The organism is Ramlibacter sp. GCM10027632 (genome assembly GCF_042675325.1).
In the GTDB taxonomy this organism is placed as follows: domain Bacteria; phylum Pseudomonadota; class Gammaproteobacteria; order Burkholderiales; family Burkholderiaceae_C; genus Ramlibacter.
The window spans coordinates 215979-270428 of record NZ_JBHTGW010000005.1 but is presented as its reverse complement, the minus strand read 5'-3'; the positions used below and the strand labels follow the sequence as shown (position 1 = coordinate 270428).

54 protein-coding genes (1 of these 54 cut by a window edge) are annotated in these 54450 nt (G+C 70.9%); 15 read left to right on the top strand and 39 right to left on the bottom strand.

The window, feature by feature from the left end:
• The 7 genes from ACFQZY_RS10260 to ACFQZY_RS10230 all read right to left on the bottom strand — a co-directional run.
• On the bottom strand, positions 1–526 hold the 5' portion of the coding sequence (locus tag ACFQZY_RS10260; protein WP_377415531.1) for an anthranilate synthase component II. The gene continues 44 nt to the left of window position 1, outside the view; only the first 526 of its 570 coding nucleotides appear in the window; its start codon is at positions 524–526; the stop codon falls past the left edge of the window.
• Positions 527–530: 4 nt separating this feature from the next.
• The gene (gene trpE / locus ACFQZY_RS10255) at positions 531–2051 is read right to left on the bottom strand and encodes an anthranilate synthase component I (RefSeq protein WP_377415530.1); all 1521 of its coding nucleotides are present in this window, start codon (positions 2049–2051) and stop codon (positions 531–533) included.
• A gap of 234 nt (positions 2052–2285) precedes the next feature.
• A complete protein-coding gene (gene gph / locus ACFQZY_RS10250) occupies positions 2286–2942 on the bottom strand; it encodes a phosphoglycolate phosphatase (RefSeq protein ID WP_377415529.1) in 657 nt (218 codons plus the stop codon).
• A 45-nt stretch (positions 2943–2987) separates the two neighbouring features.
• The gene (locus tag ACFQZY_RS10245) at positions 2988–3749 is read right to left on the bottom strand and encodes a molybdate ABC transporter substrate-binding protein (RefSeq protein ID WP_377415528.1); all 762 of its coding nucleotides are present in this window, start codon (positions 3747–3749) and stop codon (positions 2988–2990) included.
• 71 nt (positions 3750–3820) lie between these two features.
• Positions 3821–4198, bottom strand: coding sequence for a KGG domain-containing protein (locus ACFQZY_RS10240; protein WP_377415527.1), 378 nt, complete (start codon positions 4196–4198; stop codon positions 3821–3823).
• Positions 4199–4344: 146 nt separating this feature from the next.
• On the bottom strand, positions 4345–6498 hold the full coding sequence (locus ACFQZY_RS10235; protein WP_377415526.1) for a catalase: 2154 nt from the start codon (positions 6496–6498) through the stop codon (positions 4345–4347).
• Positions 6499–6506: 8 nt separating this feature from the next.
• Positions 6507–6638 carry a hypothetical protein gene (locus tag ACFQZY_RS10230; protein ID WP_377415525.1) on the bottom strand — a complete coding sequence of 44 codons (132 nt, stop codon included), beginning with the start codon at positions 6636–6638 and terminating at the stop codon, positions 6507–6509.
• Between the two features lie 190 nt (positions 6639–6828).
• On the opposite strand from ACFQZY_RS10230, the gene ACFQZY_RS10225 reads away from it, so the two are divergent.
• Complete coding sequence (locus ACFQZY_RS10225; protein WP_377415524.1) at positions 6829–7203, top strand: hypothetical protein; 375 nt, start codon at positions 6829–6831, stop codon at positions 7201–7203.
• Here the strand turns inward: ACFQZY_RS10225 and rpe are convergent.
• Positions 7169–7852 carry a ribulose-phosphate 3-epimerase gene (rpe, locus tag ACFQZY_RS10220; protein WP_377415523.1) on the bottom strand — a complete coding sequence of 228 codons (684 nt, stop codon included), beginning with the start codon at positions 7850–7852 and terminating at the stop codon, positions 7169–7171. The genes ACFQZY_RS10225 and rpe overlap by 35 nt on opposite strands.
• 41 nt (positions 7853–7893) lie before the next feature.
• Between rpe and apaG the strand changes: the two genes are divergently transcribed.
• From apaG to ACFQZY_RS10185, 7 genes are all read left to right on the top strand, one after another.
• Positions 7894–8274 (top strand): Co2+/Mg2+ efflux protein ApaG, encoded by a 381-nt coding sequence (gene apaG, locus ACFQZY_RS10215; protein ID WP_377415522.1) that lies wholly within the window; start codon positions 7894–7896, stop codon positions 8272–8274.
• An 82-nt stretch (positions 8275–8356) separates the two neighbouring features.
• A complete protein-coding gene (locus ACFQZY_RS10210) occupies positions 8357–9598 on the top strand; it encodes a cation:proton antiporter (RefSeq protein WP_377415521.1) in 1242 nt (413 codons plus the stop codon).
• Positions 9591–10724 carry a YbdK family carboxylate-amine ligase gene (locus ACFQZY_RS10205; RefSeq protein WP_377415520.1) on the top strand — a complete coding sequence of 378 codons (1134 nt, stop codon included), beginning with the start codon at positions 9591–9593 and terminating at the stop codon, positions 10722–10724. Before ACFQZY_RS10210 ends, ACFQZY_RS10205 begins: the two co-directional genes overlap by 8 nt.
• A 34-nt stretch (positions 10725–10758) precedes the next feature.
• On the top strand, positions 10759–11712 hold the full coding sequence (gene thiL, locus ACFQZY_RS10200; protein WP_377415519.1) for a thiamine-phosphate kinase: 954 nt from the start codon (positions 10759–10761) through the stop codon (positions 11710–11712).
• A gap of 7 nt (positions 11713–11719) precedes the next feature.
• Entirely contained in the window at positions 11720–12229 is a 510-nt protein-coding gene (locus tag ACFQZY_RS10195; RefSeq protein ID WP_377415518.1) for a phosphatidylglycerophosphatase A, read from the top strand.
• Positions 12226–12708, top strand: a complete 483-nt coding sequence (locus ACFQZY_RS10190) for a CinA family protein (protein ID WP_377415517.1) — start codon at positions 12226–12228, stop codon at positions 12706–12708. Before ACFQZY_RS10195 ends, ACFQZY_RS10190 begins: the two co-directional genes overlap by 4 nt.
• A gap of 20 nt (positions 12709–12728) precedes the next feature.
• On the top strand, positions 12729–13625 hold the full coding sequence (locus ACFQZY_RS10185; RefSeq protein WP_377415558.1) for an alpha/beta fold hydrolase: 897 nt from the start codon (positions 12729–12731) through the stop codon (positions 13623–13625).
• A gap of 12 nt (positions 13626–13637) precedes the next feature.
• On the opposite strand, the gene ACFQZY_RS10180 is transcribed toward ACFQZY_RS10185, so the two are convergent.
• The 10 genes from ACFQZY_RS10180 to ACFQZY_RS10135 all read right to left on the bottom strand — a co-directional run bounded on the left by ACFQZY_RS10180 (position 13638) and on the right by ACFQZY_RS10135 (position 23138).
• On the bottom strand, positions 13638–14399 hold the full coding sequence (locus ACFQZY_RS10180) for a UPF0149 family protein (protein ID WP_377415516.1): 762 nt from the start codon (positions 14397–14399) through the stop codon (positions 13638–13640).
• A gap of 4 nt (positions 14400–14403) precedes the next feature.
• Entirely contained in the window at positions 14404–14817 is a 414-nt protein-coding gene (locus ACFQZY_RS10175; protein ID WP_377415515.1) for a putative toxin-antitoxin system toxin component, PIN family, read from the bottom strand.
• Positions 14814–16052 (bottom strand): class I SAM-dependent RNA methyltransferase, encoded by a 1239-nt coding sequence (locus ACFQZY_RS10170; protein ID WP_377415514.1) that lies wholly within the window; start codon positions 16050–16052, stop codon positions 14814–14816. The genes ACFQZY_RS10175 and ACFQZY_RS10170 overlap by 4 nt, the downstream gene beginning before the upstream one ends.
• A gap of 13 nt (positions 16053–16065) precedes the next feature.
• A complete protein-coding gene (locus tag ACFQZY_RS10165) occupies positions 16066–17649 on the bottom strand; it encodes an RNA polymerase factor sigma-54 (RefSeq protein ID WP_377415513.1) in 1584 nt (527 codons plus the stop codon).
• Between the two features lie 10 nt (positions 17650–17659).
• The gene (gene lptB / locus ACFQZY_RS10160; protein WP_377415512.1) at positions 17660–18445 is read right to left on the bottom strand and encodes an LPS export ABC transporter ATP-binding protein; all 786 of its coding nucleotides are present in this window, start codon (positions 18443–18445) and stop codon (positions 17660–17662) included.
• An 8-nt stretch (positions 18446–18453) separates the two neighbouring features.
• On the bottom strand, positions 18454–19071 hold the full coding sequence (gene lptA, locus ACFQZY_RS10155) for a lipopolysaccharide transport periplasmic protein LptA (protein WP_377415511.1): 618 nt from the start codon (positions 19069–19071) through the stop codon (positions 18454–18456).
• A gap of 96 nt (positions 19072–19167) precedes the next feature.
• On the bottom strand, positions 19168–19797 hold the full coding sequence (locus tag ACFQZY_RS10150) for a thiol:disulfide interchange protein DsbA/DsbL (RefSeq protein WP_377415557.1): 630 nt from the start codon (positions 19795–19797) through the stop codon (positions 19168–19170).
• Between the two features lie 25 nt (positions 19798–19822).
• Positions 19823–20491, bottom strand: coding sequence for an SPOR domain-containing protein (locus ACFQZY_RS10145; RefSeq protein ID WP_377415510.1), 669 nt, complete (start codon positions 20489–20491; stop codon positions 19823–19825).
• Positions 20492–20510: 19 nt separating this feature from the next.
• Positions 20511–22184, bottom strand: coding sequence for an arginine--tRNA ligase (argS, locus tag ACFQZY_RS10140; RefSeq protein WP_377415509.1), 1674 nt, complete (start codon positions 22182–22184; stop codon positions 20511–20513).
• A gap of 36 nt (positions 22185–22220) precedes the next feature.
• Entirely contained in the window at positions 22221–23138 is a 918-nt protein-coding gene (locus tag ACFQZY_RS10135) for a LysR family transcriptional regulator (protein WP_377415508.1), read from the bottom strand.
• 83 nt (positions 23139–23221) lie between these two features.
• Between ACFQZY_RS10135 and ACFQZY_RS10130 the strand changes: the two genes are divergently transcribed.
• From ACFQZY_RS10130 to ACFQZY_RS10120, 3 genes are read left to right on the top strand one after another with little or no spacing between them, the layout of a single operon-like run.
• Positions 23222–23902 (top strand): haloacid dehalogenase type II, encoded by a 681-nt coding sequence (locus ACFQZY_RS10130; RefSeq protein WP_377415507.1) that lies wholly within the window; start codon positions 23222–23224, stop codon positions 23900–23902.
• A 22-nt stretch (positions 23903–23924) separates the two neighbouring features.
• A complete protein-coding gene (locus ACFQZY_RS10125; protein WP_377415506.1) occupies positions 23925–26126 on the top strand; it encodes a malate synthase G in 2202 nt (733 codons plus the stop codon).
• Positions 26127–26138: 12 nt separating this feature from the next.
• Positions 26139–26366: a cysteine-rich CWC family protein gene (locus tag ACFQZY_RS10120; RefSeq protein WP_377415505.1), complete on the top strand. Its 228-nt coding sequence runs from the start codon at positions 26139–26141 to the stop codon at positions 26364–26366.
• On the opposite strand, the gene ACFQZY_RS10115 is transcribed toward ACFQZY_RS10120, so the two are convergent.
• On the bottom strand, positions 26363–27307 hold the full coding sequence (locus ACFQZY_RS10115) for a hypothetical protein (protein ID WP_377415504.1): 945 nt from the start codon (positions 27305–27307) through the stop codon (positions 26363–26365). The two genes, ACFQZY_RS10120 and ACFQZY_RS10115, sit on opposite strands and share 4 nt — an antisense overlap.
• Positions 27308–27520: 213 nt before the next feature.
• The gene (locus ACFQZY_RS10110; protein ID WP_377415503.1) at positions 27521–28000 is read right to left on the bottom strand and encodes a BTAD domain-containing putative transcriptional regulator; all 480 of its coding nucleotides are present in this window, start codon (positions 27998–28000) and stop codon (positions 27521–27523) included.
• A gap of 83 nt (positions 28001–28083) precedes the next feature.
• On the opposite strand from ACFQZY_RS10110, the gene ACFQZY_RS10105 reads away from it, so the two are divergent.
• Positions 28084–28848, top strand: a complete 765-nt coding sequence (locus ACFQZY_RS10105; RefSeq protein ID WP_377415502.1) for a class II glutamine amidotransferase — start codon at positions 28084–28086, stop codon at positions 28846–28848.
• Positions 28849–28851: 3 nt separating this feature from the next.
• Here ACFQZY_RS10105 and gshB read toward each other — a convergent pair whose 3' ends face one another.
• The 12 genes from gshB to ACFQZY_RS10045 all read right to left on the bottom strand — a co-directional run bounded on the left by gshB (position 28852) and on the right by ACFQZY_RS10045 (position 42337).
• Positions 28852–29805, bottom strand: coding sequence for a glutathione synthase (gene gshB, locus ACFQZY_RS10100; protein WP_377415501.1), 954 nt, complete (start codon positions 29803–29805; stop codon positions 28852–28854).
• A 17-nt stretch (positions 29806–29822) separates the two neighbouring features.
• Positions 29823–31691, bottom strand: coding sequence for a potassium transporter Kup (locus tag ACFQZY_RS10095; protein ID WP_377415500.1), 1869 nt, complete (start codon positions 31689–31691; stop codon positions 29823–29825).
• 4 nt (positions 31692–31695) lie between these two features.
• Positions 31696–32991, bottom strand: coding sequence for a glutamate--cysteine ligase (gshA, locus tag ACFQZY_RS10090; RefSeq protein WP_377415499.1), 1296 nt, complete (start codon positions 32989–32991; stop codon positions 31696–31698).
• A gap of 70 nt (positions 32992–33061) precedes the next feature.
• Positions 33062–34075 (bottom strand): DUF6352 family protein, encoded by a 1014-nt coding sequence (locus ACFQZY_RS10085; RefSeq protein WP_377415498.1) that lies wholly within the window; start codon positions 34073–34075, stop codon positions 33062–33064.
• A 13-nt stretch (positions 34076–34088) separates the two neighbouring features.
• Positions 34089–35369 carry a glutamate-5-semialdehyde dehydrogenase gene (locus ACFQZY_RS10080; RefSeq protein ID WP_377415497.1) on the bottom strand — a complete coding sequence of 427 codons (1281 nt, stop codon included), beginning with the start codon at positions 35367–35369 and terminating at the stop codon, positions 34089–34091.
• Positions 35366–36454: a DNA polymerase III subunit delta gene (gene holA / locus ACFQZY_RS10075; protein ID WP_377415496.1), complete on the bottom strand. Its 1089-nt coding sequence runs from the start codon at positions 36452–36454 to the stop codon at positions 35366–35368. The genes ACFQZY_RS10080 and holA overlap by 4 nt, the downstream gene beginning before the upstream one ends.
• Before the next feature lie 4 nt (positions 36455–36458).
• On the bottom strand, positions 36459–36959 hold the full coding sequence (gene lptE, locus ACFQZY_RS10070; protein WP_377415495.1) for an LPS assembly lipoprotein LptE: 501 nt from the start codon (positions 36957–36959) through the stop codon (positions 36459–36461).
• Positions 36959–39598: a leucine--tRNA ligase gene (leuS, locus tag ACFQZY_RS10065; protein WP_377415494.1), complete on the bottom strand. Its 2640-nt coding sequence runs from the start codon at positions 39596–39598 to the stop codon at positions 36959–36961. The genes lptE and leuS overlap by 1 nt, the downstream gene beginning before the upstream one ends.
• A gap of 42 nt (positions 39599–39640) precedes the next feature.
• Complete coding sequence (locus ACFQZY_RS10060; RefSeq protein ID WP_377415493.1) at positions 39641–40060, bottom strand: ExbD/TolR family protein; 420 nt, start codon at positions 40058–40060, stop codon at positions 39641–39643.
• Complete coding sequence (locus ACFQZY_RS10055) at positions 40057–40701, bottom strand: MotA/TolQ/ExbB proton channel family protein (RefSeq protein WP_377415492.1); 645 nt, start codon at positions 40699–40701, stop codon at positions 40057–40059. The genes ACFQZY_RS10060 and ACFQZY_RS10055 overlap by 4 nt, the downstream gene beginning before the upstream one ends.
• Before the next feature lie 270 nt (positions 40702–40971).
• Entirely contained in the window at positions 40972–41790 is an 819-nt protein-coding gene (dapB, locus tag ACFQZY_RS10050; RefSeq protein WP_377415491.1) for a 4-hydroxy-tetrahydrodipicolinate reductase, read from the bottom strand.
• Positions 41791–41794: 4 nt separating this feature from the next.
• The gene (locus ACFQZY_RS10045; protein WP_377415490.1) at positions 41795–42337 is read right to left on the bottom strand and encodes an outer membrane protein assembly factor BamE; all 543 of its coding nucleotides are present in this window, start codon (positions 42335–42337) and stop codon (positions 41795–41797) included.
• A 75-nt stretch (positions 42338–42412) separates the two neighbouring features.
• Between ACFQZY_RS10045 and fur the strand changes: the two genes are divergently transcribed.
• Positions 42413–42853: a ferric iron uptake transcriptional regulator gene (fur, locus tag ACFQZY_RS10040; protein ID WP_377415489.1), complete on the top strand. Its 441-nt coding sequence runs from the start codon at positions 42413–42415 to the stop codon at positions 42851–42853.
• Positions 42854–42881: 28 nt separating this feature from the next.
• On the opposite strand, the gene hprK is transcribed toward fur, so the two are convergent.
• The 3 genes from hprK to hpf all read right to left on the bottom strand — a co-directional run bounded on the left by hprK (position 42882) and on the right by hpf (position 44817).
• Entirely contained in the window at positions 42882–43832 is a 951-nt protein-coding gene (gene hprK, locus ACFQZY_RS10035) for an HPr(Ser) kinase/phosphatase (RefSeq protein ID WP_377415488.1), read from the bottom strand.
• A gap of 10 nt (positions 43833–43842) precedes the next feature.
• Positions 43843–44310 (bottom strand): PTS sugar transporter subunit IIA, encoded by a 468-nt coding sequence (locus ACFQZY_RS10030; RefSeq protein ID WP_377415487.1) that lies wholly within the window; start codon positions 44308–44310, stop codon positions 43843–43845.
• Positions 44311–44439: 129 nt separating this feature from the next.
• Complete coding sequence (hpf, locus tag ACFQZY_RS10025; RefSeq protein ID WP_377415486.1) at positions 44440–44817, bottom strand: ribosome hibernation-promoting factor, HPF/YfiA family; 378 nt, start codon at positions 44815–44817, stop codon at positions 44440–44442.
• An 815-nt stretch (positions 44818–45632) separates the two neighbouring features.
• Between hpf and ACFQZY_RS10020 the strand changes: the two genes are divergently transcribed.
• Together ACFQZY_RS10020 and corA are read left to right on the top strand one after the other, a co-directional pair.
• Positions 45633–46844, top strand: coding sequence for a patatin-like phospholipase family protein (locus ACFQZY_RS10020; RefSeq protein WP_377415485.1), 1212 nt, complete (start codon positions 45633–45635; stop codon positions 46842–46844).
• A 163-nt stretch (positions 46845–47007) separates the two neighbouring features.
• Entirely contained in the window at positions 47008–47994 is a 987-nt protein-coding gene (gene corA / locus ACFQZY_RS10015) for a magnesium/cobalt transporter CorA (protein ID WP_377415484.1), read from the top strand.
• 56 nt (positions 47995–48050) lie between these two features.
• Here the strand turns inward: corA and ACFQZY_RS10010 are convergent, their stop codons facing one another.
• The 4 genes from ACFQZY_RS10010 to ACFQZY_RS09995 all read right to left on the bottom strand — a co-directional run bounded on the left by ACFQZY_RS10010 (position 48051) and on the right by ACFQZY_RS09995 (position 54443).
• Positions 48051–51143, bottom strand: a complete 3093-nt coding sequence (locus ACFQZY_RS10010; RefSeq protein WP_377415483.1) for an efflux RND transporter permease subunit — start codon at positions 51141–51143, stop codon at positions 48051–48053.
• Positions 51140–52372 carry an efflux RND transporter periplasmic adaptor subunit gene (locus ACFQZY_RS10005; RefSeq protein WP_377415482.1) on the bottom strand — a complete coding sequence of 411 codons (1233 nt, stop codon included), beginning with the start codon at positions 52370–52372 and terminating at the stop codon, positions 51140–51142. Before ACFQZY_RS10005 ends, ACFQZY_RS10010 begins: the two co-directional genes overlap by 4 nt.
• Positions 52373–52382: 10 nt before the next feature.
• Complete coding sequence (locus ACFQZY_RS10000) at positions 52383–53648, bottom strand: TolC family protein (protein WP_377415481.1); 1266 nt, start codon at positions 53646–53648, stop codon at positions 52383–52385.
• A gap of 96 nt (positions 53649–53744) precedes the next feature.
• Positions 53745–54443, bottom strand: coding sequence for a 5'-methylthioadenosine/adenosylhomocysteine nucleosidase (locus ACFQZY_RS09995; RefSeq protein ID WP_377415480.1), 699 nt, complete (start codon positions 54441–54443; stop codon positions 53745–53747).
• Positions 54444–54450 lie beyond the last annotated feature (7 nt).

Here is a 54450-nt window from a genome sequence, read left to right as displayed (position 1 = left end):
CGGTGAGGATGGACTCGGGATGGAACTGCACGCCCTGGATGGGGAGCTCGCGATGGCGCACGCCCATGATCTCGCCGTCTTCGGTCCAGGCGGTGGTCACCAGCTCCTTGGGGCAGGTGCTGCGCTCGATGGCCAGCGAGTGGTAGCGGTTCACGGTGAAGCGCGCCGGCAGGTCGGCGAAGACGCCTTCCTGCGTGGTCGTGATCTCGCTGGTCTTGCCGTGCATCAGCTGCTGCGCGCGAATGATGTTGCCGCCGAAGGCCGCGCCGATGCTCTGGTGGCCCAGGCACACGCCCAGGATCGGCAGCCTGCCGGCGAAGTGCCGGATCGCCTCGACCGAGATGCCGGCCTCGGCGGGCGAGCAGGGCCCGGGGGAGATCACGAGGCGGTCGGCGCCGCGCGCCGCGACGCCCTCGAGGGTGATCTCGTCGTTGCGGAACACCTCCACCTGCGCGCCGAGTTCGCCGAAGTACTGCACCAGGTTGTAGGTGAAGCTGTCGTAGTTGTCGATCATCACGAGCTTCATGGCGTCACTCCAGTCCTTCTTCCACCAGCTCCGAGGCGCGCAATAGCGCCCTCGCCTTGGCCTCGGTCTCCTTCCACTCCAGCTCGGGGACGGAGTCGGCGACGACGCCGGCGGCGGCCTGCACGTAGAGGGTCTGGTCCTTGACGATGCCGGTGCGGATCGCGATGGCCACGTCCATGTCGCCCGCGAAACTGAGGTAGCCGCAGGCGCCGCCATACAGGCCGCGCTTGCTCGGCTCGAGCTGGTCGATCAGCTCCATCGCGTGCACCTTGGGCGCGCCGGTGAGCGTGCCCGCGGGGAAGGTGGCGCGCAGCACGTCCATGTTGCTCATGCCGTCATTGAGCAGGCCCTCGACGTTGCTCACGATGTGCATCACGTGGCTGTACCGCTCGACGACGAAAGCCTCGGTGACCTTGACGCTGCCGGTCTTGGCGATGCGGCCGATGTCGTTGCGGGCCAGGTCGATCAGCATGACGTGCTCGGCACGCTCCTTGGGGTCGGCCAGCAGCTCGATCTCGGTGGCCTTGTCGGCCTCGGGCGTGGCGCCGCGCGGGCGGGTGCCGGCCAGCGGGCGGATGGTGACCTTCTGCCCCTCGGGCACCTGCTCCTGGCGCACCAGGATCTCGGGCGAGGCGCCGACCACGTGGAAGTCGCCGCCCTGGCCGTCGTAGCCCGTGAAGTTGTAGTAGTACATGTACGGGCTGGGATTGAGCGAGCGCAGCGCGCGGTACAGCGACAGCGGCGACTCGGTGTAGCGCTTCTTCAGGCGCTGGCCCACCTGCACCTGCATGAAGTCGCCGGCGGCGATCAGCTCCTTGGAGCGCTCCACGGCCGCCAGGTAGTCGGCCTTGGCGAACTCGCGCTCGACGGGGTAGGACTGGGTCTGCTTCACCGTGGGCGCGCTGACCGAGTACTTCAGCAGGTCCTTCAGCTCGCGCAGGCGCTTCTTGCCGTTGGCGTAGGCCTCGCCCTGCGACGGGTCGGCGTAGACGATCAGGTACAGCTTGCCCGAGAGGTTGTCGATGACCGCCAGTTCCTCGCACTGCAGCAGCAGGATGTCGGGGCAGTGCAGCGTGTCGGGCGGACAGGTGGCCGCGAGCTTCTTCTCGATGTGGCGCACCGTGTCGTAGCCGAAGTAGCCAGCCAGGCCGCCGCAGAAACGCGGCAGTCCGGGGCGCAGGGCCACCTTGAAGCGCTGCTGGTAGGCCTCGATGAAGTCCAGCGGGTTGCCGCGGTTCGTCTCGATGACGATGCCGTCGCGCACCACCTCGGTCTTCGCCTCGGCGCCGAAGCCGCTGGCGCGCAACAGGGTGCGCGCGGGCAGGCCGATGAAGCTGTAGCGGCCGAAGCGCTCGCCGCCGACGACGGACTCCAGCAGGAAGGACAGGCGCCCGTCGCCCTTGGCATGGGCCAGCTTCAGGTACAGGGACAGGGGGGTTTCCAGGTCCGCGAAGGCCTCGGCGATGAGGGGGATGCGGTTGAAGCCTTGCTGGGCCAGGCTTTTGAACTCGAGTTCAGTGATCATGGGTGAGCCTCCACAAGCTCGGCGGCACGGGGCCGCGGATTCGATCGGTGTGCCCCGCGCATGGCAACGACGCGGGGCGCGGGGGCACGGGTGGCCCCGTGCAATCAGGCGCGCACGTTCACTGGCTTACGCCAGGGCCAGGCTCCCCGGTCGGAGCAACCTGTGATCGTGGTGCGGTGGATGAACATGACGGGCCAGTGTAGCAAACGGCCGTGGCGCGCGGACCACGGCCAGTCAAAGCTGGTCGATCGCGTCGACCCAGGCGTCGGCATCGACCGCGGTCACCGGCTCGCCGTGGTTGTAGCCGTAGGTGACGAGGGCCACCGGGCATCCGGCGGCGCGCGCGGCCTGGGCATCGTTGCTCGAATCGCCCACCATCAGCGTGCGCGCCGGCTCGCTGCCCAGCGCGCGGCAGGCCATGAGCAATGGCAGCGGGTCGGGCTTCTTGCGCTCGAAAGCGTCGCCGCCGAAGACCTGCTCGAACGGCTCGAGCAGTCCCTTGGCCTCCAGCAGGTCACGGGCGAAGCGGCCCGGCTTGTTGGTGACGCAGGCCAGGCGCAGGCCGGCCTCGCGCAGGCGCCGCAGGCCCTCGGCGGCGCCGGGGTAGACCTCGGCATGGCGGCCGTTGGTGGCGTCGTAATGGCGCTGGTAGGCCTCCCAGGCGTCGCGGAAGCGGTCAGCGTGCGCACCGACGGCATGCAGGGCGCTGCGAATCAGGTGCTCGGAACCCTTGCCGACCATGCGCTCGATGGCGGCGCGCTCCAGCGTGGGCAGGGCGAGTTCGGCGAGGGTGCCGTTGAGGGCGACGGTGAAGTCGCCGAGGGTATCGACCAGGGTGCCGTCGAGGTCGACGATGGCAGCCTGGAAGGAGGACAGCGGGGGAAGGCTCATGCGCCGAGTGTGCCCGAGCCCGAGGGGGGACTCACCCCCGCGGCCTCAGGGCGCCACGGGCTCCATGCCCTTGGCCCGCACCGTCGCAGCCGCCTGCGGGGCGGCCAGTTCGGCCAGGAAGGCGCGGGCCGCCGCGGGCACCGCGGTGCGGGCGCTGACCGCGCCGGCGTAGGTGGTGTAGTTCTGGATCGCCTCGGGCAGCGTGCCGACCAGGCGGGCCTCGGGCACGGCCAGGATCTCGCTGACCTGGTGGATCGCCAGGTCGGCCTCGCCGGTGACCAGGCGCTGCGCCACCAGGCCGCCCGGCACCAGGACGGCCTTGGCCCGCACCGCCTCGGCCAGGCCCATGCGCTGGAACAGGCCGTCGAGGTAGATGCCGCTGGAGCCGCCGGCGGCCGGGTCGATGTAGGCGACGCGCCGCGCCGCCAGCACGGCCTGCCGGAACTCGTCGACCGTGCCGAGCGCGGGCGCAGGATCGCCGGCCTTGACCGCGACACCGATGGCCACGCGCGCCAGCGGCCGGATGCTGGCCGCCTCCACCCGGCCCTCGGCCCCCAGCGGCTGCAGGCCGGCGGGGGTGAGCACCAGCACGTCGAAACCCTCGCCCCCGGCGATGCGGCGGATGATGGCGCCCGCCGTGTCGTTCACGACCTCGACGCGGTGGCCGGTGCGGGCCTCGAAGGCCGGCACCAGCGCACTGACCACGGGCTTGAAGGCCCCGGTGGTCAGGACCTTGACCGTATCGGCATGGACGGCGGCGGACAGCGCGAGGAGCGCGGTCGCCAGGAGGCGGGCGGGCAGGGACATGGCGCGACTTCCGGGAAGTGGAAACCGCGCCATCTTAGGGGCCACGCGCGGCCCCTTGCCGGTGCCGGCCTTCAGCGGTTGCGGTCGCTGCCTCCCTGGCCGCCCTGGCTGCCGCCGCGGTTGCCGCCGCCGCTGGCCTCGCCGCCCTTGCGTCCGGCCTCGCGCGCCTCCTCGGAGGTGAACTCGTGGGCAGTACCCTTTTCATGGGCGGCCTTGCCGCCCTTGCTGCCGGCCTCGCGCGCCTCCTCCGGCGTGAATTCGTGGGCCGTGCCCTTCTCGTGGGCAGCCTTGCCGCCCTGGCTGGCGATCTCGCGCTGGCGGTCGGGATCCATGGAGGCAAAGCCGCGGTTGGAGCCGCCCTGCTCGTTCTGGCTGGCCTGTCCGCCTTGCTGGCCCTGCTTGCCTTGGTTGCCTTGGTTGCCTTGATTTCCCTGGTTGCTGGATGCCATGGTGATGCTCCTGTGGATGCAGGCGGCCGGCCCCATGCCGGCCCCATGGGCGCCATTGGGAGCCGCGGGCGCCGCAACGTGCGTCGGCACGACGGCGCAGCCCGCGTAGGAGGGGGCGGGCGCCGAGCCGGCGGCCGGCACCAGGCTCAGGCCGGTACGGCCTCGGCCCCGGGCCGTCCCCAGTGCCGGTGCCGGGCGATCGCCTGCATGAACTCCTGCGCCATCGGCAGCCGGGTGGCCGGGTCGTTGCGGCCGGTGACCACGCCGGGGGCGGAGGCGGCCTCCCCGCCCGGCGCCCGCAGCAGTTGGGCCCCCTCGCCGATCAGGCACAGGGCCTTGCCGTGGCGGAAGGCCTCGAGCACGAAATGCACCGCGTCGCCGCTGGCCGCGAGCGCCTGCGCGCTGGACGCGCCGGCGGGGACCATGACCGCGTCGAACAGCACCGAGGGCGCGGCGGCCAGGGCGTGGTCGACCGCCAGCTGCTGCCCCGAGGAGGTGGAGACGAAGCCCAGGTGCGCGGCGACCACCCGCGTGACCGCGCCGGCGTCGTGCAGGGCCTGCTGCAACACCCGCATGGCGCCGATCTCCACCCCGTGCGCGACGAGGATGGCGATGCGCCGGCTCGCGATGCCCGGGGCCGGCGCGTCCAGGCTCAGGGAGGGCGAGCGCTCCAGCGGCTCGCCGCGCGCGGGCGGCGCCTCGCGGAAGCCGGCGCGGCCTGCGGCGGCGCGCGGGTCGGGGGTGCCCAGCCCCAGGGGCTCGGCCACCTTGCGGGCCAGGCGGGCGTCGACATGGGCCAGGTTGTCGACCACGCGCTGGCGGATCGCCACCGCCTCCACCTGGGCCAGCTCCCACTGGAAGGCGGCGACGAGCTGCTCCCTCTCCATCGGGCTCAGGCTGTTCCAGAGCAGGGTGGCCTGGCTGAAATGGTCGTCGAAGCTGGCCGGGCGGCACCGCAGCTTGGCGGCGCCCGCGACGGCATCGGCGCCGCGGAACCCCTGCTGCCCGCCGTCGACCCGGAACTCGCCGCCCTGGGCCAGGGTGTTGGGCTCGTAGTGCGCCACGCCCTGCGCGATGGAGATCCGGCCGGCGCCATCGCGGTGCAGCGCATGGACCGGGCACACCGGCCGGTTGACCGGCAGCTCGCTGCCGTTGGGCCCGCCGAGGCGCGAGACCTGCGCGCCGGTGTAGGCCGCCAGCCGCCCCTGCAGCAGCGGGTCGTGGCTGAAGTCGATGCCGGGCACCAGGTGGCCGGGGTGGAAGGCCACCTGCTCGGCCTCGGCGAAGAAGTTGTCCGGGTTGCGATGCAGCACCAGCTTGCCCACGGCCTGCACAGGCAGCACCTCCTCGGGCACCAGCTTGGTGGGGTCGAGCAGGTCGATGCCCAGGCCGCCGGCGCGGTCCTCCTCGATCAGCTGCAGGCCCAGTTCCCACTCGGGCTGCGGGCCGCGCGCCACCGCCTCCCACAGGTCGCGGCGCAGGAAGTCGGGGTCGCGACCGGCGATGCGGCGCGCCTCGTCCGCACCGAGCGCGTGGCGGCCCAGGCGCGGGCGCCAGTGGAACTTGGCGAAGTGCGGGGTGCCATGCGCGTTCACCAGGCGGAAGGTGTGCACGCCGTAGCCGGCCATCATGCGCAGGCTGCGGGGCAGCGCGTGCCCCGACATCAGCCACATCAGCGCATGGGTGGTCTCCGGCATCAGCGAGCAGAAGTCCCAGAAGCCGTCATGCGCGCTGGACGCCTGCGGCATGCCGTGGTGAGGCGCGGGCTTGAGGGCGTGGGCGAAGTCGGGGAACTTCATGGCGTCCTGCACGAAGGCCACCGGGAAGCTGGCGCCCACCAGGTCGAAGTTGCCCTCACGCGTGTAGAACTTCACCGCGAAGCCGCGCAGGTCGCGGACGGTGTCGGCCGAGCCGCGCTCGCCGGTGAGGTTGGAGAAGCGCACGAACACCGGCGTTCGCCCTCCCGGCTCCTGCAGGAAGTCGGCGCGGGTGAAGGCCGAGAGGCTGCGGTAGGTCTCGAACCAGCCATGGGCGGCGCATCCCCGCGCGAACACCACCCGCTCGGGGATGCGCTCGTGCTCGAAGTGCGCGAGCTTCTCGCGCAGGATGAAGTCCTCGAGCAGGGTGGGGCCGCGCTCGCCGGCGCGAAGCGAGCCGTGGTTGTCGGGGATGACCACGCCCTGGTCGGTGGTGAGCGGCCCCTCGGGGGCGGCGCTGAAGGCGTCGAGCTGGCGCTGGCGCGCGGCGACCGCATCGGCCGGCCGGGCCTTGCGCGGGAGGTCGGGGCGGGCCTGCGGCATCCCGGGCCTCAGGCGCGGTCCAGGTCCAGCCTGGCCTCGACCAGGTAGACCACGACCGCCACGACGAGGATGCCGCCGGCGCTCGCGGCGCACCACACCAGCCACTCGGGCCAGCCAACGAGCTCGGCCAGCATGTGCATGTCGATGTCCCTCCCTGCCTTGGATCCGGTTGCAGCCGGCAAGGGTAGGAAAGCTCATGGGCGTGACCCGTCATCGCCCGGCGGGCCCGCGTGTGGGAGCAGACGGCCGGGCCGGGTAGGAGGGCACCGACGGCGGCCGCGGTGATGTCCGATGGCGGGCGCGGCACGCGGCGCGCACGCTGGCCGCATCATGCGCATCCGACGACGTGGACATGTCCCCGGGGTCTCCGGGCCCGCGGCGCCCGCGCAGGGCGAGACCTCGCCGGCGCAGGGAGAGACCCAGCAGCCGGTGCCTCGGCTGCCGCACGAGCGGGACGAATCAAGCGACGATCAGGCCCCCCGCAGCCCCTCGATGGAGCGGGTCGGGCGGCAGGCCCACGAGGACCTGGAACGGGGCGTCCCCGATACCTCGCGCAGCGTCGAGACCGACGCGACCTACCACCGGCTGCGCGAGCCGGCGCCGCCCGGCGAGGTGGAGCGCGAGGAGAAAGCCGGGGGAAGAACCGGGGAGGACGGCGAGGCGAAGCCGGTCAGCCCGCCAGCGCCGCCCGCATCGCGTCAATGACGCCGCGGTAGTCGGGCTTGCCGAAGATGGCGCTGCCAGCCACGAAGGTGTCGGCGCCGGCGGCGGCGACGCGGGCGATGTTGTCGGCCTTGATGCCGCCGTCCACCTCGAGGCGGATGTCACGGCCGCTGGCGTCGATGCGCTTGCGCGCCTGCTCGATCTTGCGCAGGGCCGAATCGATGAAGCCCTGGCCGCCGAAGCCGGGGTTGACGCTCATGATCAGGATCAGGTCGATCTCATCGATCATGTGATCCAGCACCTCGAGGGACGAGGCCGGGTTGAACACCAGGCCGGCCTTGCAGCCGCGCGCCTTGATCGCCTGCACGCTGCGGTGCACGTGGGTCGAGGCGTCGGGGTGGAAGCTGATGAAATCGGCGCCGGCGTCTGCGAAGAGCTGGGCCAGCGCGTCGACCGGCTGCACCATCAGGTGGACGTCGATGGGCACGGGCGTGCCGTCGGGCTTCTTCGCGTGCGGCTTGAGCGCCTGGCACACCATCGGGCCGAAGGTGAGGTTCGGCACGTAGTGGTTGTCCATCACGTCGAAGTGGATCCAGTCCGCGCCGGCGGTGATCACGTTGCGCACTTCCTCGCCCAGGCGGGCGAAGTCGGCCGACAGGATGGAGGGGGCGATGCGATGGGTTTGGGTCATCGCGCGATTCTCGCAAATCGCGCGGGCGCTACCATCGGCCCATGGCCAAGTACCAGTTCCAGGTGGAAGCGCAGCCCGAATACCTGCCCGACGAGTCCGACCCGTCGCATGGCGTCTACAGCTTCGCCTACACCATCACCCTCACCAACACCGGCGAGGTGCCGGCGCAGCTGATCTCGCGGCACTGGCACATCACCGATGCCACCGGCCAGGTCGAACAGGTCCGCGGGCTCGGCGTGGTGGGCCACCAGCCCCTGCTCAAGCCGGGCGAGTCGTTCCAGTACGCCAGCGGCTGCCGCCTGCGCACGCCCACCGGCACCATGCACGGCGCGTACTTCTTCGTGGCCGAGGACGGCGAGCGCTTCGAGTGCGAGATCCCGCTGTTCGTGCTCGACGACGGCTCGCGCCGCGTCCTGCACTGAGACGGCATCCGGGCGCGGCTCAGCCCCAGTCCTACAGACTCATCAGGAGGTCGTCGATAAAGTCCCGCAACGGGAACTCTGCATGATCGACGTCCTGTACGCCTTGCGCGACGCACTGCGCGACACCTTCGACCTCACCCTCCTCCAATGGCCGCTGCTGCTGGCGCTGGCGGCCGCCGCCGGCCACCTGGTGCAGCGGCGACTGGGCCTGCCCCAGGTGGTGGGCTACTCCGTGGTGGGCGCCGTCGCCGGCCTGGCGGGCTTTTCGGGGGCGGTCTGGCCGCTCGAGGGCACGGGCCTGCTGCTGCTGCAGCTGGGCGTGGCGATCGTGCTGTTCGAGGCCGGCGGGCGCATCGCGCTGCGCTGGTTCCGGCACAACCCGATGGTGCTGCTGCAAAGCCTGCTCGAGGCCACGCTCACCTTCGCCCTCGTCTACTTCACCATGCGCAAGCTGGGGATGGCCGCCACCGTCAGCGAGGCGCTGGCCGCGATCGCGGTGACGGGTTCGCCCGCACTCCTGAACCGGGTGGTGCGCGACACCCGCGCCACCGGCGCCGTGACCGAACGCGCCCTGGTGCTCACCACGCTGGGGGCGCTCTACGCGCTGGCGCTGGTCAGCGCGCGCACCCACGTGATCCACCGCCACCGCGAGACGCTGGGGGACACGCTGTGGCCGATCCTGCTCGTGCTGGGCCTGTCGGTGCTGGTGGGCCTGGGCCTGGCGCTGGCGCTGCGGGCGGCGCTGCGCGTGATGAGCCCGACCAGCGAGAACACCTCGATCGTCCTGATCTGCGGCATCGCCGCCAGCGCCGTGCTGGTCGACGACCTCGGCGGCTCGGCGCCGCTCGCTGCGCTGCTCGGGGGCATCTTCCTCAAGCAGATGCACCCGCGCCCCTGGTCCTGGCCGAACCAGCTGGGGACCGCGGCGTCGTTGCTGGTCATGTTGAATTTCGTCCTGGTGGCGGTGGTGGCGGCGCAGGCGCCCTGGAACCCCGCCGTCGCCGGCCTGGTGCTGGCGCTGCTCGCCGCGCGCATGGCCGGCAAGGTGCTGGGCGTGGGCCTGGCCAACGCGGGCAGCGGCCTGGGCTGGCGGCAGGCGCTGTGGACCGCCTGCGCCATGTCGCCGATGGCCTCGGTGGCGCTGCTGCTGGTGTCCGAGTTCGCGGCGGCCTCCCCCAGCCTCGGCCCCCCGGTGGCCAGCGTGGCCCTGCCCGCCATCCTGCTGATGGAGGTGGTGGGCGCCATCGTCGCCACCTTCGCGATCTACCGCGCCGGCGAGACCTCGCGCGAGGCGGCGACCGAGGCACGGGAGCGCCATGCCTGAAGCCCTCTCTCTGGAGCCTTTCAGCCGGTCCGACGCCCTGACGCTGGGCGTGGAGCTGGAGCTGCAGCTGGTCAACACCCACGATTACGACCTCGCGCCCTACGCCGAGGAGATGCTACGGCTGATGCAGCGCCACGCCATCCCGGGCAGCGCGGTGCCGGAGATCACCTCCAGCATGATCGAGGTCTCCACCGGCATCTGCCGCAGCGCGCGCGAGGTGGCCGCGCAGCTGCGCGTGACGCGCGACGCCCTGGTGCACTGCGCCGACCGCCTCAACATCGCGGTGGTGGGCGGCGGCACCCACCCGTTCCAGCGCTGGCACGAGCAGCGCATCTACGACAAGCCGCGCTTCCGGCAGCTCTCCGACCTGTACGGCTACCTGAGCAAGCAGTTCACCATCTTCGGCCAGCACGTGCATGTGGGCTGCCCGGACGCCGACGCGGCGCTGCTGATGCTGCATCGCATGTCGCGCTACATCCCGCACTTCATCGCGCTGTCGGCCTCCTCGCCCTTCGTGCAGGGACAGGACACGCAGTTCGACTCGGCGCGCCTGAACTCGGTGTTCGCCTTCCCGATGTCGGGGCGCGCGCCGTTCACGCTGTCGTGGACGGAGTTCGAGGCCTACTTCGCCAAGACCACCCGTACCGGGGTGATCCGCAGCATGAAGGACTTCTACTGGGACATCCGGCCCAAGCCGGAGTTCGGCACCATCGAGATCCGGGTGTTCGACACGCCGCTGTCGATCGAGCGCGCCGCGGCCCTGGCGGGGCTGGTGCAGTCGCTGGCCGCCTGGTTCCTGAAGGAGTCGCCGTTCATGCCCGCGGAGGACGACTACCTCGTCTACACCTACAACCGCTTCCAGGCCTGCCGCTTCGGCCTGGAAGCGGTGTACGTCGAGCCCACCACCGGCGAGCACCTGCCGCTGCGGGACCACATCGCGCTGACGCTGGAGCGCATCGCCGACCATGGCATGGACCTGGGGGCCGACGCCGGCCTCGCCCTGCTCGCCGACGAGGCCGCGCGCGGCCGCAACGACGCGCGCTGGCTGCGCGAGAGCCAGGCCCGCGAGCGGCTGCTGGCGGAGACCGTGCGCCAGGCCGCCGGCCGCCTGAGGGGATCGGCCTAGGGGCCCGGCGCGCGGGCGCTATGCTCGGCGCTCCATGGGTGAATTCGACCTGATCGACCGCTTCTTCAAGCGCCCCGCGCGCCGCAGCCCGCTGGGCGTGGGTGACGACTGCGCGCTGCTCGCGCCCGCTCCCGGCATGCAGCTGGCCGTTTCCAGCGACATGCTGGTCGAGGGCCGCCATTTCCTGTCCACCGTGGACGCGCGCCGCCTGGGCCACAAGTGCCTGGCCGTCAACCTCAGCGACCTGGCCGCGTGCGGCGCCCGCCCGCTGGCCTTCACCCTGGCGCTGTCGCTGCCGCAGGCCGACGCGCGCTGGCTCGAGCCGTTCTCGCAGGGCCTGCTGGCCCTGGCCGACGCGCACGACTGCGAGCTGGTGGGCGGCGACACCACGCGCGGCCCCCTGAACATCTGCATCACCGTCTTCGGCGAGGTGCCGGCGGGGCAGGCCCTGCTGCGGTCCGGCGCGCGCGCCGGCGACGAGCTCTGGGTCAGCGGCCACACCGGCGACGCGCGCCTCGCGCTGGAGGTGTTCCGCGGCCGCCTCTCGGTGCCGCAGGCCGCCTTCGACGCGGCGCGCGAGCGGATGGAGCTGCCGACGCCGCGGGTGGCGCTGGGCCAGGCCCTGCGCGGCATCGCCACGGCGGCCGTGGACATCAGCGACGGCCTGCTCGGCGACCTTGGCCACATCCTCAGGCAGTCCGGCCTGGGGGCGGTGATCGACACCGACGCCGCTGCCACCCTGCCGGCCACCGGCGCAGCGCTCACGCCGGCGCAGCGGCTGGAGCTGGCGCTGGCCGGCGGCGACGACTACGAGCTGGCCTTCACCGCGCCCGCCACGCGGCGCGAGGCGGTCCTGGCCGCGGCCCGCACCGCCGGTACGCGCGTGACCTGCATCGGCCACACCGAGGCCGCGGCGGGCCTGCGCCTGGTCGACGGCCAGGGCCGCGCCGTCGAGGGCCGCTTCGCCTCCTGGGACCATTTCGCCTGAACCCCGCATGACCCCACCTTTGCTGCGGCCCAGCGTCCGCTTCACGTTCTCGCACCCGGCGCATGCCATCGCGCTGGGCTTCGGCACCGGCCTGTCGCCGTTGGCCCCGGGCACTGCCGGCACGCTGTGGGCCTGGCTGGCCTGGCTGGTGCTGCAGCTGTGGCTGCCGGCCGACGCGCTGGGCTGGGTGATCGCCGCCGCCCTGGTGGTGGGCTGGTGGGCCTGCACCCGCACCGCCGACCACCTGGGCCAGCTCGATCCCGGCAACATCGTGTGGGACGAGGTGGTGGCCTTCTGGATCGTGCTGTGGCTGGTGATGCCGGCCGGCTTCTGGGCGCAGCTCGCGGCCTTCGGCCTGTTCCGCTTTTTCGACGCGGCCAAGCCCGGTCCGGTGGGCTGGGCCGACCGCCTGTTCAAGGGCTTCGGCTGGCGCGGCGGCCTGGGCATCCTGCTGGACGACCTGGTGGCCGCGTTCTGCACCCTGTTCGTGATCGCACTGTGGAGGTTCTTCGCATGACAGAGGACGTCACCCGCCTGTCCCGGCTGCTGCTCGATCGCGGCTGGATGCTGACCACCGCCGAGAGCTGCACCGGCGGCCTGGTCGCCGCGGCCTGCACCGAGATGGCCGGCTCGAGCGACTGGTTCGACCGCGGCTTCGTCACCTACTCCAACGAGGCCAAGGCCGACATGCTGGGCGTGGACCCGGCGCAGATCGAGGCCCATGGCGCCGTGAGCGAGATCGTGGCCCGGGCCATGGCCCACGGCGCGGCGCGGCGCTCGCGCGCCCGCGTCGCCGTGGCCGTGACCGGCATCGCCGGCCCCACCGGCGGCAGCGCCGCCAAGCCGGTGGGCACGGTGTGGTTCGGGTTCATGGTGGACGGGCGCCTGTCCAGCCAGATGCTGAAGTTCGACGGCGACCGCGCCGCGGTGCGCGCCGCCACCGTGCGCCACGCGCTGCAGCGGCTGGCGCAGCTGGTGGAAGCCACCGAGGAATGACACCCGTGAAGGAGGAATCCATGGGCTGGTTCGACGGATTCGAGCAGGGCCGCTTCCCGGTCGGCGGCGGCATCGAGATCTTTGCCCGCTTCGGCGGCGACCGCGGCAAGCCGCCGCTGTTGCTGCTGCACGGCTTCCCGCAGACACATGCGATGTGGCACCGCGTGGCGCGGCAGCTGGCCACGCACTACCGGCTGGTGATACCCGACCTGCGCGGGTACGGCGATTCGTCGAAGCCGCCCGGCCTGCCGGACCATGCGAACTACAGCAAGCGGGAGATGGCGCGCGACCTGGTGGCGCTGATGACGGCCCTGGGCCACCCGCAGTTCTTCGTGTGCGGCCACGACCGCGGCGGGCGCGTCGCGCACCGCCTCGCACTGGACCACCCGCAGCGGGTACAGCGCCTGTGCGTGGTCGACATCGCGCCGACGCTGGACATGTTCGCGGCCACCGACATGGCCTTCGCCCGCGGCTACTACCACTGGTTCCACCTGATCCAGCCCTCGCCGTTGCCCGAGACCATGATCGGCGGCGCGCCGCGGCCGTACCTGCATGCCAAGCTGGGCGGCTGGGGCGCGGGCGGCCTGGGCCACATCGAGCCGCAGGCCCTGGCCGAATACGAACGCTGCTTCATGCGCCCCGAGGCGATCCATGCCGCCTGCGAGGACTACCGCGCCGCCGCCTCGATCGACCTGGACCACGACCGCGAGAGCCGCTCGCGCGGCGAGCAGGTCGCCTGCGACCTGCTGGTGCTGTGGGGCGAGCGCGGGCTGGTGCACCGGATGTTCAAGCCGCTGGACCTGTGGCAGGCCCAGTGCGCCGGCCATGTGAGCGGGCAGGCGATGCCCGCCGGCCACTTCATCCCGGAGGAGCTGCCGCAGGAGACGGCGGACGCCCTCTGGTCGTTCTTCCGCTGAGGGGCAGGGGCGTCAGGCCCCGTGGCACTTCTTGTATTTCTTGCCGCTGCCGCAGGGGCAGGGATCGTTGCGCCCGGGTTCCGGCGCCTTGCGCACGGCCTCCACGCGCGGGCCCAGGCTGCGCCAGATCTGGCGGATGTCGTAGACCGACCAGATCGCCTCACCGAAGTCGTTCAGGCGCGCGTCGCTCACGCTGGGCGGGCCGTCCTCGGTGTGCATGTTGATCTCGGGCTTGCCGGTGTCGGGCGAGGCGAGCTGCTCGATCGACTCGATAGCATCGGCCAGCATCTCGGCCACCTCCTTGTCGCGCGGGGGCGCCCAGTCCTCCTCCCAGGCCTGCATCGCATAGAGGAAGCCGTGGGCCCAGGTCTCGGCGAAGGACGGCAGGTCCTCGAGGTCGCCGTCGCCGCGCTCGCCCTCGGGCAGGGCCAGCACCGCGCCGCGCACGTCCAGCACCTCGGGCTGGTAGGCGCGCTCGTCCTCGAGCGTGTCGACCTCGGCGTCGAGGCCGTCGGCGATCTCCTGCCAGCGGCGCTTCCAGCGCCAGACGAACTCCATGTGCTCCATGGGGTTGAACTTCTCCCCCAGGAGCACAGGCCAGTATTCCTGCGGCGGGATCTCGCGGCGGCAGCACACCAGCGCGGCGAGGAAGCCCTCGCAGAACTCCCAGTCGGGCGTGTCCTCGTCCTGCTCGCGCAGCTGGTCGAGGACGGCGTCGAGCGCGTCGAAATCGTCGGAACCCAGGGGGGCGTCGGTCTTGAGGGGGTCGGTCATGGCATCAGGCGTTTTCAAGGGCGGGCTGGGCGCGCACGGACCAGGCGGCCAGGCGCTTCTTCATGGAGAGCACCGCGCGGTCCTTGCTCAGAAGCAGGGCCTGGCGGGCGACGGCGAGGTCGATGAACTTCTGGTCGTCGGGGTCGCTGCAGGTGACGGGGGCCTTGGCGGGCGCCTCGACCAGCGCGGCGTGGCGGTCGAAGCGGGCCAGCACGTCGGCCGGCTGCAGGCCGTAGTGCGCCAGGCGCGGCACGATCTGCGGATAGGCCAGCACGCGCTCGAGCTCCTCGCGCATGGCGGCGGTGGCCAGCCACTGCAGGCGGCCGGCCTCCAGCGCGGGCAGCAGCGGGCGGGCGGCCTCGTCGGCGAAGACGAAGGCGTCCAGCACGATGTTGGTGTCGAGGACGACGGCGGTCATGCGGCGGGCGGAGTCGGAGCCGGGGACGCGGGCGCGCGCTCGCGCGCCGAGCCGGCCACCATGTCGAAACGGAACAGGCGGCACTCGATCGGGCCGTTCCACATCGGGATGCGACGCGACTCCTTCAGGCGCATGCGCGAGGGCAGCTTGAGGTCGGGCGTGAGCACCCAGGCGGTCCAGCCGGGGTAGTGCTTCTTCCAGTGCGCCGAGAGCTGGGCGAAGAAGTCGCCCGCCTCCTCGACCTGGGCGCGCTCGCGGCCGCCCTGGTGGCGGCCGGCCACGCCCGCGGTCTCGATGCGCTCGCCATAGGGCGGGTTCACCAGCAGGATGCCGGGCTGCTCGCTGGGCGGCATGCGTTGCAGCGCGTCGCCGCCGCGGAACTGCACGACGCCGGCCACGCCCGCGCGCTGCGCGTTGCGGTTGGCGAAGTCGACCATCCGGAAGGCCACGTCGGAGCCGTACACCGTGACCTGCGCGGGCTTGCGCAGCGCCTCGGCCTCGGCCTTGACCTGCGACCACACATGCGCCTGGTACGGCAGCAGCTTCTCGAAGCCGAAGCGCCGCAGCAGCCCGGGCGCGATGCCGCAGGCCACCTGCGCCGCCTCGATGGCGATGGTGCCGCTGCCGCAGCACGGGTCGTACAGCGGCACGCTGCCGTCCCAGCCGCTGGCGGCGATCATGGCCGCGGCCAGGGTCTCCTTGAGCGGCGCGTCGCCCTTGTCCTCGCGCCAGCCGCGCTTGAACAGCGGCTCGCCCGAGGTGTCGATGTACAGCGTGCAGTGGCTGGCGGTGAGGTGCACGTAGACGCGCACGTCGGGCCACTGCGTCTCGACGCTGGGGCGCACGCCGGCCTTGTGGCGGAAGCGGTCGGCGATGGCGTCCTTCACCTTGAGCGCGGCGAAGTTCAGGCTCTTGAGCGGGCTGTGCTGCGCGGTGATCTCGATCTTGAAGGTCTGGCGCGGGGTGAACCAGATCTCCCAGGCCACGGCGGCGGCGGCCTCGTAGATGTCGGCCTCGTTGCGATAGGGCGTGTGCGACAGCTGCACCAGCACGCGCTGCGCGAGGCGGCTGTGGAGGTTCAGGCGCAGGGCCTCGCGCCAGGAGGCGGTGGCGACCACGCCGCCGCGGCCCACCATCAGGTCGTGGCCGGCCAGGCCGGTGAGGCGGTGCACCTCGTCGGCCAGCAGGTCTTCGACGCCCGCGGCGCAAGGCAGGAACAGCTGCAGCGAATTCATGGAAAGAGGAAGGTCAGAGCGCCTTGCGCAGGTTCGCCGGCGCGATGCGCAGGGCCTCGCGGTACTTGGCGACGGTGCGGCGGGCGCATTCGATGCCCTGCTCCTTGAGCAGGTCGGAAATCTGGCTGTCGGACAGCGGCTTCTTGGGGCTCTCGGCCGACACCAGCTGTCGAATGAGTGCGCGCACCGCGGTGCTCGAGGCGTTGCCGCCGGTCTCGGTGCCCAGCGCCGAGCCGAAGAAGTACTTCAGCTCGAAGGTGCCGAAGGGCGTGGACATGTACTTGGCCGTGGTCACGCGCGAGATGGTGGACTCGTGCAGGCCGAGCTCGTCGGCGATCTCGCGCAGCACCAGCGGGCGCATGGCCAGCTCGCCGTGGATGAAGAAGTTCTTCTGGCGCTCGACGATGGCGTTGGACACGCGCAGGATGGTGTCGAAGCGCTGCTGGATGTTCTTGATGAACCAGCGCGCCTCCTGCAGCCGCTGCTGCAGCGCCTGGTGGCCCTCGCCCTTGTGCGCCTTGAGGGCGCCGGCGTAGATGTCGTGCACGCGCAGGCGCGGCATGACATCGGGATTGAGCTGCACGCGGAAACGCGGCTGGCCGGCGCGCACGACGCGGGTGACGATCACGTCGGGCACGACGATGTTGCGCTCCACGTCGACGAAGCGGCGGCCCGGCTTGGGCTCGAGCCGCGCGATCAGGCCGATGGCCGCCTTGATGGCGGCTTCGCCCTCGCCCGTGAGCTGCACCAGGCGCTTGACGTCGCGCTTGGCGAGCAGCTCCATCGGGTGGCGCAGGATGGCCAGGGCGGCCGAGACCGGCGAATCGCGCTCGCCACCACGGGCCTCGGCCATCGCCTGCAGCTGCAGGGTGAGGCATTCGGCCAGGCTGCGCGCGCCGACGCCGGCGGGCTCCAGGTGGTGCAGCAGGCGCAGGGCCACGGTGAAGTGGTGGACCAGGTCCTCCTGCTGCTCGAAGTCGCCGGGCGCGAGGGACTCGGCCAGGGATTCCAGCGAGTCCTCGAGGTAGCCGTCGTCGTTGAGGTTCTCGATCAGGAAGCGCAGCGCCGCCGCGTCCTCGTCGCACAGGCGCAGCGCCAGGGCCTGGCGGTGCAGGTGCATCTGCAGCGACTCGGTGCCGCGGGCCAGCTCGGTGGCGTCGGCCTCGTCGCCGTCGCCGGCGTTGCTGCTGGTGTGGTTGCGGGCGGGAGCGTCGCCGCCCCATTCGCCGTCGTCGGGCACGACCTCGGTGGTGCCGTCGCCCTCCCAGTCGGAGGGGCCGGCCTCGGCGGGCGGGCCGTCGCCGGCGTCGCTGCCCTCGGAGGAGGCGCGCACGTCGGAGACGCCGCCGAAGTCACCGCTGAAGCCGTCGCCGGCCTCGGCGGCATCCGCCGCCACCGGCGCGTCGGATTGCGCCAGGCCGAACTCCTCGCGCGCGGCGCTGTCGTCGGTGACCTCGAGGAACGGGTTGTCGCCCAGCATCTGCTCGACTTCCTGCGACAGCTCGAGCGTCGACAGCTGCAGCAGGCGGATCGACTGCTGCAGCTGCGGCGTGAGCGCCAGGTGCTGCGAGACGCGGAGCGAGAGGCCTTGTTTCACCGGGCCCGCCTTACATGCGGAAATGCTCGCCGAGGTAGACGCGGCGCACGTCGGCGTTGTTCACGATCTCGTGCGGCGTGCCCTGCGCCAGCACATGGCCGTCGCTGATGATGTACGCGTGGTCGCAGATGCCCAGGGTCTCGCGCACGTTGTGGTCCGTGATCAGGACCCCGATGCCGCGGGACTTGAGGAAGCTGATGATGCGCTGGATCTCGATGACCGCGATCGGGTCGATGCCGGCGAAGGGCTCGTCCAGCAGGATGAAGCGCGGTTGCGTAGCCAGTGCGCGGGCGATCTCCACCCGCCGGCGCTCGCCACCGGACAGGGCGATGGAGGGCGAGTCGCGCAGGTGGTCGACCCGCAGGTCCTGCAGCAGCTCGGTCAGGCGCTCCTCGACGGCGCGGCGGCCCAGGGGCCTGCCGTGTTCGTCGAGCTGCAGCTCCAGCACCGCGCGCACGTTGTCCGCCACATTCAGCTTGCGGAAGATCGAGGCCTCCTGCGGCAGGTAGGACAGGCCCAGCCGCGAGCGGCGGTGGATCGGCATGTGCTCGACGGACTGGCCGTCGATGGTGATGGTGCCGCCGTCGGCGCGCACCAGGCCCACGATCATGTAGAAGGAGGTGGTCTTGCCCGCGCCGTTGGGGCCCAGCAGGCCGACGACCTCGCCCTTGGACACGCCCAGGGAGACGTCCTTGACGACCTTGCGGCTGCCGTAGCTCTTTTGCAGGTGCAGCGCTTCGAGCCGGCTCGGCTTCGCGCCGGCCACGGGAGCCTCCACCCGGTCCGCGGCTTCCATCACCGCCGTCACTTGCGCTCCCCGCCCAGCGTGGTGGAGGGACGCAGCGGCGCTGCCGGCGCGGCGGGCGCCGAGGCCGCGCCGCGCGGCGCCAGCACCGCCCGCACGCGGCCGCCGGGGTTGCCGGCCTGGGCCTGGCGGTTGCCGAGGGGCGCGCCGTCCACGGTGAAGACGTCGGTGGTGTTCTCGTAGGTGATCACGCTGCCCTGGGTCTCGTCGGCCAGGACGGCACCGCGGTAGCGGCGCAGCTCCGCCCGGCCGTTGAAGCGCACGCGGTCGGCCTTGCCGTCGTATTCGATGGTGTCGCCCTCGCCTTCGACGTATTCGTCCACGCCCTCGCGCTTCTGGCGCCAGAACGCGCGCTTGCCGGGCTCGGCGGTGACCACGCCGTACTGGTAGCCCTCGGCGTCCTGGCGAACCTCCATGCGGGCGCCGCGAATGACGATGGTGCCCTTGGTGGCGACCACCTGGCCGGTGAACACGCTGACCTGCTTGAGGTCGTCATGGCGCAGGGTGTCGGCCTCGATGTTCATCGGCTTGCTGCGGTCGGCCCGCTCGGCCGAGGCGCTCCCCGCCACGAGCAGGGCCACGAGGGTCAGCGAGAGGGACAGGATGGGGCGCTTCATAGAGGCATGAATCTTGCGAGCATTGTACGCCCCGGATCCGGGTCAACCCGGCGGTGGGGGCGGGAACATCGGGCCGGCCCCGCACCCCGAGCGGGGTCAGCGCCCCTGGCGGACCTGGGCGACCAGGGCGTCGACGATCTGCAGGGCGCGGCCCATGTTGCCGGCGCTCTCGCCGTCCACATAGAAGCGGCCGGCCACGCCCAGGGCGGGCACGCCCTCGACGCGGTAGGCATCCTGCAGCTGCGAGGCGCGGCGGGCCTTGGTCTGCACCGAGAACGACGCGTACAGCTCCTGGAACTTCGCGCGGTCCAGGCCGGACTTCTGCGCCCAGGCCAGGATGGTGTCGTCGCGGTTCAGGGGCTGGCGCTCCTTGTGGATCGCGTCGAAGACCTTGCCGTGCAGGTCCAGGCGGTTCATCGCCTCCAGCGTGTAGAACAGGCGCTGCTGCGGCACGAAGTCGTCGCGGAAGGCCACCGGCACGCGGCGCAGGACCACGTCGGCGGGCAGCTTCTTCGACCAGGCCTCGAGCTGCGGCTCGAAGGCGTTGCAGTGCGGGCAGCTGTACCAGAAGAACTCCACCACCTCGATCTTGCCGGCAGGCGCCTCCACGGGCGCGGACTGCGACAGCACGCGGTAGTCGGTGCCAGCCTTCTGGGCGAAGGCGGCGGGAGCCAGGGACAGGGCGCCGGCGGCCAGCAGGCCGGCGGAGAAATCGCGTCGTTGGATCATGGGGTGGTGAGAGGTTGGGGATTCAGCGCTGCACGCGCACCAGGGCCGCCTCGAAGCCGCCGGACTCCAGCCGCGCCTTGCTGCGGTCGGCATCATCCTTCTTGTCGAAAGGCCCCACGCGCACGCGGAACACCTGGCGGCCGGACTGGTCACGCTCGCTCACGCGGGCCTCCAGGCCCATCAGCGAGAGCTTGGCGCGCTGGGCCTCGGCATCCTCCGGGGTGCGGAAGGCGCCGGCCTGCACGTAGTAGATGAAGGGGTCGGCGCCCGCCGCGGCCGGGGCGTTGGCGCGGGCCGCCGCGAGGTCGCCCAGCGGGTCGGCCGACTTGCCGGCGGGCTTGCTGGCCGCAGCGGCCGGCGCAGGCACCGGGGCGACCGAGCCGCCCAGCGAGGGCAAGGCCGGTGGCGCCGGGGTCGCGGCGGGGGCGGGCGCGCCGGCGGGAGCCGGCGCCGAGGCCGCGCCTTCCGCCGGCGGCTTCACCGGGTTCTTGCCGTACAGGGGGGCGTTGGGATCCCAGTTCTGGTTCTTCTTCGTCTCGGCGGCGTCCTGCTCGGGCGTGCGGGTCTGGGTCTTGTTGACGAATGGGATCGGCACCTTGGTGACGTAGACCGCCACCGCCAGGGCCGCACCCAGGCCCAGCACCAGGCCGATGACGATGCCCACGAGGGTGTTGCCGCGCTGTTGATTCATCTCTGGGATTCCCTGGCTGTCACATCTTCTGCGGGGCACCGACGCCCAGCATGGCCAGGCCATTGTGCAGCACCTGCGCACACGCAGCCACCAGGGCCAGGCGGGCCTTCTTCACGCCCTCGTCGTCGACCAGGATGCGCTCGGCGTCGTAGTACGAGTGGTAGGCCGCGGCCAGCTCGCGCAGGTAGAAGGTGACGTCGTGCGGCGCGAAGTCCTTGGCGGCGGCGGTGAGCATCTCGGGGTACTTGGCCAGCACCAGCATCAGCGCCTGGGCCGCGGGCGAGTCCAGCGGCGACAGGTCGGCGTCCTTCAGGCTGGCGGAGTCGCCGCCCCAGGCCGCCAGCACCGAGCAGATGCGGGCATGGGCGTACTGCACGTAGTAGACCGGGTTGTCGTTGTTCTGGGCGATCGCCAGGTCGACGTCGAAGGTGTACTCGGTGTCGGGCTTGCGAGAGAGCAGGAAGAAGCGGACCGCGTCCTTGCTGGTCCACTCGATCAGGTCACGCAGGGTGACGTAGCTGCCGGCGCGCTTGGAGATCTTCACCTCCTCGCCGCCTCGCACCACGCGCACCATGGTGTGCAGCACGTAGTCGGGGAAGCCCTGCGGGATGCCCAGGCCCACCGCCTGCAGGCCGGCGCGAACGCGGGCGATGGTGCCGTGGTGGTCCGTGCCCTGGATGTTGATGGCCTTGGTGAAGCCGCGCTCGAACTTGGTGATGTGGTAGGCCACGTCCGGCACGAAGTAGGTGTAGGAGCCATCGCCCTTGCGCATGACGCGGTCCTTGTCGTCGCCGTACTCGGTGGACTTGAGCCACAGCGCGCCGTCGTGCTCGTAGGTCTTGCCGGCGTCGCGCAGGCGCTGCACCGCGGCGTCGACCTTGCCGCTGGTGTAGAGGCTGGACTCGAGGTAGTAGTGGTCGAAGCGCACGTCGAAGGCGCGCAGGTCCAGGTCCTGCTCGTGGCGCAGGTAGGCCACGGCGAACAGGCGGATGCCGTCGAGGTCGTCGGGGTCGCCGGAGGCGGTGAACTCGCGGTCGTCGGACTTGACGGTCTTCTTCGCGAGGAAGTCGTTGGCGATGTCCTGGATGTAGTCGCCGTTGTAGGCGGCCTCGGGCCACTCGGCGTCGCCGGGCTTGAAGCCCTTGATCCGGAGCTGGGTCGAGGTGGCCAGGGTGCCGATCTGCACGCCGGCGTCGTTGTAGTAGAACTCGCGGTGCACGCTCCAGCCCTGGCTGGCGTAGAGGTTGCAGATCGCGTCGCCCAGGGCGGCCTGGCGGCCGTGGCCCACGTGCAGCGGGCCGGTGGGGTTGGCGGAGACGAACTCCACCATCATGCGCTGGCCGTTGGCAGGCTGCTGGCCGAAGGCCGCGCCGGCGGCGAGCACCTCGCGCACCACCTGCTGCTTGGCGGCGGGCTTGAGGCGGATGTTGATGAAGCCGGGGCCGGCGATCTCGATCGCGTCGACCCAGCGCTGGAAGGCCTCGCTCGCCAGCAGGGCGGCCTTCAGGGCCTCGGCCACCTGGCGGGGGTTCTGCTTGAGGGGCTTGGCCAGTTGCATGGCCGCGGTGCAGGCGAGGTCGCCGTGGGCGGCGGCCTTGGGGGATTCGAACGCCGCCTTCGCGCCCGCGCCGGGCTGCAGCTGTTCGAGCCCGGACGCGAGCGCGCCGAGCAGGTCTTGGGTGACTTGGAGCATCGGCGGATTTTACGGGCCGCCCCTCGAGCTTTCGCGCTACAAGGCCGCGATGGGCCGGCCCAGCCCCGACAGGCTGAACTGGTGGCGCAGGTAGTCGATCCACAGGCGCACCCGCAGCGCCAGGTGCTTGCGCTGCGGAAACACGGCGTAGATGCCATTGGGCGGGGCGGCGTAGTCGGCCAGCACCTCCACCAGCCGGCCGGCCGCGATGTCGGCCTCCACCTCCCAGGTGCTGCGCCAGGCGATGCCCCGGCCCTGCAGGCACCAGTCGTGCAGCACCTGGCCGTCGGAGCAATCGAGCGGGCCGGCGGGGCGCAGGTACAGCACCTCGCCCGCGTCGCGGAAGGCCCAGCCCCGGGTCTGCGAGGCCTCGCTCGAAAGCACCAGGCAGTCGAAGCGGGCGAGGTCGTCGGGATGCGCCGGCGAGCCGTGCCGACGCAGGTACTCCGGCGTGGCCACGCACAGGCGGCGGTTGTCGGCCAGGCGGACGCTGACCAGGGAGGAGTCGGGGAAGTCGCCCACCCGCACGCCGCAGTCGTAGCCTTCGGCGGCGAGGTCGACCACGCGATCGCTCAGGTTCAGGGACAGCGTGACGTCGGCATGCAGCTCGCGGAATCCCGGCACCAGGGGCGCCACATGGCGCCGCCCGAAGCCGGCCGGCGCGGTGACCCGCAGGTGGCCGCTGGCCTTGACCCCGCCGGCGCTCACGCTGGCCTCGGCATTCGAGAGGTCGGCCAGCACGCGCTGGCAGTCCTCCAGGAAGGCGCTGCCCTCGTGGGTGAGGGAGAGGCGGCGGGTGGTGCGCACCATCAGCTTCACGCCCAGGCGCTCCTCCAGCGCGTCGAGCCGGCGGCCCATGATGGCCGGGGCCACACCCTCGGCCCGGGCCGCCGCGGTGAGGCTGCCGCGGGTGGCGACGGAGACGAAGGATTCGAGCTGCTTGAGCTTGTCCATGGCGAAATTACCTAACAAAAAGTCAAAGACGACTTGATTTTTGGCATGTTAATCGCCCGAGAAGTATCAAATAAAGTCGCGGGATGGAACATCCGCGCGCCGTGCTCTTTGACGCCTACGGCACCCTCTTCGACGTCTACAGCGTCGGCCTGCTGGCCGAGCAGCTGTTTCCCGGCCAGGGCCAGGCCCTGTCGGTGCTGTGGCGTGACAAGCAGATCGAGTACACCCGCCTGGTCACCACCAGCAACGACGGCGCGCACTACCGCCCCTTCTGGGACCTGACCCAGGCCGGCCTGCGCTATGCCTGCAAGCGCCTGGGCCTGGACCTCACGCCGGCCCGCGAGCAGCAGCTGATGAACCAGTACCGGCACCTGTCCGCCTTCCCCGAGGACCGTGAGGTGCTGCAGGCGCTGCGCGATCGCGGCGTGGCCACCGGCATCCTGTCCAACGGCGACCCGCAGATGCTGGGCGTGGCCGTGCGCAGCGCCGGCCTCGACGGGCTGCTGGACCACGTGCTCAGCGTGGACGGCATCCGCAAGTACAAGACCCACCCGCAGGCCTACGCGCTGGGCACGCAGGCCACCGGCCTGCCCGCCGCGCAGGTGCTGTTCGTGAGCAGCAACAGCTGGGACGCGCTGGCCGCGACCTGGTTCGGTTACCGCACGCTGTGGGTGAACCGCCAGAATCTGCCCTTCGAGGAACTGGGCACCCCGCCCACCCGCATCGGCCACAGCCTGCGCGACGTGCTTTCCTTTTTTGACTGAGACAACAAACCCCGGAGAACCCATGACGACTGCCCGCACCGCCATCCACGGCCTCAAGGTCGACGCCGCCCTGGCCCGCTTCATCGACGAACAGGTGCTGCCCGGCACCGGCGTCGACCGCGCCGCCTTCTGGCAAGGCTTCGACGCCATCGTGCGCGACCTCGCGCCGAAGAACGCCGCCCTGCTGGCCGAGCGTGACCGCCTGCAGTCCGAGCTGGATGCCTGGCACACCGCCAACCCCGGCCCGATCAAGAACATGAAGGCCTACCGCGCCTTCCTGGAGAAGATCGGCTACCTGGTCACGCCGCCCAAGAACGTGAAGGCCACCACCGCCAACGTCGACGCCGAGCTCGCCAAGCAGGCCGGTCCGCAGCTGGTGGTGCCGATCCTGAACGCCCGCTACGCGCTGAACGCCGCCAACGCCCGCTGGGGCTCGCTGTACGACGCGCTGTATGGCACCGACGCCCTGCCCGAGACCGGCGGCGCCGAGAAGGGCAAGGGCTACAACCCGGTGCGCGGCGCCAAGGTCATCGAGTACGCCCGCTACGTGCTGGATCGCTGCGCCCCGCTGAAGGAGGGCTCGCACATCGACTCCACCGCCTACGCGGTCAAGGGCGGCAAGCTGGTCGTCACGCTGAAGGACGGCACCACCTCCGGCCTCGAGATCGGCAAGCAGTTCGTGGGCTACCAGGGCGACGCCGCCGCGCCCGCCTCCGTGCTGCTGCAGCACAACGGCCTGCACCTGGACCTCCGCATCGACAAGTCGCACCCGATCGGCGCCACCGACCCGGCCGGCGTGTGCGACCTGGTGCTGGAATCCGCCCTGTCCACCATCCTGGACCTGGAAGACTCCATCGCCGCCGTCGACGCCGAGGACAAGCTGCTCGCCTACAGCAACTGGCTCGGCATCCTCAAGGCCACGCTGACCGAGGAAGTCGCCAAGGGCGGCAAGACCTTCACCCGCGGCCTCAACCCCGACCGCGTCTACACCGCGCCCAAGGGCGACGGCGAGGTGCGCCTGCATGGCCGCTCGCTGCTGTTCCTGCGCAACGTGGGCCACCTCATGACCAACCCCGCCATCCTGTGGGGCGACGAGGACAAGGAGATCCCCGAGGGCATCATGGACGCGGTGATCACCACCGCGATCGCGCTGCACGACCTGCAGGGCCACGGCAAGGACGGCATCCGCAACTCGCGCACCGGCTCGGTCTACATCGTCAAGCCCAAGATGCACGGCCCCAAGGAAGTGGCCTTCGCCAGCGAGCTGTTCGGCCGCGTCGAGCAGGTCCTGGGCCTGGCCCCCAACACCGTGAAGCTGGGCATCATGGACGAGGAGCGCCGCACCAGCGTGAACCTCAAGGCCTGCATCGCCGAAGCCAAGGCCCGCGTGGCCTTCATCAACACCGGCTTCCTGGACCGCACCGGCGACGAGATGCACACCGCCATGCGCGCCGGCCCGATGCTGCGCAAGGGCGACATGAAGACCTCCGCCTGGATCCAGGCCTATGAGCGCAACAACGTGCTGGTCGGCCTGACCTGCGGCCTGAGCGGGCGCGCGCAGATCGGCAAGGGCATGTGGGCCATGCCGGACCTGATGGCGGCCATGCTGCAGCAGAAGATCGGCCACCCCAAGGCCGGCGCCAACACCGCCTGGGTGCCCTCGCCCACCGCGGCCACGCTGCACTCGCTGCACTACCACCAGGTCGACGTGTTCGCCGTGCAGAAGGAGCTGGCCAAGACCTCCGCCGACGCCGTGCGCGACGAGATCCTCGACGGCCTGCTGCAGGTGCCGGTGGCGCCCAAGGCCCACTGGAGCGACGAGGAGCGCCAGCAGGAACTGGACAACAACGTCCAGGGCATCCTGGGCTACGTGGTGCGCTGGATCGACCAGGGCGTGGGCTGCTCCAAGGTGCCCGACATCCACAACGTGGGCCTGATGGAAGACCGCGCCACGCTGCGCATCTCCAGCCAGCACATTGCCAACTGGCTGCGCCACGGCATCGTCACCCCCAAGCAGGTCCATGCCACCTTCCGCCGCATGGCCAAGGTGGTGGACAAGCAGAACAAGGGCGACCCGCTGTACCAGCCCATGGCCGGCAACTGGGAGACCAGCTACGCCTACCGCGCCGCGCTGGACCTGGTGTTCAAGGGTGAGGAGCAGCCCGCGGGCTACACCGAGCCGCTGCTGCACGCCTGGCGCCAGAAGGCGAAGGCGAAGGCCTGAGGGAGACGGAAGGTGGAAGGCACCGCGCCCTCCATCGACCCGGGCCGCTGCCCCCTGTGCGGCGGCCCGAATGGCTGCGCCATGGAGGCGCAGCGCGCCACCGGGCAGGAACAGCCGCCGTGCTGGTGCACGCGCGTCGAGTTCACCGAGGCGCTGCTGGCGCGGGTGCCGCAGGAGGCCCGGCGCAAGGCCTGCATCTGCGCCGCCTGCGCGGCGCCGGGGAAGGCGGACGCCGGCTAGTCGAGCCAGTCGTTCAGGTCGTTGACCAGGCCGGCCACCACGCTGGCCAGGCCGACGCCGCGGCCGATGCCGCGGGCTTCCTGGGCCTCGGCCCGGGCCTGGGAGGCGGCGGGCGTGATGGCAATGGCCCGGTCGTCCTCCTCGCGTGACGGCTCCAGCAGCTGCCGGAGGAAGACGTCGCCGCCCCCCGCGGACGCAGCCTTTCCATCCGCGCCCAGGCGCTCCCCGAGGCCCCGCCGGATCTCCGCGATTCCCAGGCCTTGCGGATCGTGGTCACGGAGCGCGCGCTCCGCCTCCCGGAACACCTGGCGGGCCTCATCGATCGTCACGCGCTGGCGATCCCCCTTGGAAATCACCCAGGTGTCATTGCCCCAGACCAGGGCCATCAGGCCCAGGGTGGCGGTCTTGACCGCCTTGACGGACAGCTTGGCGGCGGTGGCCGGCACCTTGATCGCCGCGGTCAGCGCGAACAGGCCCAGGGCGACGGCCGTGGAGCCGTAAGCGGCATAGACCTTGGCCTTGTCATCGCCATAGCGGCCCTTGAGCTTGCCATGCAGCCAGTTGCCCAGCGCATTGGGCCCCAGGGGCGGTGGCGTGCGGTTCTCGCCGCGCAGATTCGCTTCGGCGCATTTCACGCACTCCCGCGCGGCGCGCGCATCCGCGACGGACATCAGCAGCCGCAGCCCGGTGAAGGCCACCAGGGGAGCGGCGGCGCCGCCGGTAGCCACTGTCGCTGCGATGGCCAGGCCCAGCATCACCGAACCCGCCGCGACGCTGCACAGCTTGCCCACGAAGTTCTTGCGGGCCACGTCCACGCCCTGGCGCAAGGCGGTCTCCAGGGCCTGCGCGGAGTCGCGCACACGCTTGACGGCAGCGGCCTGCGCCTCGCCCAGCTCGGGGGCGGCGATCGTGGCCGGCTTCGGGCCGGGGGGTTCAGGCAAGGGGGAGGTGTCGTCCGGGGCCTGCACCTGCGCCTCGGTCTTCGGCTGGAGCGCTGGCAAAGGGACGGGCTGCCAGGACACAGGGGCACCGTCGGGATGCAGGGAGAGGAGCTCCCTCGAGGGCCCGGGCCCGGTGAACGCTGCGGGCAGCGAGGAGGAACGCGGGCGGGCCCCGCCGTCGTTGAACACGCTCATGCAGTCAGCTCCCGTCACTCAAGCGCCCAGCTGGGCGATCTGGTCCAGCCGGCGCTGCGCCGCCGCCCGGACCTCCTCGTACGCCGGGTCCAGCCAGGACAGCTGGATGGCCGTCTCGAAGGCCTCGCGCGCCTCCTCGAAAGACGCCATCGCCCCCAGGCACTCGCCGGCCCGGTAGGCGCAGTGGGCGTCGGTGGCCTGCATCAGCAGGGCCTGCACATAGAAGCGCCCCGCCGCCTCCCACTGGCCCAGGTGCTGCAGCGCCGCCGCCAGCACCAGGTGGTGCCGCCGATCCCAGGGGTCCTGCTCGACGAGCCAGGCCCCGCGGTCGACGGCCTCGTGATAGCGCCCCGCCTCCAGGTCGGCGCAGGCCTGCGCATGGACTTGCGCGAGCTGCTCGGGCGTGAAGCCCTGCACGCGAGCCGGCGCAACGCCATTCAGGACCAGGGCATCGAACAGGCCCTCGGTCGTGGTCAGGTCCAGCGGCGGCTCGGTCATGCATGTCTCCGGATGGTCGAGGCAGCCCATCAGTAACCCGGACGGGCGGTGAGTTCAGGGCCGGCCGGGGCGACAATGGCGCCATGTGCCAGCTCCTCGGAATGAACTGCAACACGCCCACGGACGTGACCTTCAGCTTCACCGGCTTCGCCCAGCGCGGCGGGCGCACCGACCACCATGGGGATGGCTGGGGCATCGCCTTCTTCGAGGGGCGGGGCGTGCGGCACTTCGTGGACCACCTGCCGGCAGCCACCTCGCCGGTGGCCGAGTTGATCCGCAGCTACCCGATCAAGAGCCGCAACGTCGTCGCCCACATCCGCAAGGCCACGGTGGGCGAGGTGGCCCTGGAGAACTGCCACCCCTTCGTGCGCGAGCTGTGGGGGCGCTACTGGGTCTTCGCCCACAACGGCACGCTGAAGGACTTCCACCCCCGCCTGCATGCCGGCTTCCACCCGGTGGGCGACACGGACAGCGAGCGCGCGTTCTGCTGGCTGATGCAGGAGCTGGCCAAGTCGCATGCCGGCGTCCCGAGCATCGAGGAGCTCACCCTGACGCTGCGCGAACTGGCGCCCCAGATCGCGCGGCATGGCACCTTCAACTTCCTGCTGTCCAACGGCCAGGCGCTGTGGGCGCACTGCTCCACGAACCTGTTCTTCGTCGAGCGCAGGCACCCCTTCGCCCACGCGCAGCTGGCGGACGAGGACCTGTCGGTGGACTTCTCGCAGGTCGCCTCGCCGGGCGACCGGGTGGCCGTGGTGGTGACCGCGCCCCTCACGACCAACGAGGCCTGGACGCCCTTCGCCTCCGGCGAGCTGCGGGTGTTCGTGGACGGCCAGGCCGCCGGCTGACCGCTACGCCTTCGACTTCAGCGCCGCCTCGAGGGCGTCGATGAACATCGCCGGCACGTCGAAGCCGGTCTGCTGCGTGATCTCCTGGAAGCAGGTGGGGCTGGTCACGTTGACCTCGGTCAGGCAGTCGCCGATCACGTCCAGGCCCACCAGCAGCAGCCCGCGCGCGGCCAGCACCGGCCCCAGGGCCTCGGCGATCTCGCGGTCGCGGGCGGACAGCGGCTGCGCCACGCCCTTGCCGCCGGCGGCCAGGTTGCCGCGCACCTCGCCGCCCTGCGGGATGCGGGCGAGGCAATAGGGCACCGGCTTGCCGCCGATGACCAGCACGCGCTTGTCGCCGTGCACGATCTCCGGCACGTAGCGCTGCACCATGATCGTGGTGGCGCCGCCGGCGTTGAGCGACTCGACGATGGCCCCCAGGTTCAGACCGTCGTCGCGCACGCGGAAGATGCCCATGCCGCCCATGCCGTCGAGGGGCTTGAGGATGATGTCGCGGTGCTCCGCGTGGAAGCGGCGCACGGCCTGCTCGTCGCGCGTGACCAGGGTGGGGCTGGTGAACTGCGGGAACTGCATGATCGCCAGCTTCTCGGGATGGTCACGCAGCGCCGCCGGCCTGTTGAAGACGCGCGCGCCCTCGCGCTCGGCCTGCTCCAGCAGGTGGGTGGCGTAGAAGTACTCGCTGTCGAAAGGCGGGTCCTTGCGCATCACGATGGCGCCGTACTCGCGCAGGGCCCGCACGCGGGTGTGGCTCTCGACGAACCATTCCTCGTCGGCGCCGGTGAGGGTGACCTCGCGCACCTGCGCCTCCACCACGCCGCCCGAGCGCCACGAAAGGTGGCGCGGCTCGCAGGCCACCACCCGATGGCCGCGGCGCTGCGCCTCGCGCATCATCGCGAAGGTGGTGTCCTTGTAGACCTTGAAGGTCTCCAGGGGGTCGGCGACGAACAGGATCTCCATGCCAGCCTCCTTGGGAATCAGATCGCGACCTTGGAGCCGAGCTCCACGACCGAGTTGTTCGGCAGGTTCAGGAAGTCGGCCGCCGCGCTCGCGTTGTGGTGCATCTGAGCGAACAGCTTCTCGCGCCACGGGGCCATGCCGCCGCCGATGCTGGGGACGACCACGTCGCGCGAGAGGAAATAACTGGTGTTCATGTGGTCCACCTGGCAGCCGTGGGTGCGCACCGCCTCAAGCGCGAGCGGCAGGTCGGGGTCGTCCTTGAAACCGTAATGCACCATCACCTGCCAGCAGTCATTGCCCAGGGCGGTGATCTCGGCGCGCTCGCTCGCCTCGATCCACGGCACCTCGTGGCTGCGGACGGTGACGAACACGTTGTGCTCGTGCAGCACCTTGTTGTGCTTCAGGTTGTGCAGCAGGGCGTTGGGCACCGCGCCGGGTTCGGCGGTGAGGAAGACCGCAGTGCCGGGCACGCGCGAGGGCGGCGCGACGAAGACCGCCTCGAGGAAGCTTTTCAGGTCGATGGCGTCGGTCTTGAGGGCCTGGTTCAGGATGAAGCGGCCCTGCTTCCACGTCATCATCAACGTGAAGATCGCGCCGCCGATCAGGAGCGGGAACCAGCCGCCGTCCAGCAGCTTCAGGAGGTTGGACGCGAAGAAGGTGACGTCGATGATGAAGAACCAGCCGGTGGCGGCCAGGCACAGCCACAGCGGGTACTTCCAGCCGAAGCGGATCACGAAGAAGGTGAGGATGGTCGTGATCAGCATGTCCAGCGTGACCGCGATGCCGTAGGCCGCCGCCAGGTTGCTCGAGGAGCGGAACATCACCACCGCCAGCACGATGGCCACGAACAGGCCCCAGTTCACGAAGGGCATGTAGATCTGGCCGGTATCGCTGACGCTGGTGTGCTGCACGTTCAGGCGCGGCAGGTACCCCAGCTGGATCACCTGCTTGGTCACGCTGAAGGCGCCGGTGATGAGGGCCTGCGAGGCGATCACGGTGGCGGCGGTGGCCAGGAGCACCAGGGGCAGCTGGGCCCAGTCGGGGGCCATCAGGAAGAACGGGTTCTTCACCGCCGCGGGGTTCTCCAGCAGCAGCGCGCCCTGGCCGAAGTAATTGAGCACCAGGGACGGCATGACCACGCCGAACCAGGCCAGGCGGATCGGCCTCTTGCCGAAGTGGCCGAGGTCGGCGTACAGGGCCTCCGCGCCGGTGACGCACAGCACCACCGCGCCCAGGATGATGAAGGTGGTACCCGGGTTGGCCAGGGCGAAGCCGATGGCATGGTGCGGGCTGATCGCCTGCAGGATCTCCGGGTGCAGCAGGATGTTGGACACGCCCAGCAGGGCCAGCACCGCGAACCAGGCCAGGGTGATCGGCCCGAAGAAGCGGCCGATGCCGGTGGTGCCGCGCTTTTGCACGAAGAACAGGCAGAACAGGATGACCAGCGTCAGCGGGATCACCCATCGCTTGAACTGCGGCGAGACCACCTCCAGGCCCTCGACCGCGGAGAGCACCGAGATCGCCGGGGTGATGACGCCGTCGCCGTAGAACAGGCTGGTGCCGAAGATGCCCACCGCCAGCATCGCGGAGCGCAGGCGCGGCTTGTCCTTCACCGCCTGCGAGGCTAGGGCCAGCATGGCCACCAGGCCGCCCTCGCCGTGGTTGTCGGCGCGCAGCACCAGCACCACGTACTTGAGCGAGACGATGATGGTCAGCGTCCAGAAGAAGATGGACAGGATGCCGTAGACATTGCCCGGCGTGAACGGCACGTGGCCCGAGCCGAACACCTCCTTGACCGCATACAGCACGCTGGTGCCGATGTCGCCGTAGACGACGCCGATGGCGCCGAGCGTGAGCGCGGCGAGCGAGGACTTGGAGTGCGACACGGGCTTATTCGTAGGTTTCGGCGTCGGGGTCGGTGGCCTCGAGCTCGTAGCTGGCGGCCAGCATGGCCAGGCGGCCGATGACGCCGTACATGTAGAAGCGGTTCGGCGCACTGGCGCCGGGCTTGGAGCCCGGCTGCGGCAGGCGCGTGCTCTCGGCAAAGGCCAGCGGCACGAAGCCGGCACCCGGCGCGTTGAGGTTCTCGTCGACGCCCCGCTCGGCGTGGACGCGGTAGAAGCCGCCGACCACGTAGCGGTCCATCATGTAGACCACCGGCTCGGCGACGGCATCGTGGATGCGTTCGTTGGTGAGCACGCCTTCCTGGATGATCACCTGCGAGACCTCCTGGCCGTCCTTGATGACGCCCATCTTGTTGCGGGTCTTGCGATTGAGCTGCTCCAGGTCCTTGGCGTCGCGCACGGTCATGATGCCCATGCCGTAGGTGCCGTTGTCGGCCTTGACCACCACGAACGGCTTCTCGTTGATGCCGTAGTCCTTGTACTTGCGGCGGATGCGCGTGAGCAGCGCGTCGACGTTGGTGGCCAGGCAGTCCATGCCCGTGCCATTGGCGAAGTCGACCTCGCCGCAGACGTTGAACATCGGGTTGATCAGCCACGGGTCGATGCCCAGGAGCTTGCCGAAACGCTTGGAGACTTCCTCGTAACTCTGGAAGTGGCGGCTCTTGCGGCGCACGCTCCAGCCCGCGTGCAGCGGCGGCAGCAGGTACTGCTCGTGCAGGTCCTCCAGGATGCCCGGGGCGCCGGCCGAGAGGTCGTTGTTCAACAGGATGGTGCAGGGGTCGAAGTCCTTGAGCCCCAGTCGGTACTTGCTGCGGACCACCGGCTCCAGGGTGATGGACTCGCCACCCGGGAGGTCGATCGGCGTGGGCTCGGTGATGTCCGGGCTGATCGAGCCGATGCGGACGTTCAGGCCCGCCATGTGGAAGATGCGCTGGAGCTGCGCCAGGTTCGACAGGTAGAACGTGTTGCGCGTGTGGTTCTCGGGGATCACCAGCAGGTTCTTGGCCTCGGGGCAGATCTTCTCGATCGCCGCCATCGCCGCCTGCACCGCCAGCGGCAGCATCTCGGGGGTGAGGTTGTTCCAGCCGCCGGGGAACAGGTTGGTGTCCACCGGCGCGAGCTTGAAGCCGGCATTGCGGATGTCGACCGAGCTGTAGAACGGCGGGGTGTGCTCCATCCATTCGAGGCGGAACCAGCGCTCGATGGCGGGCATGGACTCGAGGATGCGCTGCTCGAGCTCGTTGATGGGGCCGCTCAGGGCCGTGATGAGATGGGGAACCATGCTGCAACCCTCTTCAGGGGGTGGGATGAGGCCTCGGCTCCCGATTGTAGGAGTAGGCTTGTGCGCCGCATCAAGACGGGCGCGACAAGGGCAGATTCAACAGCAGGTTCTGCGGCTTGAGCCTGAGAACCTTGGTTGCATCCATGCCCATGGCGAGGTAGACGGGGTGGCCGGCCAGCTCGCGGCGAACCACCGAGGGTTCGTCGAAATCCAGGCGGAACAGGCACAGCATGCGCTCCATCTGCGCGGGCTCAACGTCCTGGCCCTGATAGAGCGCATTGAGGACCGCGCTGGCCTGGGCGTCCAGGCCCACGTGCCAGAGCCACTGCGCGTCGTCGATCTCGCGCTCGACGCGCACCTGCACCGACACGCCGAGCAGGCGCCCCACCCAGCGTTCGATGACCCGGCACAGGCCCTCCAGCGCGGGCTGCCCGTGGTGCAGGGCGACCACCATGTCGTGCGCCTCGCTGCGGGGCCAGTAATCCTCGGCGTTGTCCTCGCGCAGCACGTCGAGTTCGGCCTCGCGCAGCGGCGCGCCGCCCTGCCGCAGCAGCTCGCCGATGGCGCCGAAGGAGCTGGCCACGGCCAGGCGCTCCACGGCCTCGTCGTCGGCCGCCATGACCTGGCCGTCCTCCTGGACGGCGATGCGCTGGGGCCGGAAGAACATCTCGGCGGCGCGCACCTGGAGCGCCGGCGCGGCGTCGCCCAGGGCCTCGCGCAGGATCACCTGCGTGAGCTGGTGCACCAGCAGCGGCGGCACGTCGACCTGGCCGCGGAAGATCTGCAGGTAGCTGGCCTCCAGCGTGGGCTGCGCCAGCAGGCGCTCGCGGAACCGCAGCCAGACCGCGTAGTTCTCACGGGCGTCGGCATCCGCCAGCGCGGCGAGTTCGGCTGCAGGCACCTCGCGCCGGGGCTGCTGCAGCAGGCGCTCGTGCAGGGCGCGTTCGGCGTCGCAGGACTCGGGCACCGGCGCGAGCTCGGGGCGCGCCAGCAGCAGGCGCAGGAAATCGTCGGTGACGACCAGCCGGCCCTGCGGGTCACGGTCCAGGAGGCGCCAGCCGCAGGAAGGCCAGTAATCACGCATGGTGGGCGCCCGCTCAGTTGCGGACTTCGCCGTCGCCGAGCACCACCCACTTCAGGGAGGTCAGGCCCTCGATGCCCACCGGGCCGCGCGCGTGGAACTTGTCGGTGCTGATGCCGATCTCGGCGCCCAGGCCGTACTCGAAACCATCCGCGAAGCGGGTGCTCGCATTCACCATGACGCTGGCCGAATCGACCTCGCGCAAAAAGCGCTGGGCGTGCATGTGGTCCCGGGTGAGGATGGCGTCGGTGTGGTGGCTGCCGTACCGGTTGATGTGGGCGATGGCCTCGTCCAGGCCCTCGACCACCTTCACGCTGATGACGGGCGCGAGGTACTCCTCGTACCAGTCCTGCTCGGTGGCGTCGACCACGTTCGCGCCGGGCACGGCGGCGAGGATGGCCTTGGCCGCCGGGTCGCAGCGCATCTCCACGCCCTTGGCGGCAAAGACGGCGCCGATCTCCGGCAGGAATTCAGCGGCCACGCCGCGCGCGACCAGCAGGCCCTCGCTGGCGTTGCAGGGGCTGTACTTCTGGGTCTTGGCGTTGTCGGTCACCTTGACCGCCATGGCGATGTCGCAGGGGTCGTCGATGTAGGTGTGGCAGTTGCCGTCCAGGTGCTTGATCACGGGCACCTTGGCCTCGCGGCTGATGCGCTCGATCAGGCCCTTGCCGCCGCGCGGGATGATCACGTCCACGTACTGGGGCATCGCGATCAGCTGGCCCACGGCCTCGCGGTCGGTGGTCTGCACCAGCTGCACGGCCTCGGGCGGCAGGCCGGCGTCGGCCAGGGCCTGCTGCACCAGCTTCGCCAGCGCCTTGTTGGACTCGATGGCCTCCGAGCCGCCGCGCAGGATGCAGGCGTTGCCGCTCTTGATGGACAGGCTGGCGGCCTCGATGGTCACATTGGGCCGGCTCTCGAAGATCATGCCGAAGACGCCGATCGGCACCCGCATCTGGCCGACGCGGATGCCACTGGGCTGCTGCTTCATGCCGAGGATCTCGCCGATCACGTCGGGCATGGCGGCGAGCTGCTCGCAGCCTTCGGCCACGGTGTCGATGACCTTGGGGGTGAGGCGCAGGCGGTCGACCATCGGGGCGGCCAGCCCGGCGGCCTCGGCGCGGGCGATGTCCTTGCCGTTGTCCACGGCGAGGGCCGCGGCGTTCTCACGCAGCAGGACGGCCAGGCGCTTGAGAGCCTTGTTCTTGGTGGCGGCATTCGCCTTCGCCATCAGGGCGGCGGCTTGCCGGGCCTGCACACCCAGCGACTGGATGTACTCGGCGACGTTCAGGGCGTTCATCCGCCCATTTTCGCACGCGGGGTATGGCCTTGCGCCTGGGGGGAACAGGCCAGGCACAGGTCCAGGGCCAGCTTGTGCAGGGCCTGCCAGCCGCTGGCGGGCCAGCCGGGGGCCTTGAGGCCCTTGACGATGCCGTCGACCACGTGGGCCGAGTGCAGCAGGCCATCGAGCATGAGGGGGGTCAGGCGCGGCAGCACCCGCTCGAACAGGCGCTCCTTCAGGCCCCAGACGCGCTGCTCGCGCAGCGCCAGGGGCAGGGGCTTGCCGCCGGCCATGGCGTCCTTCACCCGCTTGAGGGCGCGGATGTCCTCGGCCAGGGTGTAGTGCACCAGGACCTCGGCCTCGCCCTCGGCCTGCAGGCCCTCGAGCATGCGCTGCACGCGCTGGGCCTGGCCGGCGAGCACCGCCTCGGAGAGCTTGAAGACGTCGTAGCGGGCCACATTGAGCACCGCCGCCTCCACCTGCTCGAAGGACAGCTCGCCTGCCGGGTGCAGCAGGGCCAGCTTCTGGATCTCCTGGTGCGCGGCGAGCAGGTTGCCCTCGACCCGGTCGGCGAAGAATTGCAGGGTGCGCTGGCCCTCCTCGCCCGCCGCCACGCGCTGGCCGTTGCGCGCCAGGCGCCCGGCGATCCACTGCGGCAGGTGCGCGCGCTCCACCGGGTCGACCTTGACCGTGGCGCCGAAGCTGTCCAGGGCGCCGAACCAGGCGCCCTGCAGGGTCATGCGATCGAGCTTGGGCAGCAGCACCAGGGTCAGCGTGCTGTCGTTGCCCTGGGACTGCTCGGCGATCTGCTGGAGGGCGGCGCTGCCCTCCTTGCCCGGCTTGCCCGAGGGGATGCGGACCTCGACGACCTGCCTGTCCGCGAACAGGCTCAGGGAGCCGCCGGCGGCCAGCACCGCGCTCCAGTCGAAGTGCGCGCCGGCGACGGTGTGGACCGTGCGCTCGGTGTAGCCCTGCGCCCGCGCCGCAGCGCGGATCGCGTCGGCCGCCTCCTGCACCAGCAGCGGCTCGTCGCCGTGCAGGGTGTAGAGGGAGCGCAGCGTCTTCTGCAGGTGCGCCTCGAGCTGGGGCAGGGCCAGTTGCATGGGGTCAGACCGCCCGCACGGCCGCCAGCCGGCGCAGCACCTGCTGCACCAGGTCCGACTGCATGTCGTTGTACAGGAGCACTTCCTCGGCCTCCTTGGCCAGGACGGCGGATTCGTTGAAGCTGATGTCCCTCTGCTGCAGCAGGTCGGTGTCGGAGATCAGCTCGCGCCCGCGCGGGTTGCGCAGGCGGAACTTCAGCGACATGCGAAGCTGGAATTCGCGCACCTGGCCGGTGGAGGTGCGGCCCACCACCACCTTCTGGCGCTGCTCGCCCAGGATGTCCAGAATCACCTGGGCCTGGTCGGGCGGGGTGCGCGCATCGAGCACCCGCAGGCCGGGGACGGACTGCAGGTTGCGGCGCAGCTCGGAGGCCAGCTCCGAGGTGCCGGCGAGGTGGATGCTGTCGAAGGCGAAGCTGGGCGCGCCGCGCATGCGGAAGCCGCAGCCCGCCAGCGTGGCCGCGGCGCCGCCCAGGCTGGCCAGGAGCAGGCCGCGCCGGCGCATCAGATCACCACGTTGACGAGGCGGCCCGGGACCACGATCACCTTCTTGGGTACGGCGCCCTCGGCGAACTTGGTGAAGGCCTCGCTGGCCACGGCCAGGCGCTCGATCTCCTCGCGCGCGGCGCCGGCCGGCACCAGCACGGAGCCGCGCAGCTTGCCATTGACCTGCAGCATCAGCTCGATCTCGTCCTGCTTGAGGGCGGCCTCGTCGACATGCGGCCAGGGCGCGTCGATCAGGTCGCCGTGCAGGGCGGCATAGCCCAGGGCCTGCCACAGGCCGTGCGCGATGTGCGGCGTGGCCGGGTACAGCACGCGCAGCAGGATGCCGAAGCCCTCGGCCAGGGCGGCCTGGGCGCCGGGCTCGTCGACCGCCTTGAAGTCCTCGAGCGCGTTGAGCATCTTCATCGCGCCGGAGACCACGGTGTTGTATTGCATGCGCTGGTAGTCGTAGTCGACCTGGCGCAGCACGGTGTGGATCTCCAGGCGCAGGGCCTTGGCGGCCTTGCCGAAGCCCGCGGCCTGGGCCGTTTCGCGCGAGCGCGCGGCCACCGCCTCGGTGCCGCCGACCTTCATGCCGAAGTTCCAGACGCGGCGCAGGAAGCGGTAGCTGCCCTCCAGCGCGGCGTCGTTCCACTCGAGGGTGGCCTCGGGCGGCGCGGTGAACATGGTGTACAGGCGCGAGGTGTCGGCGCCGTACTGCTCGATCAGGGCCTGCGGGTCGACGCCGTTGTTCTTGGACTTGGACATGGTGGTCCAGCCCTCGTAGGTCACCGGCAGGCCGTCGGCCTTGGAGGTGGCGGAGAGCACCTTGTTGTGCTCGTCGCGCACGATGTCCAGCTCGTGCTGCCAGTAGTACTGCTTGCCGGTGGTGGTGCGCGAGAAGGCCTCGTTCAGCACCATGCCCTGAGTGAGCAGCTTGGTGAAGGGCTCGTCGATCTTCACCAGGCCGAGGTCGCGCATGACCTTGGTCCAGAAGCGCGCGTACAGCAGGTGCAGGATGGCGTGCTCGATGCCGCCGATGTACTGGTCCATCGGCATCCAGTAGTCGGTGCCTTCGGCGACCATCTTCTGGTCGTTGGTGGGATCGCAGTACCGCATGAAGTACCAGGACGAGTCCACGAAGGTGTCCATGGTGTCGGTCTCGCGGCGGGCGGCCTGGCCGCACACCGGGCACTTGCAGGCGAGGAAGTCCTCGCGCTTGTTCAGCGGGTTGCCGGTGCCATCGGGCACGCAGTCGGCCGGCAGCACCACCGGCAGGTCCTGCTCGGGCACGGGCACGGCGCCGTGCTCGGGGCAGTGGATGATCGGGATCGGGGTGCCCCAGTAACGCTGGCGGCTGATGCCCCAGTCACGCAGGCGCCAGGTGGTCTTCTTCTCGCCCAAGCCTTTCTGCTGCAGCGCGTGGGCGACGGCGTCCACCGCCTCCTTGTACTTGAAGCCGCTGAAGATGTCGGAGTTGATGGTGACGCCCTGGAGCTTGTCGGCGTACCACTCCTGCCAGTGCTTGTAGTCGTAGTGCTCGCCATCGACATGCACCACCTGCACGATCGGCAGGTTGTACTTGAGGGCGAAGGCGAAGTCGCGCTCGTCGTGGCCCGGCACACCCATGACGGCGCCGTCGCCGTACGACATGAGCACGTAGTTGCCGACCCAGACCTCGACCTTCTCGTTCGTCAGCGGGTGCGTGACGAACAGGCCGGTGGGCATGCCCTCCTTCTCCTTGAGGGCGAGCTCGGCCTCGGTGGTGCCGCCCTTCTTGCACTCCTCGATGAAGGCGGCGAGGCGCAGGTTGGTCCGGGCGGCATGCGTGGCCAGCGGGTGCTCGGGTGCGACCGCGCAGAAGGTCACGCCCATGATGGTGTCGGCGCGAGTGGTGAAGACGTACATCTTCCCGTCGCCAATGAGCTGCCCGTCATCGCCCGCGATGTCGTGGGTGAAGGCGAAGCGCACGCCCTCGCTCTTGCCGATCCAGTTCTCCTGCATCAGCTTGACGCGCTCGGGCCAGCCGGCGAGGTCGTCCTTCACGAAGCGCAGGAGCTCGTCGGCGTAGTCGGTGATCTTGAGGTAGTAGCCCGGGATCTCGCGCTTCTCGACGACGGCGCCGGTGCGCCAGCCCTTGCCGTCGATGACCTGCTCGTTGGCCAGCACGGTCTGGTCCACCGGGTCCCAGTTCACGACCTGGGTCTTGCGGTAGGCAATGCCCTTCTCGAGCATCTTCAGGAACAGCCACTGGTTCCACTTGTAGTAGGCCGGGTCGCAGGTAGCGACCTCGCGCGACCAGTCGATGGCCAGGCCCATCGACTGCATCTGCTTCTTCATGTACGCGATGTTTTCGTACGTCCACTGGGCCGGCGGCACGCCGTTCTTCAGCGCGGCGTTCTCGGCGGGCAGGCCGAAGGCGTCCCAGCCCATGGGCATCAACACGTTGTAGCCGTTCATGCGCAGGTAGCGCGTGAGCATGTCGTTGATGGTGTAGTTGCGTACATGGCCCATGTGCAGCTTGCCGCTGGGGTACGGCAGCATGGAGCAGGCGTAGAACTTCTTTTTCTTCGGGTCCTCGACGACGCGGTAGGCGTCGCGCGCGGTCCAGTGCGCCTGCGCGTCCTTCTCGATCTCGAGGTGGTTGTACTTGTCTTGCATGATGGGCGAAATTGTAGGGGGCAGCCCGCGGCCGCCGGCCGGTCAGCGCGCCGGGCTCTCGGCCACGAAGCCGACCCGGTTCAGCCCGGCGGCCTGGGCCGCGCCCATGACCTCCACCACCCGGCCGTACGGGACGGACTGGTCGGCGCGCAGCTGCACCTCGGTGGCGGGATTGAGCTTGCCGGCCTGGGCCAGGCGCTCGGCCAGCTGGGCGGGAGTGACGGGGTCGCGGTCGATGAACAGGCCGCCCTGCGGGTCGAGGACGACGGTGATGGCGACGCCAGCCTCGCGGGGCTTGGCGGCTGCGGCCTTGGGCAGGTCCAGCCGGATCGAGTTGGCCAGCAGCGGCGCGGTGACGATGAAGATCACCACCAGCACCAGCATCACGTCGACCAGGGGCGTGACGTTGATGTCCGAGAACGGCTGCGGCGGCGGGGTGCGCTCGAGCCGGCCGAAGCTCATTGCTGCGCCCCGGAGAGCAGGTCGCGCAGGTCGCGGGCGAAGCCTTCGAGGTCGGCCTCGATGCGGGCGATGCGGCGGCTGAAGATGTTGTAGCCCAGGACGGCGGGGATGGCCACGGCCAGTCCGGCGGCCGTCATGACCAGGGCCTCGCCCACCGGGCCGGCGACCTGGTCGATGCCGACCTGGCCGCTGCCGGCGATGCCGGTGAGCGCATGGTAGATGCCCCAGACCGTGCCGAGCAGGCCCACGAAGGGCGCGGTGGAGCCCACGGTGGCCAGCATCACCTGGCCGAACTGGAGCTTGTCGATGATGTCGTGCAGCGCGTCCCGCAGGCCGCGCGTGAGCTGCTGCGACCGGTCGCCGGCGGCGGCCAGGCCGCCGGGCGCGGGCGGGGCGGTGGCCTCGACCAGGGGCAGGACCAGGCCCACGCGGTCGAAGGCCGGCAGGCGGGCGCGGGCTTCATCGAGGCTGGCGGCCTGCCAGAACGCGGCGACGCCGCGGGCCACGCCGGCCGAGGCCTGGCGCAGCAGCCAGGCCTTCCAGACGATGGCGACCCAGCTCGCCACGGACATCGCCAGGAGCAGCAGCGCCACACCCTGCGTGATCGCATCCCCCTGGCGCAGCAGCTGCAACAGGTTCATACCCGTGCCCCCACGCTCGGCACTTCGTGTCCTTCGCTGCCCCCCGAGGGGGCGCGACCTTGCTTGGGGCGGCCCGGCGCGGCGGTCATTGAGGCCCCCACGCTCGGCACTGCGTGTCCTTCGCTGCCCCCCGAGGGGGCGCGACCTTGCTTGGGGCGGCCCGGCGCGGCGGTCATTGAGGCCCCCACGCTCGGCACTGCGTGTCCTCGCTGCCCCCCGAGGGGGCGCGACCTTGCTTGGGGCGGCCCGGCGCGGCGGTCATGCTCCGCGCTATCGCAGTCCCAGGACATCGAACATGTCGTACAGACCGTTCTTCTTGTCCGCGAGGAAACGCACGGCGCGCAGGCTGCCCTGGGCGTACGTGGCGCGGCTGGACGACTTGTGGGTGATCTCGATGCGCTCGCCCGTGCCGGCGAACAGCACGGTGTGGTCGCCGACGATGTCGCCGCCGCGGATGGTGGAAAAGCCGATGGTGGACGGGTCGCGCTCGCCAGTCACGCCCTCGCGGGCGTAGACGCCGCATTCCTTCAGGTCGCGGCCGATGGCGTCGGCGATGACCTCGCCCATCTTGAGGGCCGTGCCCGAGGGGGCATCGACCTTGTGGCGGTGGTGGGCCTCGATGATCTCGATGTCGTAACCGGTGGCCAGGGCCTTGGCCGCCATCTCGAGCAGCTTGAGCGTGACGTTCACGCCCACAGACATGTTGGGGGCCATCACGATCGGGATCACCTTGGCGGCCTCGGCGATCTCGGCCTTCTGCGCCTCGGAGAAGCCGGTGGTGCCGATGATCAGGGCCACGCCATGCGCGCGGCAGGCGGCCAGGTGGGCCATCGTGCCCTCGGGGCGGGTGAAGTCGATCAGCACACGGGCATTGGCCAGGCCGGCGGCCAGGTCGGCGGTAACGGCGACGCCGCTGGCGTGGCCCAGGAAGGCGCAGGCGTCGTTGCCGATGGCGGGGCTGGCGGGCACGTCCAGCGCGCCGGCGAGCTGGCAGTCATCACTGGCGCGGATGGCCTCGATCAGCATGTGGCCCATGCGGCCGGTGGCGCCGGCGACGGCGACGCGGTGGGGGGTGTTCAGGGAAGGCATCGGGTCAGCGGGACGGCGGTTCGAGCGGGGGGTAGCTGGCGGCGGCGGGCGGCAGCGGCGCCTCGGGCGCGGCGGGCGCCGGCGCGGGAAAGCGTTTGAGCTGGGCCTCGGTGGCCTCCAGCGGGGGCACCGGGCGGTTGCGGCGCGCGACATCGAGCAGCGCCACGAACTCGGCCTCGGTGGGCATGGTGTCGCCCTCGAAGCGCTCGAGCGCGTCGCCCTTGAACTGCACGGTCAGGCGGTAGGCCTGCGGCGGCACGCCCTGACGGCGCAGGGTGAAGACGTAGTCCCAGCGGTCGGCGTGGAAGACGCTCGCCAGGAGGGGCGTGCCCAGGATCTCGCGCACCTGCTGGCGGCTCATGCCCGGCTTGAGGACGGCGACCTGCTCGCGCGAGACGAAGTTACCCTGCACGATCGGCATCTTGTACGGCGTGACGGCGCCGGCGACGCGGGCGCTGGCGCCGTCGAGGCTGCCGCAGCCGGCGGCCAGGGCGCAGGCGGCCAGCACGAGGGCGAGGCGGCTGCTGCGAAGGGGGATGGCGGGCATCAGGCGGGCGTGGCGTATATGATCGAACGATTGTAGCGGCGGGCCCCTCTCGGCGAGGCCGCCCCGACAGGCACCATGGCGAACATCGACGAACTCAAAAGCACCGGCCTGAAGGCGACGCTGCCCCGGCTGAAGATCCTGGACGTATTCCACAAGGGTTCGCAGCGCCACATGACCGCGGAGGACGTGTTCCGCGTGCTGCTCGAGGAGCGCTCGGACATCGGCCTGGCCACCGTCTACCGCGTGCTGACGCAGTTCGAGCAGGCCGGCATCCTCTCGCGCAGCCACTTCGAGAGCGGCAAGGCGGTCTACGAGCTCAATGAGGGCCAGCACCACGACCACCTGGTGTGCCTGGACTGCGGACGGGTCGAGGAGTTCTACGACGCCGAGATCGAGAAGCGCCAGAACGCGGTGGCCCAGGCCCAGGGCTTTCGCATCGCCGACCACGCCCTGAGCCTGTACGCGAACTGCGTCAAGGAAGGCTGCCCGCACCGGCCCGCCGGCCGCGGCAACTGAGTCCCCGGCCCGCGGGGACCCCGGGCAGTCAGCCCTCGCTCTCCATCGCGCGGCGATGCCGCTCGACGAACTCCGCGTAGGTGTCCACGCCCCGCAGCTGCAGGATGGTGTTGCGCACGGCGGCTTCCACCAGCACGGCGATGTTGCGACCGGCCACCACCTGGATGACGGCCTTGCGAATCGGCACGCCCAGCACGTCCTGCGTGAGCGGCTCGTAGGGCAGGCGCTCGTACTCGCGCTCCAGCGTCTCGCGCCGCACCAGGTGCACGATCAACTTCAGCCGCATCTTCCGGCGCACCGCGGTCTCGCCGAAGATGGCGCGGATGTCCAGCAGGCCGATGCCGCGCACTTCCAGCAGGTTCTGCAGCAGCTCGGGGCAGCGGCCCTCGATGGTGGTCTGGTTGATGCGGTACAGGTCCACCGCGTCGTCGGCCACCAGGCCGTTGCCACGGGAGATCAGCTCCAGGCCCAGCTCGCTCTTGCCCAGGCCGGACTCGCCGGTGATCAGGACACCCAGGCCCAGGATGTCCATGAACACGCCGTGCATGGAGGTGCGCTCGGCGAAGTGCTTGGACAGGTAGGCGCGCAGCACGTCGATCACGAAGGCCGACGACTCGCGCGTGGCGAACATGGGAATCTGCGCGCGCTCGCACATGGCCACCAGCGCGTCGGGCGCGACCTGGCCGTCGGCCAGCACCAGCACCGGCGGCTCCAGCGTGACGATGCGCGCGATGCGGCGGGCGCAGTCGTCGGCGGTGGCGTTCTGCAGGTAGGCGATCTCGCGCTCGCCCAGGATCTGCACCCGGTACGGGTGGATGTAATTGAGGTAGCCGACCAGGTCGGCGCCGGAGCGCGCGGCGCGGATGGCCACTTCGTCGAAGCGGCGCTCCGAGGCGCCCAGGCCGGCGACCCACTCCCACTTCAGCGTGCTGCGATGGTCCTCGAACAGGACATCTGCGCTGACGACGGTGGGTTTCACGAAGCGCGCTTCAGGCCGGCTGGGCCGACTGCCAGTTGGCGATCAGGCCGTGCAGCGCCTCGGCGCTGGCAGCGGTCTTGATCTTTTCCCGCAGGACGGCGTCGCTCAGGAGCTCGGCGATCTCGGACAGGATCTCCAGGTGCTTCTGGGTCGCGGCCTCGGGCACGAGCAGGAAGATCAACAGACCCACGGGCTGTTCGTCGGGCGCGTCGAAGCCGATCGGCTGGGCGAGCTGGAACAGGGCAGCCATCGGGGCCTTGAGGCCCTTGATGCGGCCGTGGGGAATGGCGACGCCGTGGCCCAGGCCGGTGGAGCCGAGGCGTTCACGGGCGAACAGGCTGTCGGTGATCAGGGCACGCGAGAGGCCGTGCAGGTTCTCGAACAGCAGCCCGGCTTCTTCGAAAGCCCGTTTCTTGCTGGTGGCGTCGACGCTCACCAGAACCTGGGAGACGGGCAGGATGGACGCAAGGCGGTTCATGGTTGGGGAGTGGATTATGCACCCGCCCCCAACCCCGCAACGCAGGGGCCGCGCCCGCCGTGTTCCCAGCACCACAACGCGCCGGGAGGCAGGTCCCTGAAATGGAAAGGCGCCCGAAGGCGCCTCGTGTCACGCGCCGGCCGCCTGGCCGGCCTCGGCGGGGAGCCCGCCGTCCACAGCCATCAGGCGTTTCGCCGAGTGATGGTTGTGGTCCTGCAGGCGCGTCTTGTGGCGGGAGACCTGGCGGTCGAGCTTGTCGACGAGTTCGTCGAAGGCCGCGTACAGGTCGGCGTGGGCGCTTTCGGCGAACAGGTCATTGCCCTTGACGTGGATCCTGCATTCAGCGCGCTGGCGTCTTTCCTTCTCCGTCTGGTTTTCAACCGTGAGCAGTACCTTGATGTCCACCACCTGGTCGAAGTGCCGGGTGATGCGATCGAGCTTGGTGGTCACGTAATTGCGAAGGGCGGGAGTGACTTCGAGGTGGTGACCGCTGATCGTCAGGTTCATGAGTGAGTCTCCTGTGTTGCACGGGTTGAATGGGCTGCCAACCTGGAGTGCAGCAGCCCGGGTGAGGATCACTGGTCGGGTTCACTATGCGCGGGCATGCCGCGAAAAGCAATGGGTTTGAGCCGCCGGGCGCGGGGACTCACGCCGCGGAATTGACAAAGCGCAACGAGTTATGCCACGAAGGTGCTGGTCGATCGATCAGTCGATTTCTTATGGACTATCTCCAGGTGCTCCAGGCCGCGGGGCCGGCGCCGTGGCGGCTCCATCCCCCATTGCAAGCAGGGGCTTGCGCGGCATGCGGGTGCCGGCGCGCATGGGCCCGTTCGAGGTTGCCGTGCTCGGTGCGGTCGACCTGGGGCTTGTCGCGGACCGCTTCCGGGGGGCGACGCGGGGGACGGGTGTCGAGGGACATGGGAAAAGGCTCCGTGCGGCAGGTCAGCTGCCGCTGTCATTGCGGGGGGATGGCGACGGGCCCTGCACGGCGGGCCCGGTCACCGGACGGCTCAGGAAGGGCCACGCATGCGAGGCGACACGCGGACTGCCCGGGGCCTGCGCCTGCGGACGGGCCGCGGGGCCGGGGCGCCAGCCGGGACGGCCGGGGCGTGATTCGGAGGCAAGGTGGATCATGCGGGACTCCTGCGAATGGCCGGGAACGGCGCCGCCGGGGGCGTCGGTGCAGAACCGATGGACCGAATGTAGGGGCCTCGCCTCAGCCGACCTGTCGGACGTGTCGGCTCGGGCGTGTAGGACTCATCCTGCCGCTTCCGGCCCGGCGGGCCTTGCTCTAGGATGAGCCGGACGGAGGAATTCCCGCCATGTCGCTGGCGACCATGCTCGGCACCCTGCAGGCCTCGGCACCGGCGCACGTCCACGCCCTGGTGCTGATGGGGGGCGGCGCGCGCACGGCCTACCAGGCGGGCGTGCTGCGCGCCCTCGGCAGCATGCTCGGGCTGCGCTCGCCCGGCGCCGCGGCGCCGTTCCCGTTCGAGGTGCTGGTGGGCACGTCGGCGGGCGCCATCAACGTGGCCAGCCTGGCCGGCCATGCCACCTCCGGGCTGGCGGCGTTCGACCACCTCGCCCGGTTCTGGGGCCGCCTGCACTGCGAGGACGTGTACGCGCTGAAGATCCCGCACTGGGTGCGGGTGTCGCGGCTGCTGGCGGCGGTTCGGCTGTGGAGCGCGACGCGGCGCGAAGGCGCCCTGCTGGACACCATGCCCCTGGTGGACACGCTGCACCAGGGCATTTCGCTGGCGGGCATCGAGCAGGCCCTCGCCCAGGGCGCGATCCAGGCGCTGGCGGTGACGGCCTCCAGCTACACCACAGGCACCCACTGGACCTTCTGCCACACCGCGGCCGACACGGGCCACCAGCCCTGGAACCGGCCCGGGCGGCGCGCGGAGTTCCAGCCGGTGACCATCGAACACCTGATGGCCTCCAGCGCCCTGCCGTTCCTGTTCCCGCCGACGCCCCTGTGGGTGGACGGCCGCCGCGAATACTTCGGCGATGGCGCGATGCGCCAGGTCTCGCCGCTGTCGCCCGCGGTGCACCTGGGGGCCGACCGGATCCTGGTGGTGGGCGTGGGCCAGCCGCAGCGCACCGCGGCCAACGGCACCCCGGCCGCCGAGCCCCGGCTGGGCGCGATTGCGGCCCATGCGCTGGCCAGCGTGTTCCACGACACCCTGCAGGCCGACGTGGAGCAGGCCCAGCGCGTGACCCAGACCCTGCGCCAGCTGCCGCGGGAAGTGGCGGGGATGCTGCCGTACCGCCCGGTCGAGGTGCTGGCGATCCAGCCGAGCCAGTCACTCGACGCGCTCGCCATGCAGCATGCCAGCGCCCTGCCGCGGCCGGTGCGCCGCGCCCTCGGCGGGCTGGGCGCGATGCGCAGCGGCGGCCCCCTGGCCAGCTACCTGCTCTTCGAGCCCGGCTTCACGCAGGCGCTGATCGCGCTGGGCGAACAGGATGCCTACGCCCGCCGGGCCGAGTTGCTCTCATTTTTCGAGCACCGAGAGCACGCCCACGCGGTCTGACGGCCGAGTGGCGCGGCATAATCGACGGGTCGAAATTACCGGAGGCCCACGCCTTGGAAACCTACCCGAGTCGGTAGCTTTCGACGCCCGTGACAAGAGGCCGCGGGGCGTCGGAAGCTCCCCATTGCCCCGCACCGCCGAACCCCCTGTCACGGAGTGAGCCATGCTCAACATCTTCACGCTCGCCAACGGGCGTCTGTTCCAGGAAGAAATCGAGTCCCTGGAGGAGCTGTCCAAGTTCCAGCCGATCTGGGTCGACCTGGAATCACCCACGCCCGAGGAAAAGCGCTGGGTCAAGCAGTACTTCGGCCTGTCCATCCCCGACGACGCGATGGACGAGGACATCGAGGAATCCGCCCGCTTCTACGAGGAAGACAACGGCGACCTGCACATTCGCAGCGACTTCCTGATCGCCGGTGACGACGAGCCGCGCACCGTCCGCGTGGCCTTCATCCTGAACCTGGTCAACGACAGCCTCAAGAGCAAGGGCGTCCTGTTCTCCATCCACGACGAGGACGTGCCGGTGTTCCGCCTGCTGCGCATGCGCGCACGTCGGGCCCCGGGCCTGATCGAGGATGCCAAGGAGGTGCTGCTCAAGCTGTTCGACGCCGACGCCGAGTACTCGGCCGACACGCTCGAGGGCATCTACGACGAGCTCGAGGAGGTCTCCAAGCAGGTGCTGTCCGGCGAGGTGACCGACGCCCTGGCCGGCGAGGTGCTGGGCGCGATCGCGCGCCAGGAGGACCTGAACGGCCGCATCCGCCGCAACATGATGGACACCCGCCGCGCGGTGAGCTTCATGATGCGAAGCCGCATGCTGTCCGCCGAGCAGTTCGAGGAGGCGCGGCAGATCCTGCGCGACATCGAGTCGCTGGACAACCACACGGCCTTCCTGTTCGACAAGATCAACTTCCTGATGGACGCCACCGTCGGCTTCATCAACATCAACCAGAACAAGATCATCAAGATCTTCTCGGTGGCCAGCGTGGCGCTGCTGCCGCCGACCCTGGTGGCCAGCCTCTACGGCATGAACTTCAAGTACATGCCGGAGCTGGAGTGGCAGGGCGGCTACCCGCTCGCACTGGCGCTGATGGTGGCCAGCGCGGTGGTGCCGATGTGGTACTTCCGCAAGCGCGGCTGGCTGCGCTGACCCGCCCCCCGCACGCGCCGTGACAGGACGCCGCGCCCGCAGGCGCGGCGCCGGCCTCAGTGGCCGCCCTTGGGCAGCGGCAGCGGGTGCTGCTTCTCGCGGCCGAACCAGGCCACGTACAGCACCGGCAGCACCACCAGCGTGAGCAGCGTGGCGGTGAATAGCCCGCCGATCACCACGATGGCCAGCGGCCGCTGGGTCTCGGCGCCGATGTCCTGCGACAGCGCCATGGGCAGCAGCCCCAGCGCGGCCAGCAAGGCCGTCATGAGCACCGTGCGCAGGCGCTGCATCGAGCCCTCGCGCACCGCGTCCACCACCGACATGCCGCGCGACTGCAGCTGCTGGAACACCGAGAGCATCACCACGCCATTGAGCACCGCCTGCCCCGACAGCGCGATGAAGCCGATGGCGGCCGAGACCGACAGCGGGATGCCGAAGATCCACAGCGCGACGAAGCCGCCGATGAGGGCCAGGGGCACGTTCATCAGGATCAGAGCGGCGCGCTTGAGGGAGCCGAAGGCGTCGAACAGCAGCACGAAGATCAGCAGCAGCGAGACCGGCACCACCAGGGACAGCCGCTTCATGGCCCGCTCCTGGTTCTCGAACTCGCCCGACCAGCTCACGGTGTAGCCGGCCGGCAGGGTGACCGCGCCGTCGGTGCGCTGCTTCATGTCGGCCACCACCGAGCCCATGTCACGGCCCTTGATGAAGATGCCGATGGCCATGGTGCGGCGGCCGGCCTCACGGGCGATGTTCATCGCGCCGCTGACCTCGCGGATGTCGGCCACGCTGGACAGGGGCACGTAGCCGCCGTCGGGCGTGGGGATCAGGGTCTGCGGCAGCGCCCCGAGCTGGCGGCGCTCGCCGGCCAGGCGCACCGCCACCGAGAACTTGCGCTCGCCCTCCCAGATCTGGGTGGCGGCCTTGCCGGCCAGGGCGGCCTCGACCACGTCCTGGATGTCCTGAACGTTCAGGCCCAGGCGCGCGGCGCGGTCGCGGTCGATGTCGATGACCAGCTGCGGCAGCTCGCCGAAGCGGTCGATCTCGGCGCGGTAGACGCCGGGCACCTGCTTGACCTGCTGCTCGATGGCCTGGGTCACGCGTTTGAGCTCGCCCAGGTCGTCCCCGGCGACCTTGATCACGATCTGGCCGTCGATCTGCGAGATGGATTCCAGCACGTTGTCCCGAATGGGCTGCGAGAACACCGGCTCCATGCCCGGGATGGCGGAGACCGCGCGGTCCATCTCGTCGAGCAGCTGCGCGCGGGTGAGGCCCTTGCGCCACTCCTCGGGCGGCTTGACGTCGACGAAGACCTCGGCCATCGAGATGGTCTTGGGGTCGGTGCCGTCCTCGGGCTGGCCGGCCTTGGAGACCGTGGTGCGCACCTCGGGCACCGTGAGCAGCGCCTGGCGGATGGAACGCAGGGTGCGGGCCGCCTCGTCGTTGGAGATGCTGGAAGGCAGGCGGACGTTGACCCAGATCGTGCCCTCGTTCAGCTCCGGCAGGAATTCCGAGCCCAGGCGGGTGGCCACGCCCATCGCCGCGACGAAGGCGACGACGGCCAGCGCCATGACCGCGCGGCGGCGCGCCAGGGCCCAGGCCAGCACCGGCGCATAGGCGCGCTTGCAGGCGGCCAGCAGGCGGTTGTCGCCATGCGGCAGCTTGCGCCGCAGCATCCAGTAGGCCATGAGCGGCACCAGCATCAGCGAGAAGATCAGGGCGCCGATCAGCGCCGAGGTGACCGACAGCGCCATCGGCTGGAAGATGCGGCCCTCATGGCGCTGCAGCGCGAAGATGGGGATGTGCGCCGCGATGATGATCAGCATCGAGAACAGCGTCGGCCGGCCGACCTCGGTGGTGGCGTCCAGGATCACCTGGCGGCGCTCGTTGTCCTTCATGTCCTCCCCGCGTTCGGAGAGGCGGTGCAGGATGTTCTCCACCACGATCACCGCGCCGTCGACGATGATGCCGAAGTCCATCGCCCCCAGCGACAGCAGGTTCGCCGGCACGCCCATGAACTTCAGGCCCAGGAAGGTGGCCAGCAGGGACAGCGGGATCAGCGCCACCACCGCCAGCGTAGCGCGCAGGTTCGACAGGAACAGGTACAGGACGATCGAGACCAGCAGCGCGCCTTCCACCAAGTTGCGGAAGACGGTGGACAGGGTCTTGCCCATGAGCCAGGTGCGGTCGTAGTACGGCACGATCTTCACGCCCTGGGGCAGCACCCGGGTGTTGAGGTCGTCGATGCGGTCCTTGACCGCCTTGAGCACCACGCTGGGGTTCTCGCCCTTGCGCATGATGACGATGCCGGTGACGACGTCGTCGTCCAGGTCCTGGCCGACCACGCCCAGGCGGGGTACCGCGCCCACCTTCACCTGCGCGACGTCGCGCACCAGGATCGGCGTGCTGCCCCGGTTGGCGACGACGATGCGGCCGATGTCCTCGGGCGACTTGAGCAGGCCGATGCCGCGGATCGCGTACTGCTGCTGGCCCTGGGCCACGTAGCTGCCGCCGGCGTTGGCGTTGCCGCGGCCCAGCGCGTCGAGCAGCTGCTGGAAGTTCAGCTTGGCGGCGCGCAGCTTCTCCAGGTCGGGCTGCACCTCGTACTGCTTGATGAAGCCGCCCAGGGCCACCACGTCGGCCACGCCGGGCACCTGGCGCAGCGAGCGCTCGACGGTCCAGTCCTCGATGGCGCGCAGCTCGGTGGTGTCCAGGGCGTCGCCGCGCACCCGGTAGCGGAGGATCTCGCCCACCGGCGTGGCGTTGGGCGCGATGTGGGTCTCCACCCCCGGCGGCAGGTCCACCGAGCGCAGGCGCTCGTTGACCTGGGCGCGCACGGTGGGCACGTCGGCCTTGTCGTCGTAGGTGACGACGGTGAAGGACAGGCCGAACTGCGTGTGCGAGAACACGCGGATCGAATTGGGCAGGCCCGACAGCGCCACCTCCACGGGCAGCGTGACCTGCTTTTCCACCTCCTCGGCGGCGCGCCCCGGGTACAGGGCGATGACGGTGACCTGGGTGTCGGTCACGTCCGGGAAGGCCTCGACCGAGAGGTTGCTGAAGGCGAACAGCCCCGACAGCGCGAACAGCACCGTGCCCAGGACGACGAACAGCGGGCGGTGCAGGGCGAAATGGATCAGGCGCTTCACCGCGAGGCCCCCGCAGCGGCAGGCGAGGCGGCCGGGGCCGCGGAGGCCGCCGGGGCGGCCTTGGCGGCGCCCGATCCCTGGTGGTCATCGAGGGCGATGCGGTGCTGGCGCGAAAGCAGCAGCATGTTCTGCGAGACCACCTTCTCGCCGGCGGCCAGGCCGCGGGAGATGAAGACCTCGCCCTGGTTCTGGGTGGCAACCTCGACCTGGCGCGGCTCGAAGGCGCCCGGCGCGGCTTCCACCATCACGGTGTGGGTGCTGCCCTCGAGCTTCACCGCCGCGGCCGGCACCACCACCGTGCCCGGGGCGGGCTGGCGCGTGACGCGCGCGCTGGCGAGCATCTCGGCCTTCAGCAGGCGCTGGGGGTTGTCCACCACGGCGCGCACGCGCAGGCGGCGCGTGGCCGGGTCGATGAAGTCGCCGGCGGCCATCACCCGGGCCTCGAAGGCCTGGCCCGGCAGGCCGGGCACGGACAGCGCGAGCTTCACGCCCGGGCGCAGCAGGCCGGCCTCGCGCTCGGGCGCGTCGACCAGCACCCACAGCGTGGCGGGGTCGCTGACGGTGAACAGCGGGGGCACGCCATTGCCGCCGGCATCCGGGCGCAGCTCCTGGCCCGGGTTGAGGTTGCGCTCCACGACCATGCCGGCGATGCCGGACGACAGGGCCAGGCGCTGGTCCACGCCGGCGCCGGCGCCGCCGTACAGGCGGGTGCGGGCCTCGGCCCGCTGCAGCTCGGCGCGGGCGCGGGCGGCGTCGGCCTCGGCCTGCTCCAGGTCCTTGCGCGCGACGATGCCGGCCTCGAACAGCTCGCGCTGGCGGGCGAGCGCGCGCTGGGTCAGCTGCGCGTCGGCCTGGGCCTTGGCGGTCTCGGCCTGCGCCACGCCGAAGTCGGGCGAGGCGAGCAGGGCCAGGGGCTGCCCCGGCTTCACCACCTGGCCCACGTCGGCCACGATGCGCTCCACCCGGCCGGCGAAGGCGGGGTAGATGCGCTGGGTGCGGTCCTCGTTCCAGACCAGGCGGGCCGGCAGTTCGACGGTGATGGCGCTGGCCGGGGCGGCGGCCACCAGGCCCAGCTTCGCAAGCTGCGGGTGGCCGGGTGGGAAGCGCAGTTGCTGGCCCTGGACCACGGGGTCGGCGGGCGCGGGCGCGGCGGGCGCAGCGGCCTTGTCGCCGCAGGCGGCGAGCGCGAAGGCGGCTGGGATCAGGAGGGAAATCAGGCGCAGGTTCACGGCAACGGGATCAGTTCGTGGGCGGGGCCAGGCGCAGCTGCCAGGCGGAGGCGGCGCGCGCATGCTCGGCGCGGGCGGCGAGTTCGTCGACCAGGACGGCGCGCAGGGTGCGGCGCGCCTCGACCAGGTCGGTCAGGGACAGGGCGCCCCGGGTGTAGGCGAGTTCGGCCATCGCGGCGACCTGGCGCGCGCGCGGCACGATGTCCGACTGGAAGTCGGCGGCGCGGGCGGCGGCGGCGCGCAGGTCCTCGCGCAGCCGGCCGGTGTCGGCCAGGGCGTCGCGGCGGGCCATCTCCAGCTGGTCCTGCGCCTGCTCCAGCGCGGCGCGGGCCCGGGCGATCTCGCCCTCGTAGCCGTAGGTGCCCAGCACGCCGGCCAGGGGCATCTGCAGGCGCAGCTCGAGCTGGCGGCGCGAGGTGCCGGGGATGTGGTCCACCGAGGCGCCGACGGTGACGTCGTTGCGGCGCAGCGCCAGGGCGCCGTCGTAGGCGGCCTGGGCGGCCTGCACCCGCTCGCGGGCGGCCAGCACCGCGGGGCGCTGCTCGATGTCGGGGCCGTCGCCCGCCAGGGGCCCGGCCGCGGGCCAGGCCACCTCGGCGCGCAGATCGCCGCGCAGGCCGGTCACCTGGGCCAGGGCCAGCACCGCGCGCTGGCGGTCGGCCTGGGCGCCGCGCAGCTCGGCCTGGGCCCGGCGCGCTTCGATCTCGGTGCGCAGCGCGTCCTGCTGGGAGAGGTCACCCGCGCGCAGGCGGCGCTGGGCAGCGGCGGCCAGGTCGGCGGCGCTGCGCGCCAGCGCCTCGACCTGGCCCACGCGCTCCTGGGCGGCGAGCAGGTCGTAGTAGGCGGCCGCGGCGGCGGCCTGCTGCTGCACCAGCACCTCGGCCAGCTCCAGGCGCGCAGCCTGGGCGTTGCGCTCGGCCGCCCGGGTGCGCAGGGCGCGCTTGTCGCCACGCTCCACGGTCCAGTCCAGGCCGAGGCCCTTGTCGATTCGTTTCTCGCGCAGGGCGTTGCCGGGGCCGATGCCGTGCTCCAGGTCCATGGAGCCGGCCTTGGCCGACAGCACGGGCGTGGGGCGCCGGTCGGCGGCCACCACGTCGGCCTGGGCGCCGGCCAGGGCGCGTCGCGCCAGGGAGACGTCGAGGTTGTCACGGGCGGCCTGCAGCACCTGGGCCAGGGTCAGCGGCGAGGAGGCGTCCGCGGGCGCGGCGGCGGGCTGGCCATGGGCCAGGCCGGCGGCCAGCAGCGCGGACAGGAGGAACAGGGAAAGACGGTGCATGGGAATTTTCCGATGCTACCGAGTAGATACGCGCTCAGCCGGAAAAAGCGTGCGTACCAACACGTACCCACCCCCGGGGAAACCCCCGGGCCGGGTTCAGGCGCCGGCGAGCAGGGCGCGGACGATGGCGGCCGAGTGCCGGCTGGCCACCTGTTCGATGAAGGTGGTGAAGTCGCCATGGGCCGCGTCGTCGGCCCGGTCGGAGATGGTGCGCACCGCGGCATACGGCACCCCATAGTCCAGGCAGACCTGGGCGATGGCGGCGCCTTCCATTTCCACGGCCAGCGCCTCGGGCAGTTCGGCCTGCAGGGCGCGGGCCTCAGCGGTGGTGGCGACGAAGCGGTCGCCGCTGACGACCAGGCCGCGGTGGAAGCCGGCCCCGGGCAGCGCCGCGCGGGCGGCGGCGGCGAGGCGGTCGGTGAGCACCGGGTCGGTGGCGAAGCGCGACATGCCGTACAGCGGCACCTCGTGGCGCGGGAACAGCGGCGAGGCGTCCATGTCGTGCTGCAGGAAGCTGTCGGCGACGACGACATCGCCCACCTTCACGCCCGGGCCGAGGCCGCCGGCGACGCCGGTGAAGACGATGCGGCTGGCGCCGAAGCGCTCGATCAGCGCGGTGGCGGTGGTGGCCGCGGCCACCTTGCCGATGCGTGAAAGCACCGCCACCACCTCCTGGCCGTGCAGGTGGCCGACCCAGAAGTCGCGGCCGGCCACGCGGGTCTTGCGCTCGTCGGGCAGGAGGTCCAGGACGGCGGCCAGCTCCTGGTGCATGGCCGAGACGAGGGCGAGGGTCATGGGCCGG

What these genes read in the sequence shown, in the direction of transcription:
- ACFQZY_RS10080 (WP_377415497.1), bottom strand. Translation starts at nt 35,369, where the DNA reads ATGAACGCCCTGAACGTCGCCGAGTACATCCAGTCGCTGGGTGTGCAG.
- ACFQZY_RS10145 (WP_377415510.1), bottom strand. Translation starts at nt 20,491, where the DNA reads ATGAATCAACAGCGCGGCAACACCCTCGTGGGCATCGTCATCGGCCTG.
- lptA (WP_377415511.1), bottom strand. Translation starts at nt 19,071, where the DNA reads ATGAAGCGCCCCATCCTGTCCCTCTCGCTGACCCTCGTGGCCCTGCTC.
- ACFQZY_RS10105 (WP_377415502.1), top strand. Translation starts at nt 28,084, where the DNA reads ATGTGCCAGCTCCTCGGAATGAACTGCAACACGCCCACGGACGTGACC.
- trpE (WP_377415530.1), bottom strand. Translation starts at nt 2,051, where the DNA reads ATGATCACTGAACTCGAGTTCAAAAGCCTGGCCCAGCAAGGCTTCAAC.
- rpe (WP_377415523.1), bottom strand. Translation starts at nt 7,852, where the DNA reads ATGACCCAAACCCATCGCATCGCCCCCTCCATCCTGTCGGCCGACTTC.
- gph (WP_377415529.1), bottom strand. Translation starts at nt 2,942, where the DNA reads ATGAGCCTTCCCCCGCTGTCCTCCTTCCAGGCTGCCATCGTCGACCTC.
- lptB (WP_377415512.1), bottom strand. Translation starts at nt 18,445, where the DNA reads ATGGAAGCCGCGGACCGGGTGGAGGCTCCCGTGGCCGGCGCGAAGCCG.
- ACFQZY_RS10000 (WP_377415481.1), bottom strand. Translation starts at nt 53,648, where the DNA reads ATGCACCGTCTTTCCCTGTTCCTCCTGTCCGCGCTGCTGGCCGCCGGC.
- argS (WP_377415509.1), bottom strand. Translation starts at nt 22,184, where the DNA reads ATGCTCCAAGTCACCCAAGACCTGCTCGGCGCGCTCGCGTCCGGGCTC.
- dapB (WP_377415491.1), bottom strand. Translation starts at nt 41,790, where the DNA reads ATGCCTTCCCTGAACACCCCCCACCGCGTCGCCGTCGCCGGCGCCACC.
- ACFQZY_RS10135 (WP_377415508.1), bottom strand. Translation starts at nt 23,138, where the DNA reads ATGGACAAGCTCAAGCAGCTCGAATCCTTCGTCTCCGTCGCCACCCGC.
- gshB (WP_377415501.1), bottom strand. Translation starts at nt 29,805, where the DNA reads ATGGAGATCCTGTTCGTCGCCGACCCCCTGGAGACCTTCAAGGTCTAC.
- ACFQZY_RS10190 (WP_377415517.1), top strand. Translation starts at nt 12,226, where the DNA reads ATGACAGAGGACGTCACCCGCCTGTCCCGGCTGCTGCTCGATCGCGGC.
- ACFQZY_RS10055 (WP_377415492.1), bottom strand. Translation starts at nt 40,701, where the DNA reads ATGAACCTGTTGCAGCTGCTGCGCCAGGGGGATGCGATCACGCAGGGT.
- ACFQZY_RS10060 (WP_377415493.1), bottom strand. Translation starts at nt 40,060, where the DNA reads ATGAGCTTCGGCCGGCTCGAGCGCACCCCGCCGCCGCAGCCGTTCTCG.
- apaG (WP_377415522.1), top strand. Translation starts at nt 7,894, where the DNA reads ATGGCCAAGTACCAGTTCCAGGTGGAAGCGCAGCCCGAATACCTGCCC.
- ACFQZY_RS10170 (WP_377415514.1), bottom strand. Translation starts at nt 16,052, where the DNA reads ATGAATTCGCTGCAGCTGTTCCTGCCTTGCGCCGCGGGCGTCGAAGAC.
- corA (WP_377415484.1), top strand. Translation starts at nt 47,008, where the DNA reads ATGCTCAACATCTTCACGCTCGCCAACGGGCGTCTGTTCCAGGAAGAA.
- ACFQZY_RS10235 (WP_377415526.1), bottom strand. Translation starts at nt 6,498, where the DNA reads ATGCCGCAGGCCCGCCCCGACCTCCCGCGCAAGGCCCGGCCGGCCGAT.
- hpf (WP_377415486.1), bottom strand. Translation starts at nt 44,817, where the DNA reads ATGAACCTGACGATCAGCGGTCACCACCTCGAAGTCACTCCCGCCCTT.
- ACFQZY_RS10195 (WP_377415518.1), top strand. Translation starts at nt 11,720, where the DNA reads ATGACCCCACCTTTGCTGCGGCCCAGCGTCCGCTTCACGTTCTCGCAC.
- leuS (WP_377415494.1), bottom strand. Translation starts at nt 39,598, where the DNA reads ATGCAAGACAAGTACAACCACCTCGAGATCGAGAAGGACGCGCAGGCG.
- fur (WP_377415489.1), top strand. Translation starts at nt 42,413, where the DNA reads ATGGCGAACATCGACGAACTCAAAAGCACCGGCCTGAAGGCGACGCTG.
- ACFQZY_RS10175 (WP_377415515.1), bottom strand. Translation starts at nt 14,817, where the DNA reads ATGACCGCCGTCGTCCTCGACACCAACATCGTGCTGGACGCCTTCGTC.
- ACFQZY_RS10240 (WP_377415527.1), bottom strand. Translation starts at nt 4,198, where the DNA reads ATGGCATCCAGCAACCAGGGAAATCAAGGCAACCAAGGCAACCAAGGC.
- ACFQZY_RS10125 (WP_377415506.1), top strand. Translation starts at nt 23,925, where the DNA reads ATGACGACTGCCCGCACCGCCATCCACGGCCTCAAGGTCGACGCCGCC.
- ACFQZY_RS10085 (WP_377415498.1), bottom strand. Translation starts at nt 34,075, where the DNA reads ATGCGTGATTACTGGCCTTCCTGCGGCTGGCGCCTCCTGGACCGTGAC.
- ACFQZY_RS10030 (WP_377415487.1), bottom strand. Translation starts at nt 44,310, where the DNA reads ATGAACCGCCTTGCGTCCATCCTGCCCGTCTCCCAGGTTCTGGTGAGC.
- ACFQZY_RS10225 (WP_377415524.1), top strand. Translation starts at nt 6,829, where the DNA reads ATGCGCATCCGACGACGTGGACATGTCCCCGGGGTCTCCGGGCCCGCG.
- ACFQZY_RS10180 (WP_377415516.1), bottom strand. Translation starts at nt 14,399, where the DNA reads ATGACCGACCCCCTCAAGACCGACGCCCCCCTGGGTTCCGACGATTTC.
- lptE (WP_377415495.1), bottom strand. Translation starts at nt 36,959, where the DNA reads ATGCGCCGGCGCGGCCTGCTCCTGGCCAGCCTGGGCGGCGCCGCGGCC.
- holA (WP_377415496.1), bottom strand. Translation starts at nt 36,454, where the DNA reads ATGCAACTGGCCCTGCCCCAGCTCGAGGCGCACCTGCAGAAGACGCTG.
- ACFQZY_RS10020 (WP_377415485.1), top strand. Translation starts at nt 45,633, where the DNA reads ATGTCGCTGGCGACCATGCTCGGCACCCTGCAGGCCTCGGCACCGGCG.
- ACFQZY_RS10045 (WP_377415490.1), bottom strand. Translation starts at nt 42,337, where the DNA reads ATGCCCGCCATCCCCCTTCGCAGCAGCCGCCTCGCCCTCGTGCTGGCC.
- ACFQZY_RS10230 (WP_377415525.1), bottom strand. Translation starts at nt 6,638, where the DNA reads ATGCACATGCTGGCCGAGCTCGTTGGCTGGCCCGAGTGGCTGGTGTGG.
- gshA (WP_377415499.1), bottom strand. Translation starts at nt 32,991, where the DNA reads ATGGTTCCCCATCTCATCACGGCCCTGAGCGGCCCCATCAACGAGCTC.
- ACFQZY_RS10205 (WP_377415520.1), top strand. Translation starts at nt 9,591, where the DNA reads ATGCCTGAAGCCCTCTCTCTGGAGCCTTTCAGCCGGTCCGACGCCCTG.
- ACFQZY_RS10130 (WP_377415507.1), top strand. Translation starts at nt 23,222, where the DNA reads ATGGAACATCCGCGCGCCGTGCTCTTTGACGCCTACGGCACCCTCTTC.
- ACFQZY_RS10245 (WP_377415528.1), bottom strand. Translation starts at nt 3,749, where the DNA reads ATGTCCCTGCCCGCCCGCCTCCTGGCGACCGCGCTCCTCGCGCTGTCC.
- ACFQZY_RS10110 (WP_377415503.1), bottom strand. Translation starts at nt 28,000, where the DNA reads ATGACCGAGCCGCCGCTGGACCTGACCACGACCGAGGGCCTGTTCGAT.
- ACFQZY_RS09995 (WP_377415480.1), bottom strand. Translation starts at nt 54,443, where the DNA reads ATGACCCTCGCCCTCGTCTCGGCCATGCACCAGGAGCTGGCCGCCGTC.
- thiL (WP_377415519.1), top strand. Translation starts at nt 10,759, where the DNA reads ATGGGTGAATTCGACCTGATCGACCGCTTCTTCAAGCGCCCCGCGCGC.
- ACFQZY_RS10210 (WP_377415521.1), top strand. Translation starts at nt 8,357, where the DNA reads ATGATCGACGTCCTGTACGCCTTGCGCGACGCACTGCGCGACACCTTC.
- ACFQZY_RS10185 (WP_377415558.1), top strand. Translation starts at nt 12,729, where the DNA reads ATGGGCTGGTTCGACGGATTCGAGCAGGGCCGCTTCCCGGTCGGCGGC.